General features: G+C 32.3%; 55 protein-coding genes (1 of these 55 running past the window's edge). 18 read left to right on the plus strand and 37 right to left on the minus strand.

Annotation, left to right across the window (positions count from 1 at the left end):
• Positions 1-2,438 carry the 5' portion of a glutamate synthase large subunit gene (gltB, locus tag LC076_RS04740; RefSeq protein ID WP_226666580.1) on the minus strand. Its footprint begins 2,131 nt before the window's first position, so 2,438 of the gene's 4,569 nt are visible here — the first part of the coding sequence; it begins with the start codon at positions 2,436-2,438; its stop codon lies off the left edge, out of view.
• Positions 2,439-2,579: 141 nt separating this feature from the next.
• Between gltB and LC076_RS04745 the strand changes: the two genes are divergently transcribed.
• Positions 2,580-3,482, plus strand: a complete 903-nt coding sequence (locus tag LC076_RS04745; protein WP_226666582.1) for a LysR family transcriptional regulator — start codon at positions 2,580-2,582, stop codon at positions 3,480-3,482.
• 84 nt (positions 3,483-3,566) lie between these two features.
• Here the strand turns inward: LC076_RS04745 and LC076_RS04750 are convergent, their stop codons facing one another.
• Positions 3,567-4,448 (minus strand): LysR family transcriptional regulator, encoded by an 882-nt coding sequence (locus tag LC076_RS04750; protein ID WP_226666583.1) that lies wholly within the window; start codon positions 4,446-4,448, stop codon positions 3,567-3,569.
• Between the two features lie 117 nt (positions 4,449-4,565).
• Here LC076_RS04750 and LC076_RS04755 point away from each other — a divergent pair, with 117 nt between their 5' ends.
• Positions 4,566-5,576: a YeiH family protein gene (locus tag LC076_RS04755; RefSeq protein WP_226666584.1), complete on the plus strand. Its 1,011-nt coding sequence runs from the start codon at positions 4,566-4,568 to the stop codon at positions 5,574-5,576.
• Between the two features lie 109 nt (positions 5,577-5,685).
• Positions 5,686-5,868, plus strand: coding sequence for a hypothetical protein (locus tag LC076_RS04760; RefSeq protein WP_226666585.1), 183 nt, complete (start codon positions 5,686-5,688; stop codon positions 5,866-5,868).
• A gap of 342 nt (positions 5,869-6,210) precedes the next feature.
• Here LC076_RS04760 and LC076_RS04765 read toward each other — a convergent pair whose 3' ends face one another.
• On the minus strand, positions 6,211-6,993 hold the full coding sequence (locus LC076_RS04765; RefSeq protein ID WP_226666586.1) for a glycerophosphodiester phosphodiesterase: 783 nt from the start codon (positions 6,991-6,993) through the stop codon (positions 6,211-6,213).
• Between the two features lie 138 nt (positions 6,994-7,131).
• Between LC076_RS04765 and LC076_RS04770 the strand changes: the two genes are divergently transcribed.
• Together LC076_RS04770 and LC076_RS04775 are read left to right on the plus strand one after the other, a co-directional pair.
• Positions 7,132-7,890: an NADPH-dependent oxidoreductase gene (locus tag LC076_RS04770; protein ID WP_226666588.1), complete on the plus strand. Its 759-nt coding sequence runs from the start codon at positions 7,132-7,134 to the stop codon at positions 7,888-7,890.
• Positions 7,891-8,413: 523 nt separating this feature from the next.
• Positions 8,414-8,563 carry a hypothetical protein gene (locus tag LC076_RS04775; RefSeq protein WP_226666589.1) on the plus strand — a complete coding sequence of 50 codons (150 nt, stop codon included), beginning with the start codon at positions 8,414-8,416 and terminating at the stop codon, positions 8,561-8,563.
• An 80-nt stretch (positions 8,564-8,643) separates the two neighbouring features.
• Here LC076_RS04775 and LC076_RS04780 read toward each other — a convergent pair whose 3' ends face one another.
• The 3 genes from LC076_RS04780 to LC076_RS04790 all read right to left on the minus strand — a co-directional run bounded on the left by LC076_RS04780 (position 8,644) and on the right by LC076_RS04790 (position 12,376).
• Positions 8,644-8,922 carry a hypothetical protein gene (locus LC076_RS04780; protein WP_226666590.1) on the minus strand — a complete coding sequence of 93 codons (279 nt, stop codon included), beginning with the start codon at positions 8,920-8,922 and terminating at the stop codon, positions 8,644-8,646.
• A 28-nt stretch (positions 8,923-8,950) separates the two neighbouring features.
• On the minus strand, positions 8,951-11,293 hold the full coding sequence (helD, locus tag LC076_RS04785) for an RNA polymerase recycling motor HelD (RefSeq protein ID WP_226666591.1): 2,343 nt from the start codon (positions 11,291-11,293) through the stop codon (positions 8,951-8,953).
• 438 nt (positions 11,294-11,731) lie between these two features.
• Positions 11,732-12,376 (minus strand): hypothetical protein, encoded by a 645-nt coding sequence (locus LC076_RS04790; RefSeq protein ID WP_226666593.1) that lies wholly within the window; start codon positions 12,374-12,376, stop codon positions 11,732-11,734.
• Positions 12,377-12,528: 152 nt separating this feature from the next.
• Between LC076_RS04790 and LC076_RS04795 the strand changes: the two genes are divergently transcribed.
• On the plus strand, positions 12,529-13,290 hold the full coding sequence (locus tag LC076_RS04795) for a hypothetical protein (RefSeq protein WP_226666595.1): 762 nt from the start codon (positions 12,529-12,531) through the stop codon (positions 13,288-13,290).
• Positions 13,291-13,550: 260 nt separating this feature from the next.
• Here LC076_RS04795 and LC076_RS04800 read toward each other — a convergent pair whose 3' ends face one another.
• Positions 13,551-13,835: a hypothetical protein gene (locus LC076_RS04800; protein WP_226666597.1), complete on the minus strand. Its 285-nt coding sequence runs from the start codon at positions 13,833-13,835 to the stop codon at positions 13,551-13,553.
• Between the two features lie 321 nt (positions 13,836-14,156).
• Between LC076_RS04800 and LC076_RS04805 the strand changes: the two genes are divergently transcribed.
• Positions 14,157-14,348, plus strand: coding sequence for a hypothetical protein (locus LC076_RS04805; protein ID WP_226666599.1), 192 nt, complete (start codon positions 14,157-14,159; stop codon positions 14,346-14,348).
• Between the two features lie 470 nt (positions 14,349-14,818).
• Here the strand turns inward: LC076_RS04805 and LC076_RS04810 are convergent, their stop codons facing one another.
• Both LC076_RS04810 and LC076_RS04815 read right to left on the minus strand, forming a co-directional pair.
• Positions 14,819-15,865: an aldose epimerase family protein gene (locus LC076_RS04810; protein ID WP_226666602.1), complete on the minus strand. Its 1,047-nt coding sequence runs from the start codon at positions 15,863-15,865 to the stop codon at positions 14,819-14,821.
• Positions 15,866-15,997: 132 nt separating this feature from the next.
• Entirely contained in the window at positions 15,998-16,789 is a 792-nt protein-coding gene (locus LC076_RS04815; RefSeq protein WP_226666604.1) for an alpha/beta fold hydrolase, read from the minus strand.
• A gap of 400 nt (positions 16,790-17,189) precedes the next feature.
• Between LC076_RS04815 and LC076_RS04820 the strand changes: the two genes are divergently transcribed.
• Together LC076_RS04820 and LC076_RS04825 are read left to right on the plus strand one after the other, a co-directional pair.
• Complete coding sequence (locus LC076_RS04820; protein WP_226666605.1) at positions 17,190-17,396, plus strand: alpha/beta-type small acid-soluble spore protein; 207 nt, start codon at positions 17,190-17,192, stop codon at positions 17,394-17,396.
• Positions 17,397-17,626: 230 nt separating this feature from the next.
• The gene (locus tag LC076_RS04825; protein WP_226666607.1) at positions 17,627-17,800 is read left to right on the plus strand and encodes a hypothetical protein; all 174 of its coding nucleotides are present in this window, start codon (positions 17,627-17,629) and stop codon (positions 17,798-17,800) included.
• Between the two features lie 109 nt (positions 17,801-17,909).
• Here the strand turns inward: LC076_RS04825 and LC076_RS04830 are convergent, their stop codons facing one another.
• The 9 genes from LC076_RS04830 to LC076_RS04870 form a co-directional block, all read right to left on the minus strand.
• Positions 17,910-18,533, minus strand: coding sequence for a CAP domain-containing protein (locus tag LC076_RS04830; protein ID WP_226666608.1), 624 nt, complete (start codon positions 18,531-18,533; stop codon positions 17,910-17,912).
• 241 nt (positions 18,534-18,774) lie between these two features.
• Positions 18,775-18,915 carry a hypothetical protein gene (locus tag LC076_RS04835; RefSeq protein ID WP_226666610.1) on the minus strand — a complete coding sequence of 47 codons (141 nt, stop codon included), beginning with the start codon at positions 18,913-18,915 and terminating at the stop codon, positions 18,775-18,777.
• On the minus strand, positions 18,908-19,096 hold the full coding sequence (locus tag LC076_RS04840) for a hypothetical protein (RefSeq protein WP_226666611.1): 189 nt from the start codon (positions 19,094-19,096) through the stop codon (positions 18,908-18,910). Before LC076_RS04840 ends, LC076_RS04835 begins: the two co-directional genes overlap by 8 nt.
• 14 nt (positions 19,097-19,110) lie before the next feature.
• Positions 19,111-19,875, minus strand: coding sequence for a 2-amino-3,7-dideoxy-D-threo-hept-6-ulosonate synthase (locus LC076_RS04845; protein ID WP_226666612.1), 765 nt, complete (start codon positions 19,873-19,875; stop codon positions 19,111-19,113).
• A gap of 19 nt (positions 19,876-19,894) precedes the next feature.
• Positions 19,895-21,001, minus strand: coding sequence for a 3-dehydroquinate synthase II (locus LC076_RS04850; RefSeq protein ID WP_226666614.1), 1,107 nt, complete (start codon positions 20,999-21,001; stop codon positions 19,895-19,897).
• A gap of 47 nt (positions 21,002-21,048) precedes the next feature.
• On the minus strand, positions 21,049-21,810 hold the full coding sequence (locus LC076_RS04855) for an amidohydrolase family protein (RefSeq protein WP_226666615.1): 762 nt from the start codon (positions 21,808-21,810) through the stop codon (positions 21,049-21,051).
• Between the two features lie 42 nt (positions 21,811-21,852).
• Positions 21,853-23,796 carry a hypothetical protein gene (locus LC076_RS04860; protein WP_226666616.1) on the minus strand — a complete coding sequence of 648 codons (1,944 nt, stop codon included), beginning with the start codon at positions 23,794-23,796 and terminating at the stop codon, positions 21,853-21,855.
• Positions 23,797-23,798: 2 nt separating this feature from the next.
• Positions 23,799-24,365, minus strand: a complete 567-nt coding sequence (locus LC076_RS04865) for a tetratricopeptide repeat protein (RefSeq protein WP_226666617.1) — start codon at positions 24,363-24,365, stop codon at positions 23,799-23,801.
• Positions 24,366-24,958: 593 nt separating this feature from the next.
• On the minus strand, positions 24,959-25,579 hold the full coding sequence (locus tag LC076_RS04870; protein ID WP_226666618.1) for a DUF421 domain-containing protein: 621 nt from the start codon (positions 25,577-25,579) through the stop codon (positions 24,959-24,961).
• A gap of 172 nt (positions 25,580-25,751) precedes the next feature.
• Here LC076_RS04870 and LC076_RS04875 point away from each other — a divergent pair, with 172 nt between their 5' ends.
• Both LC076_RS04875 and LC076_RS04880 read left to right on the plus strand, forming a co-directional pair.
• Complete coding sequence (locus LC076_RS04875) at positions 25,752-25,931, plus strand: H-type small acid-soluble spore protein (RefSeq protein ID WP_226666619.1); 180 nt, start codon at positions 25,752-25,754, stop codon at positions 25,929-25,931.
• 348 nt (positions 25,932-26,279) lie between these two features.
• Positions 26,280-26,489 carry a cold-inducible protein YdjO-related protein gene (locus tag LC076_RS04880; protein ID WP_226666621.1) on the plus strand — a complete coding sequence of 70 codons (210 nt, stop codon included), beginning with the start codon at positions 26,280-26,282 and terminating at the stop codon, positions 26,487-26,489.
• Between the two features lie 123 nt (positions 26,490-26,612).
• Here LC076_RS04880 and proC read toward each other — a convergent pair whose 3' ends face one another.
• Positions 26,613-27,407 (minus strand): pyrroline-5-carboxylate reductase, encoded by a 795-nt coding sequence (gene proC / locus LC076_RS04885; RefSeq protein ID WP_226666622.1) that lies wholly within the window; start codon positions 27,405-27,407, stop codon positions 26,613-26,615.
• A gap of 696 nt (positions 27,408-28,103) precedes the next feature.
• Here proC and LC076_RS04890 point away from each other — a divergent pair.
• From LC076_RS04890 to LC076_RS04900, 3 genes are all read left to right on the plus strand, one after another.
• A complete protein-coding gene (locus tag LC076_RS04890) occupies positions 28,104-28,448 on the plus strand; it encodes a general stress protein (protein ID WP_226666624.1) in 345 nt (114 codons plus the stop codon).
• Between the two features lie 188 nt (positions 28,449-28,636).
• A complete protein-coding gene (locus LC076_RS04895; RefSeq protein WP_226666625.1) occupies positions 28,637-29,080 on the plus strand; it encodes a cupredoxin domain-containing protein in 444 nt (147 codons plus the stop codon).
• A gap of 94 nt (positions 29,081-29,174) precedes the next feature.
• Positions 29,175-29,336, plus strand: a complete 162-nt coding sequence (locus tag LC076_RS04900) for a hypothetical protein (RefSeq protein ID WP_226666627.1) — start codon at positions 29,175-29,177, stop codon at positions 29,334-29,336.
• Positions 29,337-29,833: 497 nt separating this feature from the next.
• On the opposite strand, the gene LC076_RS04905 is transcribed toward LC076_RS04900, so the two are convergent.
• The 6 genes from LC076_RS04905 to LC076_RS04930 form a co-directional block, all read right to left on the minus strand.
• Positions 29,834-31,030, minus strand: coding sequence for a DHH family phosphoesterase (locus LC076_RS04905; protein ID WP_226666628.1), 1,197 nt, complete (start codon positions 31,028-31,030; stop codon positions 29,834-29,836).
• A gap of 116 nt (positions 31,031-31,146) precedes the next feature.
• Positions 31,147-31,929 carry an STAS domain-containing protein gene (locus LC076_RS04910; RefSeq protein ID WP_226666630.1) on the minus strand — a complete coding sequence of 261 codons (783 nt, stop codon included), beginning with the start codon at positions 31,927-31,929 and terminating at the stop codon, positions 31,147-31,149.
• Between the two features lie 177 nt (positions 31,930-32,106).
• Positions 32,107-32,616 carry a GNAT family N-acetyltransferase gene (locus tag LC076_RS04915; protein ID WP_226666631.1) on the minus strand — a complete coding sequence of 170 codons (510 nt, stop codon included), beginning with the start codon at positions 32,614-32,616 and terminating at the stop codon, positions 32,107-32,109.
• 99 nt (positions 32,617-32,715) lie between these two features.
• Positions 32,716-33,252, minus strand: a complete 537-nt coding sequence (locus tag LC076_RS04920; RefSeq protein ID WP_226666633.1) for a helix-turn-helix domain-containing protein — start codon at positions 33,250-33,252, stop codon at positions 32,716-32,718.
• 584 nt (positions 33,253-33,836) lie between these two features.
• Positions 33,837-34,043 (minus strand): DUF6501 family protein, encoded by a 207-nt coding sequence (locus LC076_RS04925; RefSeq protein ID WP_226666634.1) that lies wholly within the window; start codon positions 34,041-34,043, stop codon positions 33,837-33,839.
• Positions 34,044-34,160: 117 nt separating this feature from the next.
• A complete protein-coding gene (locus LC076_RS04930) occupies positions 34,161-35,381 on the minus strand; it encodes an MDR family MFS transporter (RefSeq protein ID WP_226666635.1) in 1,221 nt (406 codons plus the stop codon).
• A 588-nt stretch (positions 35,382-35,969) separates the two neighbouring features.
• Here LC076_RS04930 and shc point away from each other — a divergent pair.
• Entirely contained in the window at positions 35,970-37,859 is a 1,890-nt protein-coding gene (gene shc, locus LC076_RS04935) for a squalene--hopene cyclase (protein ID WP_226666636.1), read from the plus strand.
• 226 nt (positions 37,860-38,085) lie between these two features.
• Entirely contained in the window at positions 38,086-38,997 is a 912-nt protein-coding gene (locus tag LC076_RS04940; protein ID WP_264191420.1) for a superoxide dismutase, read from the plus strand.
• 190 nt (positions 38,998-39,187) lie between these two features.
• Here LC076_RS04940 and LC076_RS04945 read toward each other — a convergent pair whose 3' ends face one another.
• The 8 genes from LC076_RS04945 to cdaS form a co-directional block, all read right to left on the minus strand.
• A complete protein-coding gene (locus LC076_RS04945; protein WP_226666638.1) occupies positions 39,188-40,537 on the minus strand; it encodes a sodium-dependent transporter in 1,350 nt (449 codons plus the stop codon).
• A gap of 524 nt (positions 40,538-41,061) precedes the next feature.
• Positions 41,062-42,306, minus strand: coding sequence for a 2-oxoglutarate dehydrogenase complex dihydrolipoyllysine-residue succinyltransferase (odhB, locus tag LC076_RS04950; RefSeq protein WP_226666639.1), 1,245 nt, complete (start codon positions 42,304-42,306; stop codon positions 41,062-41,064).
• Between the two features lie 125 nt (positions 42,307-42,431).
• Entirely contained in the window at positions 42,432-45,266 is a 2,835-nt protein-coding gene (gene sucA, locus LC076_RS04955) for a 2-oxoglutarate dehydrogenase E1 component (RefSeq protein ID WP_226666641.1), read from the minus strand.
• Between the two features lie 499 nt (positions 45,267-45,765).
• Positions 45,766-47,685 (minus strand): vWA domain-containing protein, encoded by a 1,920-nt coding sequence (locus LC076_RS04960; protein WP_226666643.1) that lies wholly within the window; start codon positions 47,683-47,685, stop codon positions 45,766-45,768.
• 10 nt (positions 47,686-47,695) lie between these two features.
• A complete protein-coding gene (locus LC076_RS04965; RefSeq protein WP_226666646.1) occupies positions 47,696-48,577 on the minus strand; it encodes an AAA family ATPase in 882 nt (293 codons plus the stop codon).
• A 197-nt stretch (positions 48,578-48,774) separates the two neighbouring features.
• Positions 48,775-49,818, minus strand: a complete 1,044-nt coding sequence (locus LC076_RS04970) for a LysM peptidoglycan-binding domain-containing protein (protein WP_226666648.1) — start codon at positions 49,816-49,818, stop codon at positions 48,775-48,777.
• A gap of 751 nt (positions 49,819-50,569) precedes the next feature.
• Entirely contained in the window at positions 50,570-51,778 is a 1,209-nt protein-coding gene (locus tag LC076_RS04975; protein ID WP_226666651.1) for an MFS transporter, read from the minus strand.
• An 82-nt stretch (positions 51,779-51,860) separates the two neighbouring features.
• A complete protein-coding gene (cdaS, locus tag LC076_RS04980; RefSeq protein ID WP_226666653.1) occupies positions 51,861-52,484 on the minus strand; it encodes a sporulation-specific diadenylate cyclase CdaS in 624 nt (207 codons plus the stop codon).
• A 265-nt stretch (positions 52,485-52,749) separates the two neighbouring features.
• Here cdaS and LC076_RS04985 point away from each other — a divergent pair, with 265 nt between their 5' ends.
• Positions 52,750-54,111, plus strand: coding sequence for an MATE family efflux transporter (locus LC076_RS04985; protein ID WP_226666655.1), 1,362 nt, complete (start codon positions 52,750-52,752; stop codon positions 54,109-54,111).
• A gap of 281 nt (positions 54,112-54,392) precedes the next feature.
• On the opposite strand, the gene bshB2 is transcribed toward LC076_RS04985, so the two are convergent.
• From bshB2 to rarD, 4 genes are read right to left on the minus strand one after another with little or no spacing between them, the layout of a single operon-like run.
• Positions 54,393-55,058: a bacillithiol biosynthesis deacetylase BshB2 gene (gene bshB2 / locus LC076_RS04990; RefSeq protein ID WP_226666658.1), complete on the minus strand. Its 666-nt coding sequence runs from the start codon at positions 55,056-55,058 to the stop codon at positions 54,393-54,395.
• Positions 55,059-55,083: 25 nt separating this feature from the next.
• Positions 55,084-55,434, minus strand: coding sequence for a YojF family protein (locus LC076_RS04995; protein WP_226666659.1), 351 nt, complete (start codon positions 55,432-55,434; stop codon positions 55,084-55,086).
• Between the two features lie 14 nt (positions 55,435-55,448).
• A complete protein-coding gene (locus LC076_RS05000) occupies positions 55,449-55,721 on the minus strand; it encodes a hypothetical protein (protein ID WP_226666661.1) in 273 nt (90 codons plus the stop codon).
• A gap of 28 nt (positions 55,722-55,749) precedes the next feature.
• Complete coding sequence (rarD, locus tag LC076_RS05005) at positions 55,750-56,691, minus strand: EamA family transporter RarD (RefSeq protein ID WP_226666663.1); 942 nt, start codon at positions 56,689-56,691, stop codon at positions 55,750-55,752.
• 467 nt (positions 56,692-57,158) lie between these two features.
• Between rarD and LC076_RS05010 the strand changes: the two genes are divergently transcribed.
• On the plus strand, positions 57,159-57,608 hold the full coding sequence (locus tag LC076_RS05010; RefSeq protein ID WP_226666665.1) for an Hsp20/alpha crystallin family protein: 450 nt from the start codon (positions 57,159-57,161) through the stop codon (positions 57,606-57,608).
• Positions 57,609-57,671 lie beyond the last annotated feature (63 nt).

Below are 57,671 nucleotides of genomic sequence, written 5' to 3' on the forward strand. Positions count from 1 at the left end.
CAAGCCCATTGAAGAGTATGGATTGTTGTTGGATTAAACGCATGGTGTTCACCATTTTTTCTCCATTGGAAGTCACTACCTGAATCTAATGCTTTATCAATTTTTTCTGCATAAGCATCTTCATGGCGTAATTTAGCTTCCTTAGCAATCGTTGCTAAATCGATTCCATCAAGTTGTGATGCTGTACCAGTAAAGTATTTATCAATAACCTGCTGACTAATTCCAACAGCTTCAAAAATTTGTGCTCCACGATAACTTTGAACAGTTGAAATACCCATTTTAGACATTACTTTTACTACACCTTCAGTAACACCCTTAATGTATTTTGCAACCACTTCTTCATAGTTATATTTTAAACTTCCGTCAAGAATGGCTTCTTTATATGTTGCAAAAGCAAGATATGGGTTAATGGCATCTACTCCATAGCCAATTAACGCAGCAAAGTGATGAACCTCTCGAACTTCACCTGATTCAATAACAATGCTTGCTTTAGAGCGAGTACCTTGACGTACTAAATGTTGATGTAATGCTCCTACTGCCAAAAGTGCTGGTATTGCAGCTTTTTCAGAGCTCATTAAACGATCAGAAAGAATAATGATATTTATATCATTTTCAATTGCTTGATCTGCTTCTTGACACAACTCATTTAAAGAAAACTCTAAATCTTCTGTAAATAACGCGTGAATAGTTTTGGACTTAAAACCTGGATTAATGTTTAAGCGTAATTGTGCTAATTGATCATTAGAAAGTACTGGAGAATCTAATTGGATTCTTCGTGCATTTTCTTTGTTAGGATGAAGAATATTTCCTTCTGTACCTAATAATGTCATTGTAGATGTAACAATCTGCTCTCTAATAGCGTCAATAGGAGGATTTGTTACTTGAGCAAATAATTGCTTGAAATAGTTAAACAATGATTGTGGTCGATCAGATAACACTGCTAGTGGAGAATCATTACCCATAGATCCAAGTGGATCTTTTCCTTCAGTTATGATTGGTAAAAGATATTTTTGAATATCTTCATACGTATATCCAAAAGCTGCTTGGCGCTCAGGAATATCAGTAACAACTTCTTCCGCTAATACAGCCGATTGATTATCCAACTTAACAAGCTGTTCATCTAACCATTGTTGATATGGTTCTTCATTAGCCATTTCATCTTTAATTTCTTTATCAGAAACAATTCTACCTTCTTCTAAATCAATAAGAAGCATTTTCCCTGGACTCAAACGATCTTTATATAAAACATTGCTTTCTTCAACATCAATAACTCCTACTTCAGAAGAGAATATGATATAGTCATCCTTTGTTACATAGTAACGTGCTGGACGAAGACCATTACGATCTAAGATTGCTCCAATTTGTTTACCGTTTGTAAAAGAAATAGCAGTTGGTCCATCCCATGGCTCCATTAAACAACTATGATACTCATAAAAAGCTTTTTTCTCTGGGCTCATATGAGGATTTTCTGTCCAAGGCTCAGGAATCATCATCATTGCAGCATGTGCAGGTTTACGACCAGCTAAAACGAAGAATTCGAATGCATTATCTAAAATAGAAGAATCACTTCCATCAGCATCTAAAATCGGTAGAACTTTAGGAAGATCTTCACCGAATGCTTCTGAAACAAACTGCTGTTCTCTTGCTTTCATCCAATTCATATTTCCACGCAGTGTATTAATTTCACCATTATGAATTAAATAGCGATTTGGATGAGCTCTTTCCCAACTTGGAAATGTGTTTGTACTAAATCTTGAGTGAACTAAAGAGAAAGCAGAAACGAAATCTTCATCTTGTAAATCTAAATAAAAAGCATCGACTTGTTCAGGAGTTAGTAGTCCTTTATATACAATCGTACTGCTTGATAGACTTGTAAAATAGAAGCGTAGTTCACGTTCTCTAGCCCAATTTTCTGCTTGTTTACGAATGACATATAATTTACGTTCAAAGGAAATATTATCTTGTATGTTATCATTAGCACCAATAAATACTTGGCGAACAACCGGACAGCTCATTCTTGCGACTGGTCCAACTTCTTCAGCATTTACAGGAACATCTCTCCAACCTAATAAGATTTGTCCTTCTGCTTCGATAAATTTGTTTAATTGTGCCTCAATTTGTTGGCGTTCTTTATCATCATTTGAAAAGAACATCATACCAACACCATATCGTCCACTTTCAGGAAGGGTCATTTCCTGGCAAGTTTTCTTGAAAAAAGCATCAGGGATTTGCACCATTAAACCAGCGCCATCACCTGTTAGTGGATCACTACCTTGTCCTCCCCTGTGGTCAAGTTGACAAAGCATATTTAGTCCCTTTTTCACAATATCATGTGTAGCATGGCCTTTAAGATGAGCGTATAAACCGATACCGCATGCGTCATGTTCAAATTCAGGACGGTAGAGACCTTGTGCTTTAGGTATTTGATTGTAAGTCATGTAATATCTCCCCCCGTTAGATAATCTTACACCCGATAATTTTCAGATAATTACATTATATATTTCCAAATTGATATAAACAATATATAATTTAGATGAAATCAATCTATTTTTGATATGAATAGAGACTGGAGGCCAATAATGGAGTTACGTCAACTACGATATTTCATGGAAGTTGCAGAACGTGAACATGTATCTGAAGCTGCACAATACCTACATGTAGCTCAATCTGCGATCAGTAGGCAAATTGCCAATCTTGAATCTGAATTAGGAGTCACTTTATTTGAACGAGAAGGTAGAAATGTTAAACTCACGCCTATTGGAAAAGTGTTCTTAACACATACAAAAACAGCAATGAAGGCTATTGACTATGCCAAAAAGCAAATTGACGAGTATTTAGATCCAGAAAGAGGATCTATCAAAATAGGTTTTCCAACCAGCCTTGCGAGTCATTTACTACCTACTGTCATATCTGCATTTAAAGATAAACACCCTAACATTGCTTTTCATTTAAGACAAGGGTCATACAAATTTCTTATTGATTCTGTTATTAATAGAGAAATCGACTTAGCATTTATAGGACCCGTGCCATTAAACAATCCTGATGTTGAAGGAACTATTTTATTTACAGAAAGTATTTCAGCATTAGTACCTTCTTCACATCACCTTGCTTCTAAAAAAAGCATTTTGCTTAATGAATTAAGAAACGATTCCTTCGTCTTATTTCCACGAGGATTTGTTTTACAAGAAATTGTTGTTGAAGCTTGTAAGCAAGCAGGATTTGTACCTAATATTTCATCCGTTGGTGAAGATTTAGATGCAATAAAAGGACTCGTCTCTGCGGGTATGGGTGTTACATTATTACCTGAAAGTACATTTCATGAATCCATTCCAAGGTTTACTGTAAAAATACCTATTGAACTTCCATTAGTAAGAAGAACAGTGGGTATTATCGTATCAAAGAAAAGAGACCTTGCTCCATCAGAAAAGGTGTTTTACCAGTATGTGAAAGATTTCTTTTCTATGCTTGAGCAATACCAATAATTCGAGTGGATGGTTGGCAAATAAACAATTAGCCAACCATTTCCTCACTCTAATTTTATAAATCTAAAACAAGTTTCTTCTATATTAATAACTCTTCTTTAGTGCCTCTAAAAAAACAGTATTTAGTTTCTTCTCTCCACTTATAGGTGAAATCACATAGGAAAATTTTCGTTTAAACAATTCGTTCTTTGGTTTAATTTCGATCAACGCACCTTGTTCAAGTTCTCTTTTCACTGTAAAGAAAGAAAGAATGGATATTCCAAGTCCATTAATTACTGTTTCTTTCACACCCTGATTACTACTTATTGTTAATAAATCATTTATTTTAAGGCCATTTGATCGTATAAAATGTTCTAAATACTCCCTTGTTCCTGAACCACTTTCTCTACTAATCCACGTTTCACTTTGTAAATCCTCTGTTACAATATCGGTTTTTCCTTTTAAAGGATGATTTGGTGGCGCAATGATAATAAGTTCGTCTTCCATAAAAGGTTCTACGACGACATCTTTTTCATCTGTATTACCTTCGATCAAACCAATATCAACTTGAAATTGCTGTGTTAATTTTACTACTTCATGTGTATTACCTATCGTTACTGTAAAATTAAGATTTGGGTATTCCTTATACAACTCGGTTAATAAAGGTGGTAGAACATATTCTCCGATTGTAAAACTAGCTGCAATCTTTAACGTCCCTTTAATTGTGTTTTGCTGTTCATATATATCATTCTTAGTATTTTCATAGATTTGGACCATCTGTTTTGCTCTTTCAAACAAAATTTCACCTGAAGGAGTTATTTTCAAAAGTTTAGGCGACCGAATAAACAATTGTGTTTGAAATTCAGCTTCCAAGTTTTTAATGTGAACACTAACACTTGGTTGAGAAATACGTAATTTTTCTGCAGCCTTTGTAAAGTTTCTCTTTTCAACTACAGTTATAAATGTTTTTAAAGCATCATAATACAAACTTTACATCCCCTATTATTAAAAATATTAATAGTTATAATAACTTATCTATATTTTACTAATAACTAAAAGTTTTATAAAGTGTTTTTATTAAAAATATTTTTAGGAAGTGTTTATTTGACTGGATTATTTGTTATAAAATGGAAATACGAAAAGATTTTTTATGGGTTGTCCTTAATACTGTTTCTTTCAATTTTAGCTAGTTTGTTAGCAAAATTACCATTGTTATCAATTATGGGTCAACTTGTTTTAGCCATTTTGATCGGATTTGTTTGGAAAGAATTGATCGGAGTCCGAGAAGATGTGTTACCTGTAATAACGTTTTCTAGTCAGAAGCTATTACGATTAGGTATTATTTTGTTAGGGATGAGATTAAATTTACTTGATATTTATCAAGCAGGAGTAAATGTGTTTCTTCTAGCGTTATTTAATGTATTATTTACAATAATAACTGTCTATTTTGTAGGAACTTTATTTAAGATTGATAGCAAATTAAAAATATTAATTGCCTGTGGAACAGCTATTTGCGGGGCTGCGGCGGTTATGGCTATTTCTTCACAAATAAAATCAAATGCAAGAGATACAGCAACTGCAATAGGAATCGTTTGTTTGTTAGGCACAGTTTTCACAATAATATTTACATTTATCTATCCTTACTTCGGGTTTAATTCTTTGGAGTTTGGAGTATTTGTTGGAGGCACCTTACATGAAGTCGCACATGTAATAGCTGCGGCTGCTTCTGTTGATTCTGTTGCAACTGACATGGCAGTGATTGTTAAACTAACAAGAGTTGTTTTATTAGTGCCAGTAGCAATTATTATTGGTTTATTAGTTAATCCTTATAAAAAAGAAAAAAGCAAAAAATCGCCACTTCCTTTTCCCTGGTTTATTATCGGTTTTTTATTTATGAGCTTATTAAATACAGTTGGGTTCATTCCTACCCAAATTGGAATGCTATTAGTAAAGACATCTTATGTTTTAATGGGTATGGCAATGGTGGCATTGGGTCTTAATTTGGAATTCCAAGCATTAAAAACCAAAGGGAAGAGTGCTTTCATAACTAGTTTGATTGGAAGTGTGTTATTAACAATCATTAGTTATTTAGCCATCCGATATTTAACGTTCTAGTTAGCATCGACTTCTCACCAACAATAAATATTCTCTTACCGTGAATGATCTTCACGTATCAAGCACATAATAAACTTTACTAACAATTTGTGACAAGGAGTGTTGTTTGATGGAAAAAGAAAATTATCTTACAAATGCACCAAAGGAAGAAAAAATAACAGTACAAAATGATGAAACATTCCCTAATTTAAAGAGCATCGCTGGAGACTCAGTTGACGCACATAAAAATCAAGAAGTTGCCAACTCACTTATAGCTGAAAAAGAAATTGGACAACAGCAAGAAAATTTATAAGATAAAACATACTAATATAATTAAAGAAATCATTCATAATTAAACTGGAAACCCGGCTCGTTCTATTAGCTTCTGTTACTCTTATTCACCAAGGAGGAATCTGAGGCCTCAGATTCCTCCTGGCTCAGCTCTTCCTCCACTTCCCGTAGGAGCCTTTTAGTGCCTTCCACTCCATCCTACTAGTTTCTAAAAGTAGCACAAAAAATCTATCCATACAGCAAATAAACCACCGAATGATTAGGCGAAAGATTAATTGAAGTATCTTCTAATAATTGGGGTTTATCATTAGCTTAAGTACTTATGTTCTATCCTCTGTATTACAAGTCATAGGTCTTTATCTAATTATTCATTAAATTCTACTACATAATCAGGATAGTCTGTTACAATTCCATCTACTCCCGCATTAACCAAACCCTTTATCGTTTTTTTATCTTTCACAGTATACGGAATCACTTTAACATGATATGAGTGAACTTTTTTAACAAGTTTTTTTGTTATTAGCGATTTATTTGGATTTATATATTTTACAACTGATGTCCAATCTTTTAACTGAGCTTTTGAAATTCCATGTACACGATATTTGACAAGCAGTCCTAAGGGAATGCTTGGAGAAATTTTGTTCAATCTTTGTAATAGTTCAAAATCAAATGATTGAACGATTATCTGCGTTTCTTCTAGCTCTTCACCTATAACTTCTTTAATGAGTTTCGTTAATTTCTGTTCAATCCCAGGATAGATTGATGGATGTTTAATTTCTATTAAAATACCTATTTTTCCGTAAAAATCCAGCAGGACTTGCTTTAATGTTGGGACTTTTTCACCTTTAAATTTTTGATGAAACCATTCTCCCGCATCTAATTTTTCTAATTCACTATATGTAAAATTTTTCACCTCTCCAATACCGTTTGTTGTTCGATCCACTTTTTCATCATGAATAACAACGATTTGCCCATCCTTAGTTAATTGTATATCTAATTCAATATAATCAGATTTGAGTTCTTTTGCTTTATAAAAAGCTGCCATTGTATTTTCAGGTGCATAACCAGCTGCTCCACGATGAGCAACAACCAATAATTTATTTTTATTTTTTATTTTTTGTTTTAAAAATTTTTTAAAGGGGTTCATTATTTTTTCTCCTTTCATTCATAATTCAAAATCTTTGAATGATACAATAAATTAGCGTAGAGTAACATTATTGAAGAAGCACTTCTTATCCATCGTTACTTTTTAAAAACCTTGTTACACTTTATTGGAGGGATAAATATGAATGATGTTATTTCAACTTTAACAAGTCACCGCTCGTTTCGTAAATATAAAGAACAACAAATAACAGAGGAGCAATTAAATTCTATTCTTTCATCTGCACAATCAGCTCCTACATGGATACACGGTCAACAAGTTTCTGTAATAGTGATTCAAGACAAAGAACGTAAAGCAAAACTTGCAAATTTTTGCGGAAACCAAAACCATATAAATGAGGCACCAACCTTTCTCGTTTTTTGTGCTGATTTTAATCGTGCTAAAATAGCTAGTGACATTGAAAACGTACCATTCGCTGCATGTGACGATAGTGATGCACTGCTAGTTGGTGCGACTGATGTTGGGATTGCATTAAGTAACGCAATTGCTGCTTCAGAATCTTTAGGTTTAGGAACAGTACCCATTGGTGGAATACGTAAAAAACCATTGGATGTAATAGAATTATTAAAACTACCTAAATATGTAATTCCTATCGCAGGCTTATGTGTTGGGTATGGGTTAGAAGATCCTGGAATCAATCCACGTTTACCGAAAGATTCTTTTATTCATAAAGAAGAATATGATCATGATCAAAAATCATATATCAATATATATGATGAAACGTTTCGACAGCATCATCTTAATAAATCAAATGGTGATAGAGATGTAACATGGTCACATAGAATCTCAAGCTTTTATAAAGAAAAGCATTATAATAATAACTATTCCGAAGTTCCTACCATGCTAAAACAACAAGGATTTACTTGTAGTGATATGAAATAATAATTAGATAAAAGCACTAGCTTTAGGCAAATAAGAATAGAAGGTACTACTTTTTATCTTTTAATCTTATTTGTCTTAAAACCTAAGAAAAATGTTTTAAGTTTTCCCCTTATATCGATTGTATCTATACAACCGCACAATGGATAAAAATGAACCCTTAGTTCCAGTTCCCCAGAAAAATGTTAACATTATTTTTTAAAAGTTAACACTTATTCTCTAACTTATGCTTTAATATTTATAGAACAACTTCCTATTTATTTTTAAAATTGTTTTTTGGAGTAGCTAAAACTCTAGATGATTTCAGCAACTAACATTCGTTTCAAGCTCTCGGTGACTACGAAGTCAATAGCATTTTTAAACACTTTTTAGTCCTCCCTATAACTCGATTATCTTCTATAAATATAATCGTACAGTCTCAGGTAATTAAGAAAGTGACTTAAAAATAATTTATTTTTTAAAAAAGGTTTAAAAAAAGAATTTACAGGGTAATAGTAGATGATGAAATTGTATTGGAGGTATATAATTGTCTATGGATAATAATCGCATGGAAAACGTAAAAGAACAGGAACTTATTTCACTTGTTAAACAGGCTTTGAATTCTGATGTTAGTAAAGGAGAATTTAAAGAGTACATTGAAATGAAAAAAAAGGAATTAAAAAAACATATGAATTAAAAAATATGCAGGTAAACAATTTATGACTTTAAAAATTTTACCTGCTATTTTTGTATTAAAATAATTGGAGAAAGATACATTTATTTCATTTGTTTGAATCTTTCTATAAAATGCTGAGGACTTGTTTTAACTGTGTATGAATACATCCCTTTTGTTGTATGTAAATATAAAAAACCCATTTCAGCTGATAAGAAACGATAAGAAATATCTAGTACTTCTTCCAGTAAAAAAGAATCAAAAGTAGTAAAGACCCGTTCATAAGACAATGTGATTTTGTGTTCTTCTTCTTTATGCCACTGTGTATTGTCTTCAATTACTCTAGTCACTTTAATATAAGGTATGTTAGCGATAATTTCCACATTGCCCTCCTTCTTATAACGGTAATGCTCATTCTTCAATATAAAGTTCTTCTGAAATTTCACGTATAAATGGTGTTAGGTCACCTTCATAGAAAACATACAATTCATGCATTGCCCTTGTACATGCTGTATAAAATAGGTTTCTTACCGAATCATCTGTATACCTCTTATTTGAGGCATTAAAAATAATCACAGCATCAAATTCAATTCCTTTTGCTAGGTAAGCAGGAATGACGACAACACCTTTATCAAATTCATTACTTCGTTTATCTACTAAATAGATATCGATGTACTCCTTAAGTAAATCGTGAACAACAATACTTTCCTCTGCTGTTTTACATATAATAGCAATGCTTTGATAGTCATGAAATGACTTTAATTTTTCGTTTATACTCTTAACCATCTCTTCTTCTGATTGACTTTTTATCACAACAGGCTTTTGTCCATTTCGGTTAAAAGGAATGATTTCCTTCCCTTGACCTTCTAGCAAAGCACTTGTAAATTTAACAATCTCAAAAGTTGAACGATAACTTCTATTTAATTCGATTTTCTCCGTTTTATCTTCTTCAAACAGTTTCGTTAATGCACCTAATCCTGTATAAGACTGGTGAGCATATATAGCCTGATTTATATCACCAAGCACTGTCATTTTGGCATTTGGAAACAAGTGCTTTATAAATGAAAATTGAAATGCTGAATAATCTTGCGCTTCATCTATAAACACATATCTAACAGTTGTATTTACTTTAAATCCTTCTATTTTTTCTTTTAAATACAAATAAGGAGTTGCATCTTCATATGGCAATTTCCCATAATCAATTTCTTTAATGGAAAACGCACAGATTTTTTGCCACTCATCCTCCCCTATTAGAATTTGATCATCAGACAATAATTCTCTTGGAAGCTTAAATAATTGCTGATAAATTGCAGCCATATCAATAAAAGAATAGGATTTGATCGCTTTTTTTACAGATACCAAATTTCTTTTAACAACGTATTTACTTAGAAGTTCATGTTCACGGTCATAATCATCAAATGTTTCTTGAGTAAACCTCTTTTGTTTACTTAATTTTTCAAAGTAAAATTGATATTCATCTTTACTTAAAAATTGAATTTCTTCTTCTACCCAAGCTTTAGCTCGTTCACGTTTCTCAACTTCCTTTAACTCAGATAACAGCCATTCCATCACAAGCTTAATTCGATTTGTAATAGAAACTGTAGAATCCAATGAGTAAAAATAAGCATAGATATCTTTTGAATGAAACAATTCTTCTTGTCTAAAAAATATATCTTTAAAGATTAGCCCTTGTTTCCCTAAGTACGTAAGATAATCCTCAATCATATTCATATATTGAAAAGATGATTTAAATTTTGATGCCTTTTTGCGAATATCTAAATCTTCATCATTAATTGCCGTTAACATATACTCCATTTGAGAAAATAAATCTTCCACTTCAAATTTATCACCAAGTGAATGTTGTAAATAATTTTGAAATGTTGTTTGTTGCATATTTTCTTCCCCAAGCTCTGGTAACACATTTCGAATGTAACTGTTAAACATTGTATTTGGAGAAAATAATAGTATTTCTTCTGCTTCTAGTGTTTCACGATATTTATATAACAAGTAAGCAACTCGTTGAAGCGCAGCAGATGTTTTTCCACTTCCTGCAGCACCTTGAACAATCAATAGTTTACCTTTCTCGTTCCGAATTACTTTATTTTGCTCTTGCTGTATTGTTGCAACTATGCTTTTCATTTGTGAGTCAGATTGCTTTCCAAGTACTTCTTGAAGCAGTTCATCACCGATTGTTACGCCTGTATCAAACATTGCTTTTATCGTACCGTTTTTAATAATAAACTGACGCTTTAACTTTAATTCCCCACTAATAGTTCCACCGGGTGCCTTAAATTGAGCAGAGCCTAAACTATAATCATAATAAAGACTAGAAATAGGGGCACGCCAATCATAAACAAGAAATTCATCTGAATCACGATCAATATAAGAGGCAATACCTAAATAGATACTTTCTACTTCCTCTTCTCCATCTTCTATAAAATCAATTCGAGCAAAATAAGGTGTTTCAACAAGATTTGTTAAATTTTTATAATCTCGATCAAGATGTTTATGACGATGTTCTTTTTCTGCTAAAAATTCAGCCTGTTGTTTTATACTAGTAGCAGTCTCTCCTGCCTCAACAGCATCATCTAAGTTTACGGTTACATCTTCCCAGAAGTTTTTTCTAATTGAAACAATATCTGTTTTCATTGTTGATGTTTGTGCTTGAAGTGAAGATAATTCTTTTTTCATTTTCACTATAACATCATTTATTCTATCCTGTTCTTCGGTTAAATCTATATCAAATTGATCCATAGAAAACCCGCCTTGTTTAAATTAATTTATACACCTGTAAAAAAAGTTCTTATTTATACTCGATTCGAGGCATTCGAAAAAAATCCTACTTTCTAACCTATAAACTCAATTAGTTAAAATCTTGTATTCCATTAACTAATATAGATGAACAATAAGTCCTGAGAATGCTGTTTTTATTAGTTGGTAGTCATGTTAACATCCCTTTTTCAGCATAAAAGAAACATCTTAATAAAAACATCTTAAAGTAATTATTTTTACGTTAACACTTATACTTACACATCACAAATAAAAAATATTATAGACAAATTTTAACGCAAGTAAAATTGTTGTAGCACCAAGAGAAGAATGTCCAATATTATCGTAATAATTCTATAAAACAAACAAAAAGGTTGATGGTAGTTAAATTCATCTACATCAACCCTTTTTTGTATGCAATTATTATAAATCAAATTCTGACAATGAGTCCATATGGCTTGCTATCATAGCAATAATTGTACTAGCTTCTTCTTTGCTGAAGATAAAATTCGTTTCATCTTCTATTAAATCATCGTCATCTGTTTTAATTCGATTAATTCGTCGTAAAACTCCGTCTCCCGTTTCCTCCACAATCCCAAACTGATAAGTAACTTCTACTTCATCTTCATATTGAAAGGCTGTAACTTCAGGAGTTTCCCATTCCACATCAATTTCCTCAAAAATATCATCATCTTCCACAAAATATTCAGCCTGTTCATCCACAGTTTTAGCTTCATATCCCTCATCTAACTCATCATCATTCATATAATCATGAAAGGTTTCATGAACAGCATCAATAATATCTTCTATGTCTGAAAGAAGAGTTCTAGAAGTTTGTTCGAATTCTAAGTCAAAGGTTTCAAAATAAAATTCTTCATTATGCGGATCAAAAAATAATGTACAAAAATAATCACGATCTTCATCTTCGGTTAGGACAAAAAATTCAATTCTAGGATGTTTTGCACCGCGATCGATTGACATATGACCGACCTGATCATACTTTTCACATATTGATTCAAGATGCTCCTGCAATTCACTGCTCACACGGTCAAACCATTCTAAACTCATCTTTATACCACCTTTACATTATCGTCAAATATAGTATGCCCTTCTTTTTCAAAAAAACATATCTTTATATGGTAAAAATAATAATCAATCAAATAGGTAAACACATATGATATTAGCAGCATTGAAATTTCAGCTGAGAGGAGTGAATTATTTTGGTATATATTAAGAATAAAGCAAACCCTAGGCTATATAAACAACCTAGAGAAATATATGTTAAATCTAACCAAAAATGCTTTCGTAAAAATGCAATAGAAGAATTTCTTAAAAACCAAGATAAAGTAAACAAATCACTAGAAAGATCAAACTCAGAAGTTAACAATTTATTAACCATCACAAAATCGGATCAACAAGAACAATTCAACCACCTCATAGCACAACTTGAACAACAAGAAATTCGCACAACTCCTCTAATCGATAACCTTAATAAACAAGAAAAAGCTTATGAACTGTTTTTACAACGTTTAAATAATTTAGACAAATTAAATCATGATTTGTTAAATAAATATGAAGAACATGAAGTAATTAACCAAGCAATGGTTGATCAGTTAACAATACAAGATAACTCCATTCAAAAAGTGTCAAAAAACATGGACCTATATTATGATCTTCAGAAAGATTTAAACAGCCAATTAGATGAACAACATAAAACGAATGAAGAAATATTAATGGCACTCGAGTTACAAGAAGCATTTCATAAAACCATTTTAGAAAAATTAGATCAACAAGATGCTTTGAACCAAAAAACAGCTAGAGAACTAGATACACTAAAATCAACATTATTTGAGAGAATTAATTTTGTTGTTGAGAAACTTGAAGATAACTACAAACACATTGTCAGTTATGTTAGTAAGCTCTTTAAAAAAGACCAGAAAGTTGTTTCTTCAGAGGAAAAGGAAACAGTAGGCAGCAAATAATTAATTGCAATATTATAAAGTTGAGGAATATATTCACATAAGCTGAAGTAACACAGCACAACCTGTGATTGTGGTACTTCAGCTATTTTCATGTAACTATATGTAGATTTATTTCTAAAATTTTTATAACTTGTGAAACCGCTCGACATCAATCTTCTTAAGAGCAAGCCTATCAGTAGTGCTTTCAGTATCTTTTCATAAAAATCAGTCAAATTATTCATCTAACCATATATAACTGTATTAACAAATCTTAGAAAACACTAACATTCGAAATGCTCACCGTAAACCATTGATAACATCTGATGGGAATCATTTGCAGAAATTTCTTCATATTGTTTTGCAAAACTTTTTAAGCTATCACAAAAACCAACATTATCGTCTCCCACTCCTTCAGACCAGCTAACAAAATTTCGAAAATCCTCTAATGGATCATATGATTCAAATCGTGCGACAACATCTGAAGGATTTCCTAATGTTGAAACTTCAATTCCATTGTACGAACTTGGATTGTTTTCATTAGATTTAACACATGCATAAAAAATCATCTAACTAATCTCCTTTTTTGTTGTTACTTTTTCTTAGTTTTTACAAAATATAAAAAAATATGTTTTAAAAGTTTAAAGTAACTTTAAATCGCTAGGTTGAAATTGATATTTGTTATATACATTAAAAATAGTTACTCCTTTCGCTTTCTATCATCAGACTTTAAAGCAACGTTTTTAAGTAAGCAGAGTATAAAGTTCCTATCTGAAATGTTTATATAAATCCAAAATTAAATTTTCTATGTCTAAAATTCCAACAGTTTTACATAGAGTTTTCACAAATATGGGGAAGACTAAAAAGAAAATAATAAGGAGGGATTATGTATGCCTGAGAAGCTTCCAGAATTTGTACATAGTGAATATTTTGTAGATGAACCTGGCAATTGGCATTTTAAAGAAGGCGCACCCAAAGAACTACAAAAGGAATTACAATCCTATTTACAATCATTGAATACGATTCAAGACGAACCTGGTACAGTTGATAGTATCCATGTACCATATCCGTATGGAGATTAAAATTAAATAGAAAAGAAGCTGGGACAGAAGTATTTAAGCTAATGATAAACCTGAAATATTAGGAGAATTAATTATTCGCCTAATATTTCGGGTTTTTAGTTGCTGTCTTCAATTAAGTTGCATACAATTTTTAAGAACTAGTGGAATGGAGCGGAAGACATTTGACTCCTGCGGGTGCAGAGGAAAGGCTAAGACCCACAGGCGCGCAGCTTACGAGGAGGCTTAGCTTCCTCCCCGCGGAAAGCAAATGTCTGCAGCGCAATGGAACGAACTTGTTTCTTTCAACTTAACTAAATTTAGATTTATTCGTCTTTTTGTATGACAAAGGTTGGTACATCCAAATTCATAATAGTTGTTTAAAGTGGGAAAATCTACCCGACTTGGGAAAACATGTGTCTGAAAAGATTATAAAACGATTTCGTTACTTCTTACCAATTCAACAAAGTATGCGGAGATCGCCTTTAATCATTTTAGATTCTTGTGAATTTATATGTTGTTGATGTTTTGTATTCTTCACCAACATCTAAAATACAAGGTTTAAAGGTAGGTTGGTTGATTGAATCAGGTAAGCCTTGTGTTTCAAGGCAAATTCCTAAATATTTTTCAGCTTGTACTCCTCTAATAGAAAAATCCCCTTCTAACATGTTAGAAGTATAGACAACTACACTTTCCTCATCAGTTTCAATAATTAGTTTGCGTCCGCTTTCATCATCCTCAAGCACAATTTCTTCATTGTGATTTTCGGTTAAAAGAAATGGATGATCAATTCCTTGACCTACTTTCTTTATCTGATCATCTTCTGAAAGTATTGCCTCATTTAATTTTTTTCCATCAACAAAATCAAAAGGACTATTTTTGACACTAAGAAGTTTTCCTGTTGGTAAAAATAGATCATCTAACTCCAAGTATTCATTACTTTTTAATTTGAGTTTGTGAGCCATGATATCTCTTTTTGTATTTCCACTTAAATTAAAGTATGTGTGATTTGTCAAATTAATAAGAGTTTTCTTATCAGTTGTTGCAGAATATGTAATTGTTAATTCATTTTCGTTGTTTAGTATGTAGGTAGCATATACCGTTACATTACCTGGATAGCCATTTTCACCATCTTTACTTTCATATGAAAATTGTATACCCACTTCATTTTCATTTTCGATTTTTTTAGCATTCCAAACTTTTTTATCAAATGAATTTGGTCCACCATGCAAATGATTTGTATTTTCATTTTGTGGTAGATTATAGGTTTCACCATCCAATTCAAATGTACCCTTCTTAATTCTACCCGCAACTCTTCCTACGATGGAACCAAAATAAGGCGAATATTCTAGGTAATCCTCGACTGTATCAAAACCCAATACAATATTTTCATATTTCCCATTTTTATCAGGAGTCTCTATACTTGTAATAATGCACCCTAATGTTATACAGTTCATTTTAAAGCCATGATCGTTTTCCATTTGATAAGAATAAACAGTTTCACTATTACATTCGCCAAATTTCTCTTGAGTTATCTTCATAAATATCCCTCTCCTTATCTCTTTCTAAAGTGTTAATATTTGCTATATAAAAGCAACCAAATTCATCCTATTATTATAACTTTACGGAATAAAAACAACAATGATTTCATTTATAAGCATAAAATTCTTAAATCAAATCCCTTTATTTTCAATCGTTCCATTTATATACTTTATGATTTCTTCATTTGCTAATTTCCACCTTTTTGTTGGTACTTGATGATTTGTATGCTTAAAATAAACAATTCTATATTTCTTAATTTGCTTTTTAAAGTAGGCATTATATTTATTTATTAAATCTGACTTAGTACCATACATCAATAAAACTGGAATACTAATTTTGTGCAAATCATTGATAAGATTAATATGAAGCACTTCTTGATAATATTGATACCAAACATTTTTCTGAGATTTTAACATATGATTGAAAAGCAATTTCTGTAACTTTTTATTTTTCGTATGACTTAAAGCTAATATTTGTGCTAAAAACTTTCGATGATGTTTGACCATATATGACCCTGCTTTATGCTCCCATTGTAAAAAGGTATTTAATACTGCGGGATATCCTCCAAATAAAATTAAACCTATCACTCTCTCTTTAAAATGAATACTTAAATATTGCGTTATGGCTCCACCTGCTGAATATCCACATAAAACAGCTTTATCAATCATTAACTTATCCATTAAAGCGATTATTTCTTCTGCATAATAATGGATTGAAACATTATTTGAATGGATTTTTGAACTATCACCATGACCTGATAAATCAGGTATAATCAACCTCATATTCTTTTTTAGTTTTTGTTGATAATAAAAAACATGCCTCCCCATACCTGGCGGGTGAACAAAGATAACAGGAGTTCCTTTACCAAGATCTTCATACGTAATTTGATTACCATTTTCCAAAATAACACTATCACTTGGCACTTAATTAACCACCTTTTATATATTTAAACGATGTTAAAGCTTTTAAGGTTTGGTAGTTCCGCTTAGAGAAGAGTGAAAAAAGGATATACCTTAATGTTTCGAAAAGACTTCCGTTTCCACCCAAAAGGAAGCGAATACATACAAATAGCAATTTTATTTTTTTGTAGTATTCCACATTGTTTTAACGTTAACCCTATTTCATTGGAAAAAATTTCTCTAATTAAATGAGTATATATTAATCATTTCGTGAAATATTAATTATCAACATCGATTACAGCCATTACTTATTTCAGAAGAAAATATTCAATGCATTTTATTTGGGTTAACCTAGTTGGTTAACGGTTTGGTGCAATTCCAGACTAACCCACCAAAATAATACTCATGAAGGAGATGGATTTATATGGCAAGCAACAGTAATAACAACAATTCTAATCAATTAGTGGTACCTGGTGCTTCTCAAGCAATCGACCAAATGAAGTATGAAATCGCTAGTGAATTTGGCGTTAACCTTGGTGGAGAAACTACATCACGTGCAAATGGATCTGTTGGAGGAGAAATTACAAAACGTTTAGTTTCTTTTGCAGAACAACAATTAGGAAGCAAATAATCATTTCTAACTAAATAATATATATGGCATAAAGAGGCGACTCACTTGAGTCAGCCTCTTTTATTATGGATGTTTTCACACCAAACTTTGGTTACATAACAACAATCGTTCAGAAAAGAGTCTTTATTTTTTATTGATTGAGACAACACCCTATATTTTCAAGCATTAAAATATCCAAACCTTGGTTACGATAGTAAAGAATCAAATTTAAAAAGTGGAGTTGATTATTAATGGTAAATGAAAACTTTGATGAGTTTATTAAATCAGAAACAAAACACAAATCTAAATATGTAAATTCTACACATACGTCATATAAAATCAATGATGAAGAAAATAACAATAGAAGCGATACAGATGTGTCTGTCGGAGCAGAAGGTAGAAACGTCTTTAAAGATGAACAATAAATTCTTCCTCTATAGGATCGAGGTATTAAAAACAACACATTAATCTAAAAGAAACAGCAAAAAAAATAGAGGATGGAAGCTTTAAGCTTCATCCTCATTTTTTTATCTGTTATCTACCTTTTATAAACATTTGTACCCAAGCACCATGATAAAACCCAACACCAATCGCATCATATTCTGGTTTAAGAATATTCGCTCTGTGACCTGAAGAATTCATCCACGCATTCATAACTTCTTGTGGTGTTTTTTGACCTTTTGCGATATTTTCACCTGCATTAGAATAGCTAATCCCAAATGTTTTTAACATATCAAATGGAGATCCGTAGTTCGGACTCGTATGTGAAAAATAATTTGAGTTAATCATGTCTTCAGCCTTCTTTTGGGCTACATTTTTTACATCAGCACGATGTGTAAGTGCTCTTAAACCAACCTTTGCACGTTGTTGATTTACTAGTTGCACAACTTGTTCTTCAAAACTACTAACACTTTTTGCCGATGGTTTTAAACGAATAACTTCACCTACATGCATGTTTCTTGGTTCGATTGAGGGATTCAGTTCCATTAATCTTTTATAATCGAGTCCATAACGCTGTGCAATATACCAAAATGTGTCACCTTTTGATACTTTATAAAATTCAAAAGGTGGCTCTTTAAACGTCTTAATTTGACCGTGTGATACTGCTGGCATTAATAATAGAAGAACAAAAGTTAGAGTTAATAATTTTTTTAGCATATTTTCACTCCTATGTATTTTATTGTTTATTTTTACACCCATTTTAGTTTGGCTTACATTGAAAATTTCATACATGAATTTTTAATTTGTACATATCTGATAGATACGTTAAAAACGAAAGCTAGAATTTTCAGGTGAAATAAGAATAATAAAAGCGTGAATTCTAATTAGAATTCACGCCTTTATTTACTATTTACAGCCCTATTAAAACCTATATGAACCTGTTTTTCCCGCTATACATTCAAGGTAATTGAATATTTAATGATTTTAACATGTGATAAACAGCTTTTTGAATTTCTTCTGACTGATTGTCACTATTTAATGCACTGTTAATTTGTTCTTTAAAGGTAGCAACCACTTGTTTAATTTCTTTTTTATCCATTTTCCTTGTTCAATCCTTTCAGTTTTTCAGTGATTTTTTCTATAGGAATTTGTATGCCTAGTCCTTCAATCATCTCAAATACTGTCGCTTGAATTTCTTCACTTGTTGCTCCATTTTGTTTTAATTCTTTAATTTTACGAGATAGATCTCCTGCTGCGTTATTTAATTTATTGTTATCCATTCTATCAAATCACCTCACTTTTGATCTAAAATTGATCGAATACTTGCACATAGCTTTCCGGGATTTTCGTCTTGGAAAATGTTACGACCAATAGATATGCCATTGGCACCAGCACTTACTGCATCATCTATCATTTCTAGGAGATCATCATTAGAAGACAGTCTCTCTCCACCAGCAATTAATACAGGAATTTTTACACCTGAAACCACATCTTTAAAACTTTCAGCAGAGCCACTATAATTTACTTTCACAATATCTGCGCCTAACTCTTCAGCAACTCTTGCTGCATGACGAATTCTCTCCGGATCAAACTCGTGTTGTTTTGATCCATCACGTACATACATCATTGCAAGTAATGGGATACCCCATTTATCACATTCTTCAGCAATTAAACCTACATCCCGAATTTGTTCTGCTTCAAATGGGGAGCCTAAATTGACATGTGTCGATATTGCTGTAGCACCTAATCGAATTGAATGCTCTACTGAAGAAACGACTTCCTTTCTAGTAGCTTGAGATTCTGGAGCAAGTGCTGTAGAAGCTGATAAATGAACAATTAATTCTCCTTTATTTGAGCCAATTGTTTCTGTAAGATAACGAACAAGACCTTTATGCACAACTACTGCGTCAGCACCACCTTCAAAAACAGCTTTCACAGTATTATTAATTTCAGCTAAACCTTTAACAGGTCCAATAGTTATTCCATGATCCATTGGGACAATTAATAGTTTGTCAGAATGGTGATAAAGCTTTTTTAGACGTATTTGTTTACCTGACATAATAAAACTCCTCTTCTATTTATCTCTCAATGATCGTTTCACTAACTTTAACCCCAACATGTCGTCCTGGCTCACAAACATAAGATAATAACTCATCACCAGGTTGGATCGTAGAAGCATTTCGAGGCTTTCCATCAGCACTCATGATGCGGATATGCCAATCATCCTGTACGATCACATTAAGTTCACTTTCTCCTACTTTTCCTTTAATTAATAACATTGGACGCACTTCTGTTTTAATTCGCCCGACTGTTAACACACGTGTCTCACCCTTTGTATTAACACAAAGAACTTTATCACCCGCTTTTAAATCACTTAAATATTCTGCAGCATCTTCTGGTTGCCAAACATAAGAATGAACGGCACCTGCATTTACTCTGAATGGTCTTAAGTTCATATAAGGAAGATAATGAGTTTCAGAACAAACAAATACACCACCACCTGAAGTTGAACCGATAATCATTCCTTCATCCTGCTTCATAATTCCAGTTGTATCTATACATGCACGTACGCCCATTCCAGCATGAACTACTTCTGTGACTACCATTGGGTGTAATTCTAAACTCGGTAAAGCTTGTTTTGACATAAATGCAGTGAGTCTCTTAACCTCGTCAACATTAGTTGTAGCAAATAATACTCCATCACTACCTTTCTCTAATGTTCCATAGGCAATCTCTGTATCAATAGCTGTATTAACTGCTCTTAATAAAACAGTATTACTTTCTTCAAGTCTTGCAATAATTAATTCCAATGGAATATTTGTTGGTAAATCAAAATCTACTGCCGCAAAATCAAACTCACTTGCTTCTCTTGAACAACGTTCCAACATTTCACGATCATCTACAGAATAAAAAATACATGTTTTGTAATCACGTTTTTTTGCTTCTTCTAATAATGATTTATTGTCAGAAAAAACAACATCCTCTGAAGGCACTTCTTCTAGTTCATCTACATTTGTTACTTCTGTAATGAAAGACATTTTCTGAGGGAAATAACCATCTTGACGCTGTTGAACTGTTACTAATGCCTTATCAATAGGAGAATGATTAATTAACTCCCATACATCCATGTTTTCTACTGAAACTCCTCTTCCGTCATACCACACTTGTCTTTGTTTCTGTTGCATTTAATTAGCTCCTTCCAATTTCACCTAGATTATTCGTTTTTTTAACACTAAATATCTAATAAATGTTTTATATTTCCACTTACTATTTCTTCTCTCTGACGATCATTTATTTGCAGCTTCATGATTTTCTCTAATTCTATACCAGGGTGTGATAATGGATATTCTGAACCAAAGATTATTTTTGAAGAACCAACTTTTTTCACAGACTCCTGTATATGAAGAAAATTACCAGTCGATGTTTCCAAGTAAAAATTTTCTAAACTTTTTGCAGCTTCCAACGCCTCTTGATCTGCCGGACCAAATCCCATATGACCAATAATGAAATTAGTTTTTGGAAATTGCTTTGCCAGCTGAATAAACTTAACTGTTGATGCACCTGGACTATAAACAACATGTGAATATAGCGGAAAGCCATAATCGCCACATAAAGAAGCTAAACTTGTAATTCCTTTTGATGAAAAAGAAAACTGATGTGACATTGGAGAAAGTTTTAACCCTTTAAAGCCTTGTTTCTTCCCCTTCTCAAGCTGTTGATCTACATCTTTGTCATGTGGGTTAATACAAATAAAACCATGAATATTTTTGTTTGCTTTACAAGCTCTTTCAACATATTGGTTATCAGGAATAGGATTTTCTGGTTTTGCTCGACCTGTAATATATTCTGTCATTTTTCGAACATCCAGCATTGCACCTGGAACAGCTACAGCTTGATCAATACCGACTTCTTTCATTAATTTAAGGTACATTTCTGTATTTCCATATTCTGTGTTTGATAAGTGGGCATGTGCGTCAATAATCAATTTTTTCACCTCGATTCCCATAAAATTTCTTATAGCATTTACAATCATTTGTTACTCGAATGCCATTCCTAGACCTTTTAAACGGTGTATATATTCTGAATTAGAATCTTCTTTATACAACGCCTGCCATGTTTTTTCAGCTTGATCTTTGAAATTGGTTTTTTTATATAAATGACCTAAATCAAAAAGTAGTTTCAAGTATTGCTGCTTAGAAATTGGAGGATTTTCTCGATTTTGTTCGTATGCTGATTTTACTGATTTAAAATCCTTTATAGCTTTATCACTGGTATGAAAAAAACCTTCAGGAAGTGATTGATAGATGACACCTCTTAAATATTTCAATTCTGGATGATCTGTTTGAATAGAAACGTTTAATAACTTTATACCTTGAATGGTATCTTTAAACATTTCTTGTGGGTCATTAGCAAATTTACCCATAAGTGCCACAGATGCTGCATAATACGTTTGAGCAATTTCACATTCTGAAAATGCATCTTTCGCTTTTCCCCAAGCTTCTAGACTCTGTTCTGCAGCAATTTTACAACCCTTAGCAGCTATTTCATGCATTTCTTTTGCCTTTTCATACAACTTATCTTTAGTAGCCACTGAAAGAGTGCGCACATCGATCTTTTTATAAGAATAAATTTCTTTTTTCTCTTTTAACTTGGCTTGTAATTCCCTATTCGGATTTAACTTTTTTAACTTATTCCAAGCTTCTTCCGCTTCTTTGAGCATGTCTAACTTTTCATAAGCAATACCAAGATCGAAAAGTAATTGATGGTGTATGTCTGAGCCTTTTTCATTAATAAATGTGTGGTTTTTTAAAACATATTCAATATCTGAAACGGCTATTGCAGCTCTTCTAAAGAATAACTCTGGAATCCTTAGACTCTGTTTTGCACGAATTAGCTTTAATTCACAAGAATTAGGATGTTCATTTATCAGACTATCCATCGCTTTCATAGCTTTTATAGCAGCACCAAACATTTCATAGGTGTTAATAGAATCTCTACCTACCATCGATTGCAAATCAATATAATACATTTCTACTTCTGGAGATGTATTAGTTAACACAAACACCTCGAAGAAATTCAGCGCTTCTTTTACTTCATCGACTGTTCCATTTAAGGCTTTGTTATAAAAGGTAAAAGCCTCTTTTGTCATCCCATCTTTTAAACTAGTTGAGCTTTCACTATTATTCTCACTTGCTAAATCATTATCTACCATAGCTGGATTTTTCATTTCTTTAAAAGCTTTTAATTTTTCTTGGTAGTTATTTGCAGAATCAGGTTGATTTGTGCGTCTATATACATCTACTAAATTTTTTAAAATCTCGACATATTCTTCATCTTTCAATATGGTCGAATCTTGTTCATAAGCTTCAACCATATAGGAAAAATCCTCAATTGCTGTTGCTGATCGTTGAAAATATAAATCAGGAAGTCGGTATGCTACATGACCTCTTAAAAATCTACCAACTATAAATTTCGGATCTAATTCAGCTACCTCATCTAGATGTTTTAAACCCTCAAGAGCAAACTTCATTTTATCTGTAACACTGTGTGCATCTCTTGCTAGTAAACTAATTGCACTTCCAAAGTATGCTTTAATTTCTTTTGAATCAGGATCTTGTTCATATAATTCTTTTAAGAGAGAATGAGCTTTTTTTACTGACTGCTTATTTCCTTTTATTCCAGCTTCATGTTCTTGTATAGCCTCTTTTAATAAATTTGGTCTTTTTTCTGTGCTTTTATTAGATGCCACTTTGTCTTTATTTTCAATCGGAACTTTTTTTGTTTGGTTTTGATTAGTTTGATGACCACTTTGCTTCTTACTATTTACTGGATTGTCTTTTAATTTTAATGAACGAGGAAGTGGTTTGGAATGTGATGCCTCATTTTCCTCAACAACTTCTTTTGATAAAACTGTTTTGGATATATAAGGATTTCTCTTAACTAATGTTGCTAACAACATTTCTCTCTTTTTTCTTGTCAAGATCATTCACCTCCATTTCGTTTAGCATTTTCAACATGAGTTTTATATTTTCTACTATTTAATTTTAATAATTTATTCCATACCTTATCTGCATCATCAAATTTACTAAGTGTTTGATAGGATTTACCTAGATTTAATAGAATTTCACAATATTGATCTTTTGTTATATTCTTATTTTTCTTTTCATACTCATTGATGAGAAACTGAAAATCTTCAATTGCTGTTTTTGTTTTTTTAAAATATATCTCAGGTAACCTAAAAGCTACGTTGCCTCTTAATAATCTAATTTCAAGATTATTAGGCTCTGAAGTAACAGCTTTATCTAATGATTTAAGTCCTCTTTTAGCTAAATTCATCTTCTCAATAAGATCAATATGGTCTCTTGCTACTAAAGCAGCAGAACTTCCATAATAAGCTTCGATTAATGGATTGTTAGTGACAACAGGTTTGATTTTTTTTAGAATGTTGTGTGCCTTTTGTGCTGCTTCCTTATCTCCATCTATTGCTTTTTGATGAAGTGCAACCGCTTCTTTAAAATCTTTTTCCCAATTCCCTTTATCAATTGCCATTTTTTGCACCTCCTTCAGAAAGCTACTATGACTTTTTAAAGTTTCATAGTTTTTGAATACATTTACACTTTATGTAAAAGAGGTTGGAAAGTGATAGACATTAATGGAAAAGAAATTATTTGATAATAGAGTCTACTTTAAAGCGTTTTCATAAAGTGTTTTCTCCTATGAAAAATAACATGTGTGGATGATAATACTATGAAATAGAAAATGTACCTTGAAATAACGATCAGCTTTCATGTAAGCATTCATAGTGATATCTCCTCGGAAAAAATGAATGAGGAACTAAAATCTACACTAAACAAATGAATTTATTAATTTTTTGTACACTTTGTTTCTATAACCAGATGGTGTGATACTACTTTGAAAGAAGTGTCTAAGATGCCACCAACACATAACCCTTTGAGACTCCTAAATACACTAAAATTTTATATAACTGAAGAATCTGGCAGTTAAGCTTACTTATTCCACGGGAAGTAAAACTCTATAATGGTAATTACTAAGAAGTTGAACAGTAAAAATTCAAAAAACCTCTACACTTATTGTAAGTAGAGGTTTAATGTAATCTTTCAGCATTACGCTAAGATTATTAATTACTGTAAATGTTCTGGTGGTTTAACATTATGTTTGTTTTTAACAACTTCAGTAAAAATTGTGTTTTGACTTGTTGGAATTTCTTGTTTATTTATAGCAGGTAATATATTTAATGACTGTTTGATCACCTGAAGTTCTTGAAAAAGTAAATCAATATCCTCTTTTATTGCAGGCTTTTTATTATCTTTTAATTCATAACCAATTTGACCATTAGGCTCCAAGGTAGCGTATTTCACATCTTCTATTTTACTAATACTGGATTGTCTTAATTTCATTTCTAATAAATCAACTGAAATTCTTAGTTTTTTCAATTGATTTTCCTGTAAAGTACCATCTTTTATAACTACTTTTGCTCTACCGGAAATAAACTTCTCAATACCATCGATTTTCAATTCACTGAATTCTAAGAAAACAAGTGTTAATACTAACATAAGTCCTACGATTAAAGTGGTCCATACATTTTTCCCAACTAATGGTTGAACAAGTAATGAACCAAGCCCTATCATAATAACAACTTGAGCAAGTGTCATTTGTGAAATTGATTTTCTTCCTGCTATCCTTAAAAGAATTGTTCCTCCGACTACAATAACTATTGCTTTCCAAATTAAGCTATAATCCATCCCTTACCAAACCACCTTTTCATATTCTAGTATTTAAAATTTGTTATTTAGACTATTTTATGCATGAGATAAATCTAGATTTGTGAACTTATTATAGTGATTCCTTGAAATAAACGAATAAGAGTGTGTAATTTAGTACAAACTAAAGTATTGAATTTTAGGAGGTAATAGAATGGATATTAATCGTGTAAAACAAATTCTTTCTTCATCAGCAGATATTAAAGTAATGTATAATGGTAGCTCAGTTTGGATTGATGAATTGCATGAAGATCAAGAAATGGTGACATGTCATTTAAGAGGTCCACTTGAAGAAAGATCACAAGTGGCAGTTTCGGAATTAATTGAAGCTTAACTATAATACTTTCTCTTGGAGTTGAAATTCCCTTTTTTATTGAGAGAGATTACAAACTTCATTAGAATGATTTTCATTTGGAGATCATCAAAGCTTAGAAAAGAAAGTGAACGCACAATCCGCCGTTCGTTAGCAAAGATCGGTATTAGAAACCGGTGGAAGCTGCCATATAAAGGAAAAGAGGTTTGGCGATAATTTCTTTTTTTTACATAAAACCTGTGCTTTATCGTATATATGTAGCAAAATTTATATGGAATAACAGGAATTTGTTAACAAATATACATATTGCCAGGTAAAATGTGTATAATGTATGTAGTACAAAATCTCCTTACTAAAGGATGTGTTCAAATGAGATTTCAACAGCAAGTAGAAAAACCACCAGAGGTAAACCTGAAAATATGGTCATGTGATTCAGATGACTGTAATGGTTGGATGAGAGATAATTTCAAGTCAGATGAAGAACCGAAGTGTCCTCTATGTGGACACGCAATGGTAGAAGATGAGAAAACACTACCTGTGTTAGAGAATTTTTCTGCTGTTAGCATTAAAAAAGAATAACTTCAAAAATTACATTCCTTCTTTTATAAAATAAAACCCCATGTGCTATAAGTCATGGGGTTTTGTTTTGGAATTATACATGTAAGTAAGAGATAACTTCGTCATTGTAAACATCCTTTTTAATTATCCTTTTGCTTTTTTATTTGTTGCAATCACAGCATTTTTAATTAATTGTTCAAAATTTCCCATCTTTAACACTTTAAGGCCTTCAGCTGTTGCTCCACCTGGTGTGGTAACTTGTTCTCTAAGATCTGATGGTAACTTTCCTGTTTTTAACATTTCAGCAGATCCAATGACCATTTCAGTAACAAGTTTTTGTGCGACATCTTTTGTCATACCTAGTTCCTCTGTCATAGAAATTAATGATTCAACAAATTGATAAAGAAATGCCGGAGAACTTCCGGTGATAGCAGTTAGTTTATGAATTTCTTCTTCTGAACAATATTGTGAGGCTCCAATAGAATTAACGATCAATTCCATCTGTTGCTTATGCGTATCTGTTATAAAATGACCATATGCATAAAGAGAAATGGACTGTCCAACCTCAGCAGCAGTATTTGGCATAATCCATCCCACAGCCGTTTCTTTTGGTAACCGTTTTTCTAGATGTTCCGGTCCAATTCCAGCTGCTATCGTGATGATAAGCTGATTTGTTATGTATGGATAAATGTTCTTGAGAACTTCTTCATGATCTTTTGGTGGCATTGCTAGAACGATAATATCGACCTGAGTTATCCTGTCAATTAATTGGTTTTTAGGAATAACACCGTATTTGCTTTCTAATTCTTTTAACCTTGTAGGATTACTTTTATTTGTTACAAATATATCTTTGATTTGATCATGTTTTTTATTTTGCAAACCAGAAATTATGGCTTCTGCCATTCTTCCTGCTCCTACAAATAATATAGAAGGTTTCATTAGCTAATCTCCTTTGCATTTTTTTAGTAAAGTCACTATATCATTTTATATAGATCATTTCTAAAAATTTGTAAATTGAAACAAACAAATTTAAACAAAAGGTTGCTTATTTCGTTACTCACCTTACTACGAAGATTCAATAAAATGAGTAACATTCTCTCACAAACTCGTTTTAGATCATCGTTAAGCATTATCAATCAGTAGGAAGGTATAAAACAAATGTATTTAGAATTTGAAATGTCTATACAGTTCTAGTATGAAAAATCTTTAATTATCATCTAAAAATAAGTGTAAAGTTATTATAATTTTGTAGCACCTTTATAGTTTTACAGAGTGGTTTTACGGTTATTTTCAGAAATTAAAAAAGGACGTCTAAAAGACGTCCTTTGCGTATTGAGGCGAAAGACTGCACGCCACATCGTGCATTTAGCCAGAGGCATGTCATTTCGACTTACACAATTCAGCTCATCGCTTTATTACTATAACATTTATATAACAAAAAGGAAAGAAAAAATAATAGAAAATCAAAGATACTAATAAATAGAAGCTATCTATTACCACAATTATACTGTTTTAAACGTTATCATATGATATTGGTAGGAATGAACTATTTTCATAGAAAGTGATTCTTTTATGTTTCAAGCCCTCTATTTTGTGTAATAGTATAATATACTTTTAAAGGAGGAATATATTAATATGAAACCTTATATTGAAGAATATCAAAACGAAGATCGTATGAAAGAAGCTGTAAATAATTTAAAAACCAAAGGTGTCGAAAAAAATGATGTTTATGTTCTTTCACATGATGATGAACGAACAGAAAGAATTTCTGAAAAAGTAGATACAAATACAATAGGTTCTGAAGAAACAGGAATGAAAAATGCTGTTGGAAACTTTTTTAATAAAAAAGGCGATGAACTAAGAAATAAACTAAGCGAAATTGGTTTCTCAAAAACCGAAGCTGAGACATATGAAGAAAAGCTAGATAAAGGAAAGGTATTACTGATCGTTACAAATCCAGAAAAGTATCAATTAGTCTAAAGTAATGATAACTTAGGAATATAAAAATTCTTTTTATATTTGAGGGAAGCTGAAGAATATTCAGCTTCCCTTTCTTATGTTAAAAGATAAATACTCATCCACATTAAGCGAATTAATTCTTAATATGTAGACAAGTTCTTCCCTTCTATTACATATAGATAAATAAGACAAGGCTTAGGAGGGATATTATGCGGTTTATTATCATTAAAAGAAAATGGCTTTTTCTTGTATTATCCTGTTTAGTGATAGGAAGTTTATATTATTTTAATCAAGAAGCATTACCCACATTTCAAAATACACAGAAATCTCAAAAAGATGTTGTCATAAATATGGTTACAGGAGAATTTAGTTCAACTACACCTGATGGCAAGAAAATAGAAGCATATCGATGGGATCCTGGAACAATTGTTATTCCTAAGGGAGAAGATGTTTCTCTAAGTATTTATGGTGTAAATGGGAACGAACATCCCTTTTTTATTGAAGGTACAGATATTAAAGGAGTTGTTAAAAAAGGAGAAGAAACAATTATTCCTTTAAATTTTAAGGAAGAAGGAACTTATCGTTTAATTTGTGATACTCATACACATCATGGTCAAGGAGTTCCGATGATTGCTTATATTGTAGTTGATTAATGATTAGTTAACTCCTAATAAATAGGTATAAATACCTAGTTTTATTCCTTTCAATAGTGGGTAATTGTTATTATTAAATAGGGGAAGGTTCGGGGTGATAAGTTTGGAAGTTGTCATCTATAAAAATGAATTGTATCAAGTGTTTTTTACATACACTAGTGGTTATATGGAACTTAAAAAAATTGACTCGGCTATTGATGATATTATCCTAGCTCACCGTTCAGAAATATCTAATTTAGGAACGAACGCATCATAATCATAATAAAAAAGTCATACAAAAAGACTAATATATCTAAATTAAGTTATGCTGAAAGAAACAAGTTCGTTACATTGCGCTGCAGACACTTCATTCGCCGGGGAGGAAGCTGAGCCTCCTCAGCGCTAGCGCCTTCGGGGTCTCAGCCTTTCCTCTATTCTAAGTAGGTGCCCGAGTGTCTTCCGCTCCATTCCAATAGTTCTTAAAAATAGTATGCAAAAAAAAATATTGAAAACTGCAAAAAAAACCCGGATTATTAGGCTATGATTAATTGATATCACCTAATAATTTGGGTTTATTATTAGCTTAAATACTTATGTCCCAACCTCTTTAATTTTTCATCATCTATTAACAAATAATCACTTTCGTCGTTACTAACCTTGTCACGGTAGCAAATTACCAATTGGTAAAAAAACCTCTGAAAAGGATTTGTTCTAAAATCAAGCATTTAAATTCCTCAGAAGGGCTTGAATATATTATTTGTCTACAATACGGATTTATTTCTTTATTTCATTGTTATAAAAGTGAAATAAGTAGTTAACTAATTGCTCATCTTTCGATAAACTTGCAGAAAAAGATCTTTTTAAAAACTGTTCAGCTAGTTCGAATGTAGCATATCCTTCTTTTAATAAATCATGATTTTTCTCAATAACCCAATTACCTTTTTCTTTTTCATATAGTAAAAATTGTTCATTGTCATGATTTTCATAGTGAGAGCATCGTTCTTTCTTATTCATTTTATTATGAGTAAAATCTTGTTTAATAGGTTTCAACGAGAACGGCTTTTCTACAAATTGTTTAAAAGCCTCCTTGGTTATGGAGCAGCCTGCGGCTTTTGCATGACCTCCCCCACCATATTTAGCAGCTAGCTCAGAAACATCAAAATCATCATGAATTGTACGAAAACTTATTTTTCTATTTCCCATATTTAAGATCGCAATACAATCAAGATGACGGTATTCCTTTCCTAATGCATTACCGAGCTCTGAGTGATAAAGTTCAGCATAAACTACTCCTATACAAGCTTTGCCAACCTTTGCTTGAATAATTTCCCTTTTCTTTCTTCTTATATAACGTTCTGTTTTATCTTCCTCTACATCGAGTAGCTTTTCCTCGAAATCACTAAAAGAAAATTCTTCCTGGTTATATAACCTAGATAACATACTTTCCTCAAATTCTTCAATTGATTGTAAATACAATAAGTCATTTAACCTTTTCGCACGGGTATTTTCGTTTCTTTCCCATTCCCAAGTATCATATTGTCGAACCATTTCCACATATTGATTTAGAATTTCTTTTGCTTCAATTAGACCCTTACTAACTAGATATGTATAAAATAATGAGGTTGCAGATGCAAGCTTTCCTTCTGATTCTTCCACTTGTACAGATCCCCAGTTATATTCATTAAAATGCAAAGCTGTCTTATGATGGTCAATCAGTTGTATTTTTCCACCCTTTTTCGCAAACTCATTCAATCCTAATTCATTTTCTTTGTTTACTGACAAATCTGTTATAAATAGTTGTAACTCTTTTGGAATATTTTCATTGTGTTCACTTAGAAAATGTTCAACTTGGTAATCAAGACTATTCACAGAATTATATCGCACATCAACATTTTGCCCAAATGCATATTTAGCGAGAATACCACAACTAACACCATCTAAATCATTATGAGTAAGTAATAAAAATTGCATGAATACACCTCTAACTAGAATAAAATCAAATCAGTATTAAGTATGTGTTTGAACTTATTGTTTCTATACAATGATGTAACATTTTATAATAAGTTATCTACTATTGGACCCCTACTTCATAGCTTTTTTAATTCATATCCTTTTTGTTTCCAAACATAATTCACACCTTGCTTAAACGATTTATATGTTTTTGCATTAAGTTGAATGCCCATCTTTACAATATTATGGACAATCTTTGGATTTAAACCTACAAAAATAGTTTCAACTCCCATAAGAGTTAGTGCTTCTACTAATTGATTTAATTGAAAAGCAATATCTTCCTCTAGTATGGTTTGTATACCTGTAAAATCTACAATGATGTAATCCGTGCTATTATTTGATGCAGCTTCTAAGAGCTTTTGTTTTGTAAACTCTAATCTTTCTTCACTCAACACACCAGATAGAGAAACTAATAAAACGGAATCAATGGCTGTATCGATAATTGGTGTGTACATACCTTCAATAATTCTTTTTCGTTCTTCTAATTCATTTTCATGTTGAGTAATGTCTTTCCATGTAAGGATGAATCCAGAAATGTCGCCATTAGCACTTTTTAACTGATCAACTATAATTGTAGCAGTAAATAGATTAAATAGTCTTATTGTTGTTTTATACGGAAAAGGACCATTCTGAACAATGTCCATTTGTCTTTTGCCGTGAAACGAATTTAAATTCATTCCGATAAACTCGTTCGGATTGTTCACATTAATATAAGGTCCTACCTTACTTAATAATGCTCTAGCATGATCGTTTATCCATACAATTTGATAATCTTTATCAGCAAATATTAAACTTTCCCCAACACTATTTAACAAACTTTCTATATTTATATGTTTAAAGATTTCAGTTTTAATCTCCAATTTCATTTCTCCCTCTATGGATCATTGAATTTTTTGAGGACATTATTTTGGTAAACTGTGGTTTATCCGTAGACAAAAACAATAATATCAAATTGATTTTTTTTGAAATATCTTATTTAAAGATAAACAGGATACAAAAGGATTAATCAAAGTTATTCCTCATGTACCCTATAAGTTTTATTCCACAATACGCTTTCCAAGGATGACTAAATCACGTTCGATACCATCCATATTTGCAATACGAGGTAAATTTGCCCACTCTTCAAATTGATAGCTTTTAAATAAATTAATACTTGGTTTATTATGACCAAACACAAATGCTAATAATGTTTTTATATCTAGCCTTGGACATTCATTCATTGCTCGTTCAATCAATATTCTAGCATAACCTTTTCCATGTACGTCTGGATGTAGATAAATACTAACCTCTGCTGTAGCAAGATAAGCTGGCCTTCCGTAAAATGACTGAAAGCTCAACCACCCCACAATATGATCTTCCTCAGTTAGTACCCATAATGGTCTTTGATGAGAATTGTGGTCATTAAACCACTGGATTCTGCTCTCAACACTTATTTCCTCAAGATCTGCAGTAGCTAGTTGACCTGGAATCGATGTATTATAAATCTCAACCACTCTTGCAAGATCTTCTAGTTCAGCATCTCTTATCAATAATTTGCTATCAATCATTCTCTTCTTTCCTTTCTACTATGACCAGAATGATCACTGGCTTACGTTAAATTCTTGAGATGTTATGTTAATAGTAATACCATGAAAGTTAGCTATTGACTAGTCATTTTTTGATGGTTCAGGAATAAATATATTTGCAATATGTCTTGCCGTTCTCTCACTAGACGGTTCATTTTCTAACATTCGCTTCATGATTGCTGCTAGCTGTTCTGTAAATTCGAAAAACTCTTGATCTGATAAGTAAACAATAGCTTCTCTAAACCCTACACCATCTTTATACAAATCAATCTCGTCTTGCTGTAAATAACTTTCATATTGTCCTAGTAAATGCATCATAAATGTCAAAAATAAGTTTAGATGTTCATCTCGACTTAATTTCCCAAAGTCATCTGTTAATGATAATTCACTTTCATTTAAAGAATAGATCTTCTCTATTGTTCCTCTTATTTGATTCTCTCGAACTACTTTTAATACACCAGCTTCTAAAAGTTTGTTTAGATGTCGATACAATGTAGCTTGAGGTACATCTGTTAAAATTGTAGCGATTTGTTGAACATTATATTCTTTGTTTCCTATTAATGCTTGAACAATTTTCATTCTGACAGGATGAAGGATTAACTTTGCTTTTGAATTCATGCTGAACTTTCCTCCTATTTTTGAATAAGTTGATTCCCATTACAGGAATTCACTTTTTTACAGACTTTAAGTATCATATACCGAAACTCTATGATCTTTCAATCTACCACACGATAAGACAATCTTTTAGTAAGGCTCTTTTCTTAAAAATTGTTGCTAATTGACGTTTATATCTGTTATAACCAGTGTGTTATTGGATAAATGGTCCGATCTGTAGAAGAAAAAATGCCGCTAGACTTTATAAAGAGTTGTTTCCATTAGTATTCTAAAAACATCAAAGTTTGCGAAAACAGCTTTTAGTATAGAAGCACTTAGAAGAAAAAATTATGTTATTATTATCAATTATAATAACATATTATTAAAAAGTGCAAGTAATAATCGATTTATCTTTTAGAGAGGCTTTTTAAAAAGGATCTTTTCTGAAAGATTGTTGTAAATTGACATCTTTATCTGGTTGAACAAAGATTTTATCACATAAAAGAGACAATCTTTAGAAGAAAAGATGCCGCTAGACTTTATAGATAATAGTGTTGGTAAAGATATTAAAAAAAAGATGACCTAAGTCATCTTCTTCATAATCCCAATTAATTTAAAACTTTAAAGTAATCTTTATAATAACCGCCAACTTTACCAGTATTATCAATCACAAAATAAAACTCTTCTGTTTCATTTTGGACATCATATTCTTTCTCTGCAGTTAATGCACGGTCAACCATATACTTTTCAGCCTTTGTGTGAACACATTTGACTTTTTTTACTGGTGTTGTTGTTTGCCATGTTTTATGTATCATCTTTTTCCACCTTTCTACTAGCTTTCTTCATATTTTATCTAAGTTTCATTAAAAAGCCAATTAAATAAATCTTATATGAGCAATAAGTAACCATTTTGATAAATTCATGGATTTGAATTATATGATTTGTTGCTGTGTTACCTTTTTAGCTTTCATTAAATATTGAACATATAAAAGTATCGGCACACCTAAAATTGTTAAGAATACTAATGATCCAAAAAGATATTCAGGCTGATTTGCTCCATGGTATTGTAATAAAACACCACCAATCCAAGGTCCAATTACATTACCTAGTTGCGTAAATCCCATCGCACCAAAATAAGTTCCTTTAAGACTATGCACTGCCATTTGATCAATTAATAAATCTGTCATTGAAAACATCAATATTTCTCCAACAGTAAAGATTACAATCATAACAATTAATAAAGGGAGCTCAGTGATAAAAGCAAATCCAAACAACCCGATACATATGACAATATTACCAATCATAATGGATACGAGTGGCGAATATTTTTTACCTATTTTCACCAAAGGAAATTGCAATAATATTACAGTAATTGCATTTAACGTTAATAGGTATGAAAAAAGATGTGCACCATCTTCAAATGAATTGGAGCTTGAGAAGTACTGTGGTAATGTTGAAGAAAATTGTGAATACCCTGTAATGGATAAAATCAGTCCGACAATTGTAAAGAGAAAGATTGTATCTTTACGAACAATATAAAGAGCTTGCTTGAAATGTACTCTTTTACTTACAACAGAATTTTCAGGAATATCACTTTTTGTTAACGTGTATACCAGTGATAATCCATATAGAAAATACATAATTGCTGCAAATAAAAACGGTTTAGTTGATGCCGCTGAACCAAGGTGAAGTCCTATGAGTGGTCCAAAGGTTACTCCAACATTAATTGCGGTATATCTAAGATTAAAAATAACTAGTCGATTTTTTTCATCGGTTAGATCTGATAACATTGCTCTAGATGTTGGCTCAAAAACTGCACGACACAATCCATTTAAAGCATTCATAATGAAAAATCCCAAAATAGATTGCGTGAAAGCAAATCCAACAAACACTAGACCCCATGCAAAGATAGATAATAGTAAAATCTTTTTTCTTCCCCATCGATCCGATAAGTAGCCACCAAAAAAACTTGCTGCTATTCCTACTAAGGAGCTTACTGCGATAATTGCACCTGTCATTGACGGTGAAACCTGTTTTTCCTGAGTTAAATATATTGCTAAAAAAGGGATACACATTGATGTAGCTAATCTGCCAAATAACGTACCAAGAATTATATTTATTGTTATTGGGCTTATATTTTTTAGATGTCTCATTCTTTCCCCTACATTTCATTCTTTTATCTTAGGATAAGGATGTTTTTGCAAACTTTGTTACTTTTAAAAAACCGAAGCAATCAGCTCTGTATTAAGTCTTGTGGCATCTTTTCTTCATAGAATAGTACCCTTATAGTGAAAATTCACTGTTTTTTACTCCAAATTTGGGGTAAATAGCAACAATCGTTCAGAAAAGAGCCAAGGATAATATTAAATTATACCTAAAAATAGCAAAAAGAATAGTAGATATTTTTTTGTTTTTTAAACCAATTCTCTAGGAAAGAATAAAAAAGCCAATTTTCCCTCGGTCCTTAAGTCTTCTTTGCACTAGCTAGCGACTGTGAGGTCTCATTCTGAATAGCTTCACTAAGCAAGGGTTTCTTGCTTTCACTCCAATCAATCAACAAATTGCTAAAAACCAACATTCAAATTTGCAATAATTAATTATAAAAAAACATAGATCTATTTCATTTGTTGTTCTATGTATTTTCCATTTTTGATTTTTCAACCTAACACAAAATAAAGTTAGATAGCAACTTACATATAACTTCTTACCAATGCATAATCATAATTGAGGTGAGTATTGCTATGTTTCCAAGAGATGCTATTACTAATGAAATAACAACTAAAATTAAAGAATTGAAAGTATTGCAAAAACCAGATGGATCATGGGATTTTTGCTTTGAAGGCGGTTTAATGACAGATGCTTTTATGATCATCATTCTACGTTCTATAGATACGCAAAGTGAACAAGAAGAAAAACTAATAAATAAATTAGCGCAAAGAATCTCTAAACAACAAACACCAAATGGTTCCTGGAGAGCATATCCAGATGAACATGCTGGTAATCTATCTGTTACAGTCCAAGCTTATACAGCACTTTTGTTTTCAGGATTTTATTCTCGTGAAGATTCTTCGATGAAAAAAGCTGAGGTTTTTATAAAAGGAAATGGTGGTTTATCTGAAACTCATTTTATGACTAAGTGGATGCTCGCTGCTAATGGATTATTTCAATGGTCTTCCATTTTTTATATTCCTATGACATTTCTCTTATTACCAAATTCATTTCCACTTAATTTTTATCAATTAAGTACATATGCTCGTATTCATTTTATTCCAATGATGATTGTTGCAAATAAAAAGTTCAAATTACAATCAAGACACACACCTAATTTAAACCATCTGTATTCGTCCTCTTATAAAAGAACTGCTGACCCATGGGATTTAGCTACATATACCCGTTCACAAAATAATCCTCTATTACATGAAATCAATAAACTTCTCAAACTTCCAGCTAATTTTCATCGCTTAGGTTATCAACAAGCTGAAACTTATATGTTAAAGAGAATTGAAGATGATGGAACTCTATACAGCTATGCTAGTGCCACATTTTTCATGATATATTCTTTGCTTTCTCTCGGATATACAAAACAGTCACCACTAATTAAAAATGCAATTAGAGGTTTAAAAAAATTAATTAATAGCGACTGCAACTTCCACCTAGAAAATTCAACTTCAAAGGTATGGGATACTGCCTTAATTAGTTATGCACTTCAAGAAGCTAGTGGAGAAGATGAAATAAAGATGGTTAGTCAATCAGTTAACTACCTACTTGCTAAGCAACATACAAAAAAAGGAGATTGGAAAATACATAATCCAAATATTTCTCCTGGAGGTTGGGGTTTTTCACATAACAATACTTTGAATCCTGATAACGATGATACCTCTGCTGTTTTAAGAGCATTAACTCGCCAAGCTCAATCTAAAAAGAAGGTTACTGAAGCTTGGTACAAAGGAGTTACATATTTATTATCAATGCAAAACACTGATGGTGGTTGGGCAGCATTTGAGAAAAATACTGATTTTAAACTGCTCACCTATATACCTTTAGAAAATGCTCAAGATGCTGCAATAGATCCTTCTACTGCAGATTTAACAGGAAGAACACTTGAATTTCTCGGAAATTATGCAGGTCTAACTCTACAAAATCCTAACATTAAAGCTGCTGTAGATTGGTTAGTGTCACATCAAGAAAAAGATGGATCATGGTATGGTCGATGGGGTGTTTGTTACCTTTATGGTACTTGGGCAGCTATTACTGGTTTGGTAGCTGTTGGTATGCCGACAGATGCATCAGTTATTAAACGGGGAGTTAAATTTTTAGAAAATACACAATTACCTGATGGTGGCTGGGGAGAGTCATGCCGAAGTAGCGAAATAAAGAGATATGTCCCTTTAAACTTCAGTACACCTTCTCAAACGTCCTGGGCTCTAGATGCTCTTATCATGGCTAATAGATCGCATACTGATTTTGTCAAAAATGGAGTATTTCATTTATTGGATCGTAATTCTTTTAATAATAGATCTCAATCATATCCTACAGGTATTGGTTTGCCAGGACAATTTTTCATTAATTATCACAGCTATAATTATATTTTCCCTTTGATAACACTTTCACATTATCGAAATAAACATTAATAAAGGTCTTTGTTAAATTTACATATTTTATTTAAAGATGCATGCACTCAAGGGTGTATCGAAACCCGTAAATATATACAACGATGCCTCAATTGAAATTATCACGAAATTTTTGTGGATTTCCATAGCCACTAAAATTGATCCTACCACAAAGATGAATAAATAAGATCAAATTTTTGGGGTTGCTGCATATATTGTGTACGAATGAGTATCGGGAGGGATTAATTTGTCAGAAGAATACATCTTATCTATGAAGAAATGGTGCGAGGAAATTTTAGAGAGTTATGATGCATCAGCTGAAAAATTAGAAAGACGGGTAGCGTCGGAAGAACTTGAATCATGGCAGAATGATCTAATTCAATTTAAAGATCAGCTTTTAGACACCATTTCGTTTGACAAAAAAGAGCTCTATGAACGAGCTAACAGTCTATATTTACAGTTAGAAGATTTTTTTAACGAAGAAGACGAAACGGAAGATTTAGAAATGTCTCGTGTCCATCAGCAATCACTATCTGTTCCAATTGGTGCACACACACTACCACCACTTCCTTATAACTATAACGCTCTAGAACCATACATAGAGCGTGAAATTATGAGATTACATCATGATAAACATCATAAAAGCTATGTAGATGGGCTTAATAAAGCTGAAAAAGAAATGCAAAAAGCTCGAAAAACAAATGATTTTTCACTCATCAAACATTGGGAAAGAGAAGCTGCTTTTAATGGAGCAGGGCATTATCTTCATACAATCTTTTGGAATATCATGAGTCCTAAAGGTGGGGGAAAACCTACTGGCATGTTATTACAAGAAATTAATCAGACATTCGGTAGTTTTGAAAATTTTAAAAAACACTTTTCAGAAGCTGCTAAAAGTGTTGAAGCTGTTGGTTGGACGATCTTAGTGTGGGCGCCTAGATCAAGAAGACTTGAAATTCTTCAGGCAGAAAAGCATCAAAATTTAAGTCAATGGGATGTTATTCCTTTACTCGTTTTAGATGTCTGGGAACACGCCTACTACCTTCAATATAAAAATGAACGAGGGAAGTATGTAGATAATTGGTGGAATGTTGTGAACTGGAAAGAAGTTGAAAGTCGCTTACAACAAGCAAAACAACTTTTATGGGAACCTTTTTGACATGTAATAGATGATGCGTTAGTTTTTTTAAATCAAATGAATTAAGAAAGAAGGCTGAAGATGAGCAACCATCATCAGCCTTCTTTTTATTAGAATTCTAAGTTATGAGTTATGTGAATTAAGGTCATTGTTAGTTTTCAGGATTTTGAAATTACCTGAAAACTCAACTGATACAGTTAACATTGCACAGTTATATAATACCTAAAACATCTAAAAACACTAAAATAATTGCTATCGGAGCAATATATTTTATCAATAAATACCAAATGGCAAAAAGCTTTTTACTAAATGTTGATCCTTTAGTAAGCTCACTAAATAGGCTTTCTCTCGATATTTTAAGTGGTACAAAGATCGATATTAAAAGTGCTCCTAATGGCATTAATATATTGCTAACTAAGAAATCTGCTGCATCAAATATCGATTTACCGAAAAATGTAATATCATTAAGTACACCAAATGACAGTGCGGATGGTATACCAACGATAAAAATACTGATACCAAGTAACCAAGAATATTTAATACGCTTTGAAACATCACCCTTTGCTAATGGAGCGACAATGATTTCAAGCATAGAAAACGCAGATGTTAAAGTCGCAAATAAAAATAATAGCAAAAACGCAATTAAAAAGAAGACACCAAAAGGCATTTGATTAAACACTGTTGGTAATACATTAAACAATAGAACTGGCCCTGCATCAGGTGACAGCCCGAAAGAAAAAACTGCTGGGAAAATAGCCAACCCTGCTAAAAACGCTACTAATAAATTTAAAATAACAATAGAGACTGCAGATTGTGGTAGATTTTCTTTTTTAGATAAATATGAACTATATGTTACCATAACAGAAACACCTACGCTTAATGCAAAAAATGATTGACCCATAGCATAAAGGATTGTTTCAGAAGTTACATTTGTAAAATCAGGTTTTAGGAAGAAGATGATTCCTTCCATTGCTCCATCTAACGTAACAGAACGAATAATAATGATAAGGAAAAGGACAAATAACGCTGGCATCATTACTCTACTAGCCTTTTCTATACCATTTGATACACCTTTAGACACGACAAATATTGTAATAAGTAAAAATAATAGCTGTGCAAAGACCACCAAATAAGGATTTGTAATGCTTGCTCCAAATAATTCACCATATTGTTGATCTGTTAATCCACTTAATTCACCAGTCAAACCTTTAAAGATATAAATTAATATCCAACCACCTACAACACTATAAAACGAAAGCAAAATAAAACATGTAAACACACCTAGCCTACCTATCATATGCCAGGAGGATTTTGGTGCAATTTGTTTATAAGATAGTATTGCATCCTTTTGTGTACTTCTACCAATTATAAATTCTCCTAATAATAGTGGTAAACCAACTATTATTGTAAACAAAATAAAGATAAGAAAAAATACTCCACCACCGCTAGTTCCTGCAACATACGGAAATTTCCAAATCGCTCCTAGTCCTATTGCAGATCCTGCTGCAGCAAGGATAAAGGCTAGTTTTGAAGACCATTGTTCAACATTGTTATTACTCACAAAATCACCTCAAAAAAATTAAGCTAAAGATAAATTGATTTTGAAAAATTAAATCAATTTATTACCTGATTTCATCTAAACATTAGATAAGCTTTCATTTTATCATTTTACTAGCATAATATAAATTGAAATATAAAAATAATCTCTTATTATGGTTCTTTTCTGAACGATTGTTGCTATGTAACAAAAATTTGGAGTGAAAACAGTGTTTCTACTCTATAAGGGTACTATTTTATGAAGAAAAGATGCCACTACATTTTATTCTGTGCTGATTGCTTCGAGCATTTAATAGCAACAAAGTTTGAGAAAACAGCGTTTATTAAAACATTTCATTTTTTCTTGGTGTTAAGACAAATTTTGGTTGTAATCTACACACATTTAATTCTAATTATTATTCTCTCTATAATAGATAACACTTTACAATGTAGGATTTAATCAACACACTGAAATACCATTATGCTTTTACTTAGCTTCATAAATAAAAAAAGCAGAAAGGAAAAAATCACCTCTCTGCTTTGTTCATATTAACCTTCTAGTAATAATGATTCTGGATCTTCTAGTAATTCTTTAACAGCGGCTAAGAAGCTAACTGCTTCTTTACCATCTACAATTCTGTGATCATAAGATAATGCAATGTACATCATCGGTCGATTTTCCATTTTTTCTGCATCAATTGCTACTGGTCTTAACTGTATCTTGTGCATTCCTAGAATACCAACTTGTGGACCATTTAAGATTGGTGTTGATAATAATGAACCAAATACTCCACCATTCGTAATGGTAAATGTACCACCTTGAAGATCTCCTAAGCTTAATTTATTGTCTCTAGCTTTTGTTGCAAGATTAAGGATCTCTCCTTCAATACCTGCAAAATTTAATCGGTCAGCATCACGAACAACTGGCACAACTAGACCTTCTGGAGCAGATACAGCAATACCAATATCATAAAATTTCTTCATAAGAATTTCATTACCTTGAATTTCTGCATTCAATAATGGGAATTGTTTCAATGCAGCAACTACCGCTTTTGTAAAAAACGACATAAATCCAAGACGAACATCATGTTGTTCAAAGAATTTGTCTTTTCTACGTTTGCGAACCTCCATAACTGCTGTCATATCTACTTCATTAAAAGTTGTTAACATTGCAGCCGTTTGTTGAACTTCAACTAATCGGTTTGCAATCGTTTGACGACGTCGTGACATTTTAACACGCTCTACAGGTTTAGATCCATCTTCCTGTTGTGACTGTGAAGGTGCTTTTGGAGCTGCTTTTGGCTGTTCAGCCTGTTTTGTACTTGGACGTTCTGAATGAGATTCCACATCTTGTTTACGAACACGTCCAAGTGGGTCAGTCGTTTGAACCTGTTGCAAATCAATACCTCGTTCACGAGCAAGTTTTCTAGCCGAAGGTGAAGCAATTGTTCTATTCTTCTTATCTTCATCAACAGAAGAACTAGTGTCTTTTGTTGGTGATTTAGGCTCTTCTTTTTGTTTTTCTTCTGTTTTTACAGGCTCTGAGCTTGGAGCCTCTCCACTTTCATCAATTATCCCAATAGATTCTCCAACTTGAACTGTATCACCAGATTCTTTATACAGCTCTTTTAAAACTCCAGAATATTCCGCAGTTAATTCTACATTTACTTTGTCTGTTTCAACTTCTAAAAGGTATTCTCCTTTTTCAACTACATCACCTGGTTGTTTAAGCCATTGAGCAATCGTTCCCTCAGTAATAGATTCTGCTAGTTCTGGTACTTTAATTTCAGCCATGTTGGTTTTCCCCCTTGAGCACCTGCTTTTGAAGAAATATGCAGTTAGTACATCTATAATGACTAACTGTCACATTATGAATATAGCAAGCCCCGCTTTTTTTCAATTATTCATTCAGTGGTCTTTTATTTATTCCATGTCAGAGTATCTGTCACAATGCGCTCTTGATCCTTTTTATGAATATTAGGATCTCCTTCAGCCGGGCTTTGTCTTCTTCTTCTTCCGATATACCTTACTGGAATACCAGTTGGAGCAACTTCTCTTAATTTTGAATCGTAGAATGTCCATGCCCCCATATTTTGAGGTTCTTCTTGTACCCAAACTATTTCTTCCAATGACGTCAGACGTTCAAGAATAGAAGTAATAATTTCTTTAGGGAATGGATACAATTCCTCTACACGTAATATATGGACCCAATCTAGATTTTCATCCATTGAGTTAAGTTTATCAGTAAGATCAATTGATATTTTACCACTACATAATACCAGTCGTTTTACTTTCTCAGGAGATGTACCTAGTCCTGGTTGTTCAATAATCGGCTTAAATTCACCTTCACAAAGTTCATTAATATCAGATACAGTTAATGGATTTCTCAACAAACTTTTAGGTGTCATAATAACTAACGGCCTTACTTCTTCACGCTTTAATAAGTCTGCTTGTCGGCGCAAAATATGGAAATATTGAGCTGCACTTGTTAAGTTTGCAACTTGCCAACTATCTTCAGCTGCAAGTTGTAAGAAACGCTCTAATCTTCCGCTTGAATGTTCGGGTCCTTGACCTTCAAAACCATGAGGAAGCAGCATAACTAGTCCAGATTTTTGACCCCATTTTGCACGTCCTGCAGCTATAAACTGATCAAAAAACACTTGTGCAGCATTTGCAAAATCACCATATTGAGCTTCCCATAATACAAGTGTTTCAGGAGCAAAAACATTATAGCCATATTCAAAACCAATAACAGATCCCTCTGATAAAGGGCTATTATGAACAGCAAATGATGCTTTGGCATCTGATAACTGATGTAACGGTGAATAAAATTCTCCATTTTCAACATCATGTAGAACAATATGTCTTTGAGCAAATGTACCACGCTGAGAATCCTGACCTGATAGTCGAATTGGCGTCCCATCTTTAAGAATTGAAGCAAATGCTAAAGCTTCTCCTAAAGCCCATTCTACTTTACCGTCTTCTGAAAATGATTTGGCTCTCTTTTCAAGGATTCTTTTTAGTTTAGAAAATACATTGAAATTCTCAGGCCAAGTAACTAGCTCTTCGTTTAATTTCAATAGATCATCTTTATTAACAGCTGTATTTAATTTAGGAAGCCCACTATTTACGAATTCCGGTAGCTTAATTTCTCGAGTGATTTCAATATTCTTTTTATCTGGTACTTTTTGATAGGCTTCTGTAAGAGCTGATTGTACTTCATTATTTATTTTTTCGATGTCTTCAGACTTAAGTGTGCCTTCATTTTCTAACGCTTTACCATAAAGTTCTCGAACTGTTGGATGCTTACGTACTTTTTCATAAAGTCTTGGCTGAGTCATTGATGGCTCATCCATCTCATTATGACCAAAGCGTCTATATCCAATTAAGTCAATCAGAAAATCGCTTTTGAATTTTTTACGATACTCCATCGCGATATATACTGCTGCTATACATGCTTCTGGGTCATCAGCATTTACGTGAATAATTGGAATTTCGTAGCCTTTAGCTAAATCACTCGCATATTTAGTCGAGCGAGAATCTCTACTCTCTGTTGTAAAACCTATCATGTTGTTGGCAATGATATGTATTGTGCCACCAGTCTGATAACCTGTTAACTTGTTTAAATTTAGCGTTTCAGCAACAATACCTTCTCCAGGAAATGCAGCATCTCCATGAATTAATATTGCCATTGCTTCGTTCACATTTTGCTTTGGGTACCCTTTTTCAGAGCGATTTTCTTGAGCTGCGCGCGTATAACCTTCAACAATTGGGTCGATAAATTCAAGATGACTTGGATTATTTGCCAACGTTACCTTCGCACGAACATCACTTTGTTCTTTAATTTGCTTATTAGCACCCAAATGGTATTTTACATCTCCACTCCAACCATAATTGATACCAATTGAACCTTCAGAAGGAACTAATTCCTTATTTGGTGCATGTTGGAACTCAGAAAAGATAATTTCGTATGGTTTTCCTAGAACATGTGCTAAAACATTCAAACGACCACGATGAGCCATTCCAATATTAATTGTTTCTGATCCGTCTTTGACAGATCGTGAAATTAACTCATCGAGAATTGGAACAAGCATATCTAATCCTTCGATAGAAAAACGCTTTTGTCCTACAAATGTTCTATGAAGAAATTGTTCAAACCCTTCTACTTCTGTTAGTCTTTTCAATATACTTTTTCTTTTTTCAGTTGATAACGGTTTAAAGATAGTTCCTGATTCAACCATTTTCATTAACCAAGTTTTCTCTTCGTAATTATGTACATGGCTAAATTCAAAAGCAATTGAACTTTTATATACCTCTTTTAAATATTGATATGCTTCTAGACCATTTGTTACATGTGCTGGAGCATCTTCACACAAAAGATGTACTGGAATCTCTTTTAAATCTTCTTCTGTTAAGTCGTATTCATCTAATCGAAGAAATTCATTTTTCTCTGCAGTATCCTCAAAAGGATAGATAGATGCGTTTAAGTGTCCATATCTACGGATATTTGTGACAAGCTTAACTGCCTCTGCAATCTGTTTCATTTTATCAGCACTTATAGTTTCATTCCCTGCTGAAGTGGATTGTTTAGTCTGTATAGATGGAGAACCCCAGTTATCAAATATTTCTTTCAATTCTATGTCAACAGAATCTGGATCAGATTTATATAGATCATACTGTTCCATGACATAGCCGAGGTTTGGTCCATAAAAATTTTCCCAAGGATAATTTCGTATATTTGTACCTTCTGACATGTAACATTACCCCCAACTATTCTTAAATGATCAGAAATTTAAGTTCTGATACGTTTGCAGGTATAATGATATTATCCTACAATATTAATTAAAAATCTAAAATAGTAATATAATTTTAAAACGCTTCCAAGGCTATTTTACCATTGCTAACTTCACTTTCCAATAAGGATAATTGAAAAATCCAAAAAAAATTTATTTTTTTCTAGAGACAATGTAAGCAAAATTAAGTTCTGAATTATCAGAATTATATAATAAATCGTTTGTGGATCTTATGATTATTTTACAACATATGCTCAGGTAAAAAGTACAATATTTATTATTTTAAAGTAAATTCAAATTAATTTTTGAAAATATTAAACTCTATGCTAATTTTCAGCTCTTTGTTGATTCAATCTGTATATTTAGACTGTTGCTGAGAGAATTGGGTAGGGGAAGACACCTCAGATAATAAGCTTATTAAAACGTTCCCCGACATTGAAAATTCTCTCTAGCATTTCATTTATATTGTGTTTAGTAACAGTCTCTTTAATAGTGGGAATAGTTGCTCTGGTAACTCTTCAATTTCCTCAACAAATATACTATATTTTCCATAAATGTTTTGTATAGTGTTTTTCGTTGCTTCATCAATTTCTCTTGTAGATAAAAACACATTTAAAACTTCTATTCCCATTTTTCTAGCTTCTAAAACTGATTCATGTGTATCAATAATCCCATTTCTTTCGTACCCCATCGCAGCAGGCTCTCCATCTGAAAAAACCAAGAGAAATTTTTGTTTTTCTTGTCTCATTGTTAACTGTTTAGTCATGTGTCTGATTGCGTAGCCGTCGCGATTATCTTCTTCTGGTTTTAGTTGCATAATCTCAGGACCGGTTTGTTGTTTCAAAGAACTTTCAAATGATACAACAGTATGAAAGTGATTGGGCTGACGAGTTTTTGTTGCTTCATTTGTATCTTCCCAAAATCCAACAATTTGATGAGGTACTCTTACAGATTTCAATGTTTCATGAAATAAAGTTATTCCAAGTTTTGTCTGCTCCATCTTATCATACATAGATGCTGAACAATCAACTAACAATGTGAAAACAGCATCGATTTCAGGTGACTTTTCCTGTTTTTTATAAAATAGCTTTGGGTTTTCGTCTGTTAATAATCTTAATAGCTTTTTATTCATCCTTCCTATATGAAGATCTGTTCTAGGCATCGTTCTTTTATGTTCAAGTGTTTTAAGAATCATTAATTTCAACTTGTTTTGTAACAACATGACTTGATTTCTGTTCTCTAAGTACTCGTCTCTTTCATTAACTAGAGGGACAATTGGATCTTCAAAAATTGGTACAGCATATTTATTCTCTTTTCCATATGCTAAATCCACTCCTACCGATCGTTCTTCACCAGTATTTTCAAGTGCTTCTAGTTTTGAATAGTCATTCTTTTTTGCTTTTTTTGATGTTCCTTGCACCATAGCGAGAGCTTGATCTGTATCTTCACCTTCTCGAACAGTACCATCACCATTAATTGTTGTGTTCGTCCCCTGTTCCAACTCGAATTGAAGAAAGCTTTTTGTTGGTTTACTTGTTTCACTGTGCCATGTAGGTAATTTGTCTTCATGAACATCTTTGTCACCTGTTTTAGCATCTTTTAAAGTATCTTTGTTCTTCAGTTTATTTTTTCTCTTTAACTCATCAAAAAGCGTATTGGCTTGAAAAGAATCATACTCTAGTTCAGCAAGATAAAAATAAGTGTTTAACATATCCTTATCGAGAATTTCTTCTAATATTACCAATATGTCCTTTACAGTCTTTATATTATCTGATGTTGATTTAGCTTCATAAACTGAAAATAATTTTGTTTCAATATAAGGGAGCGCACGATCTAAATTTCCAGATAATGAAGGTGTTTCTTCAAATAAAGAATGTGATGTTAACCTTAAAAAGAGATAATTAAAAAGTGCATCCGTTAAAATATTACGTTCTTTATGTATTGTAAGTTGTCCTTGAAAATGTTTTCTATATAATTTTTTTCTAACATTAAAAGACTTTTTGGTTCCAGGGCGTTCTTTAATACAAATTTCTTCAAGTCGAATATCTTCTAAGAGCATACACAATTGTTTTGCAAAGCTTTTTAATTTGTAATTATCAATTTCGTGAAGAAATAAACCAATTTTCCGGTAGTTTGTAAAATAAAAATTCCCAATACATCTCAAATAGATATCACTTTTAAAACCATGTACTATCTCATTTCTTTCTCTATGATCCCAAAAGTGACTAATAAATGCTTTAAAATGAATTGGATCTAAATATGATTGCACACTATAGTCAACTTCAATGTCAGATTGTTTCGTTAAAGCTTTAGCAAGATCTGATAGCTCCATGAATAAAAATGAGTCAACTTGTTGATCATTAAATTTAATAAATCTCAATTTAAAAACCTCACTCAAAAAGAGTATCTGCAAGATTTCGAATCGCAGCTTTTTCCCTTTCATCTTCTAGTTTATCAACAATCGATCTTTCAATTGATCGTTTTGGTGGCATAAAACTAGCTAAATCGCATGTATCAATAAGTGCTCGAATAGAAGCTGCTTCTTCGGATACTTGCCCATTTTGAACTAGAGTTAATAAATCACTAGATAGTTTTGTAAACGTGTCTAATAACTTTTGATCTTTAAGTGTCGATTGACTTTCTAAAACTTTTTTCAATTCTTCTCCTTGAATATAAGGAACTTCAATAACGACAAAACGGTTTTTCAATGCCTCATTTAAAGGTACAGTACCAACATATCCTTCATTAATGGCCGCTATAACTGTAAAGTCCTCATCAGATTTGATCACTTCACCAGTAAAAGGATTTGTGATCATTCTTCTATAATCTAGAACTCCATTTAATATTGGTAAAGTTTCTGGCTTTGCCATGTTGATTTCATCAATATAAAGTAAGTGACCACTTTTCATAGCCTTTACGACAGGTCCTGAAATGAATTCAATAGTTGTTTTCCCATGTTCATTTGTAATTGTTTTAAACCCTAATAGTGCTTCTGCATCCAAATCAACAGAACAGTTTATACTATGCATAGGTTGACCAAATAGATTTGACAATGTTTCTGCAAGCTTTGTTTTACCTGACCCTGTTGGTCCTTTTAGAAGAACATTCTTCCCAAGAGCAAGTGCAATCATCGCATCAATTAAAATAGCTTCATCTGATGGAGTAAAACCACTTTCGCCTATTAATTCTTCATCCTGTTCAAACCTTTTCACTCTTTTTTCTATTATTTCTTTTATTTTATCTGGTAATGTATTAAATTGTGGTGAATTCATATTAGTCCTTCTTTCATTTTTAACTATATATCCGTACAGCTTTAAGCTGTTTTCAAAATAACAAGATTATCATAATCCAAAGTCGAGTATACTAGAAAATCAACGAGTATTCAAAAATGTTCCATTAAAAAATTTATTTAAATGTTCACATACAAAAAAGACCTTAAAAGGTCTTTTCATAGTAATGTATTAGATTATTATTTCGCAAAACGTTTAGCACCTAAATAGCGCTCTTTCCAATAAGAGTTTGATAATTGTGAAATTGTTACTCCTGAACTACTAGAATGGATAAATTCATTATTTCCTAAATAAATCCCCATATGTGAAGGACCTTCTTTATATGTTGTAAAGAAGACAAAATCACCTACAGCGGGGTTACTAACTGGCTTCATTAAATCCCAATAACCAGCAGTACTTAAGCGAGAAACAGATGTCACTTTATTTAGCACATAATAAATGTAGCCACTACAATCAAAACCTAATGGTGTATTTCCTGCCCATACATAAGGTGTACCAATAAGTGCTTTAGCTTCATTAATCATTATATCGATCTTACTAGTTGGATTTGTTTCAACTGTATCTGTTTGTTTATCTGTTGCAGGAATTTCACCTGTTATCTTTAAAACCTGTCCAATTTGAATTGTATCTGAAGTAAGCTTATTTGTTACCTTAAGTTCAGCAACTGTAATATTAAATTGATTTGCAACCTTCCATAAAGAATCACCTGCTTTAACAGAATAAGAAGATTGTGATGATATCGGTTTAGTCGGGTTAACTACAGACTTTTTGTCTGTTTCTTTCGTTGTCGTTGTTGTTTCTTTATTTACAACTAACTTTTGACCAACCCTTATCAGATCATTTTGCAGACCATTCAATTTTTTCAATTCACTAACAGATGTGTTGTTAGCTCTTGCTATCACCCATAAAGAGTCTCCTGATTTAACTACATATGTAACAGCCTTTGTTGTCGTTGTCGTTGTCGTTTCCACTTTAGGTGTAACAACTGGGGTCGTATTTTGTTTATTCGTACTAGGTAATTCTAATACTTGTCCAACTTTTAAGAAGTCATTGGATAAACCATTTGCACTCTTAATTTTGTCAACGCTTGTTTCAAATTGACGAGATAAGCTCCAAAGAGTATCCCCACTCTTAACCTTGACACTGTCTGCAGCTGCAGCTGAGGCAAATAGGGATGAACCGACAACAGCCGTAGCTGTTAGCCCCAATATTTTCTGTTTCATTAAATTATGTACCTCCTTGGTATTTTAAAAATGACTCTTCATTAAGCGGGGTTAAAGCACCAAACTTTTTTTGATAGAAACTATTTTACATTAACTAGTTCTATAGTCCCTTCAATTCTATTACCGCCAAATTACCGGGTTAAAAATAGTTTAATTGATTCGAGTACATAAAACTACAAAATTCTATAAAAAAAAGTATATTAAGCCAAAAATAGGTAAAAAGGTACAAATCTATGTATAAACTTTTATATAATGACAGTGATAGAAATGGCTGGGACTCAACTAAAGAATTCATACAAAAAGACGAACAAATCTAAATTGAGTAAGCTGAGTGAACCAAAAGATTAATTGATATAACACTTAATCATTCGGTTTTTAACATTACTTTTAATACTCCAGCTACCTGTTCACACTTAAAAACTTGATTATCACTTTAATAACAAGGATATTCTAGAAATAAAAAGAATTTTTAAAATAGAATTCTTGGAGCTCAGGGTAAACTCTATAAGATAGGTTTCTTTCTTATTTTCATGCAAAAAAAGGGTAGAAATAAATTTTGCCCTTTTCAACATAAAAATGATATTACTACCAGTTAGATGGCAAACTATGCTTTAAAGCCCTAAGACCGATCGAAAACTCTTGACTTTCGGAGGCACGAAGCCTTGGAAGGAGCTGAGTTACCCTTTTTGGTAGTTAGGCGCACCTCAGCTAGGTGAGTAACAAAGAAGTGAGCGTTTGTTAATAGTCTGAATTATACTACGTTTTTTTCTTTTAATAGTTTAGTATTATTTGTATTATGTCGACTCTGTATTAATGCAAAATATGTAACTGCAGAAAGAGATACAACACCGAAAATAACGACCATGTATTTGAGACCAATAGTATCAAGTAATAACCCTGTACTTAGTAAAACAACTTGAAACATGACTCGATCCAACATATTCCTAAAAGAGAAAAATCTCCCGTGATATGCTTTGGGAATTTTCGTTTGAAAAATCGTAGCCGCTATCGGGAAAAAACACCCAACACCTAAACCAAAAAGTCCAAATGAAATGAGAGACATGATTTTCATATCACTAAAAAACAATGATAAATGGGCAAAAGATATGACAAATGCAAAAATAAACATTAGTTTAATAGGTGGCATTAGATGAGTTATTTTTTTTACAAAAAAAGCGCCAATCATGAATGATACACCTTCCACTGTATATAAAAGTCCTTTTATTGCAGTATCATCCTGTAATTCACTAATATTAATAACCATTAAATTAAATCCTCCAATAAAAAGCATTGGAATAATCGTTAATACCAGTGCTGAAATAACAATCGGAATTTCTCTTAAAACTGGTATAACCTCTCTAAAACTACTTGTCTTTTTACTACCTTTTCTATCGATACTTGGTTCATCAAATTTTAAAGCAAATGTTGTCATTAATATAATTAAATAGGCGATCATAGATGCCACATATAAAAATTCTATTTTCATCACAACTAACATCATTCCTGCTAAAGCAGTTCCTACTACACGAGCTAGTGTAGAAACATTCATATGAACACCATTCATTTGAATTAAATCTTCGTCCTTAACTATTAAAGGAATAACCGCTTGAATAGCCGGGAAGTAAAACGCTGCACTAATTTGTATTGTCACCAAAAAGAAAACCATAAATAAAATTGATTCAAAATGCAAGGCTAGGAACATAAATAAAATACTTAACATACGACCAATCCCTGCAAAAATCATGACCTTTTTCTTAGAGTAAGTATCAATTACTTTACCTGCAAGTGGTCCTATACATACTCCTGCTAACAACCCGAGGAATAACACGACTGATTTCATAAAATCCAATGGGATATACTTCTGCATAAATTCCAAATTCCCAATAATACCCATCCACAACCCTAACCCAGCAATTAATTCACCTAATAATAATATCCAAACATTTTTGTTTCTCCACATAATTTCAGCTTCTTCCAATAATTTGTATGTATGCTAACTATAACATCCAAAAAACTATTTCGCTACACGAAATAAATAATAGTTATTGTAAGTTTGTATTTGAAGAGCTAATTGGATAAAGCGTACCTTCTAAAGCAAAAGACATTTTACCTGTTTCTTCAGAAACAACTAGTATTAGTGCATCTGTTTGATCAGAAAGACCAATTGCAGCTCGATGTCTTGTGCCGATCTTTTCTGACCCAAAATGCTGTGTGGTTAATGGGAGAACATTAGCCGCTGAATGAATAACATCTCCTGAAATGAGAAGTGCGCCATCATGTAAAGGATTACCTGGATAAAAGATACTTTCAATCAGTCTACTGGATAAATCTGCGTTGATTTGAATTCCACCATGAATTTTGGAACCTGTTGAATCTAAACGTTCTACAATAATGAGTGCACCATGTCTCCTATTTGATAAATTTTGCAGTGCTTTTGCAATTTCAATATAATTCTTAGTAAATTCCGCTATATATGCTTTTAAGTAAAAAAATGATGCTGAGGATTGTATTTCGTCAAATCGCTCTCTTATATTGGATAATTCACACAATAAACAATAGTCCTTCTCTCCTAATGAATTTTTCATTATTACTGCTTCCTCAATAATCTGATCAAGATGATATGAGATATGATTTTTAATATGAACCAACGCTGAAATATTCTCCATCATATATGACTCCTTTTTCGGTATAAATTTTTATGAGTATTATTTCCTAAAATACACCATACTAAAAAGGGAGGTTTTAACAATGATTACTCAAAAAATTTTCCAATATACTTTTAGTATACTTGGGGTGATTTCACTAGGTTTTTTTTATTACCAAATGTTTAAAGGTGAATCAGGCAAATCGAACAACGAACAAAAATAACATTCCATCAATTCCATTCATGTTATAATTCTCTAGTCAACAACTAGAAAAGAGGATGTTAATATGAAAGAAGCCGTTTCAAAACGTGAAAAATTGTTCTATTTCTCAAGTATACTTTTTCCAATCTTAGTTACGCAGCTTGGCTTGTTCTCGATGAGCTTTTTTGATACAACAATGTCAGGAAAAGTCCAACGAGACGATCTAGCTGGTGTAGCAATTGGATCAAGTCTTTGGATACCTGTTTACACTGGTTTAAGTGGGATTCTTTTGTCGGTCACCCCAATTGTAGCTCAGCTTATAGGAGCTAAAAGAAAAAAAGAAGTTCCCTTCATGGTTGTTCAAGGATTATATGTCAGCGTCGTTATCTCATTACTAATTATTCTTCTTGGCTTTTTTGTATTAGATCCAATATTAAATAATATGGGTTTAGAAGAAGATGTTTTACATATTGCAAAAGGATACCTTATTGCATTATCTTTTGGGATTTTTCCGTTATTTATTTATGCTGTTTTACGATGTTTTATTGATGCTTTAGGTTTGACTAGAGTTACGATGTTTATCACACTAACATCTTTGCCCATTAACTTTATCTTGAATTATATGTTCATTTTCGGTAAGTTTGGTGCTCCAAAGCTCGGAGGTATTGGTGCTGGAATAGCATCTTCAATAACATATTGGTGTATTACAGTTATCACGATCCTAATTATCTTAAAGCAAGCACCTTTTAAGGAATTTGGTATCTTTAAAACCTTTTATGGTATCTCATTTAAATCCTGGGCTGAGATTTTACTTATTGGCGTACCAATCGGCTTATCCATTTTCTTTGAAACAAGTATATTTGCAGCAGTAACATTGCTTATGAGTCAATATAATACTGTTACAATTGCATCACACCAAGCTGCCATAAATTTTGCCTCGTTCCTTTATATGCTACCACTGAGTATTTCAATGGCACTTACTATCGTAGTAGGACATGAAATTGGAGCCAAACGAATTAAGGATGCAAAGCAATATAGTTATTTAGGTATTGGTTTTGCCCTATTTTTATCTGTTTTATCTGCAGCACTAATCTTTTTCTTTCGTCCAGAGGTTGCTTCAATTTACACTTCTGATCCTGATGTTCTTAAGTTGACTCAAGCCTTTTTAATATATGCTATTTTCTTTCAGCTATCAGATGCAATCGCAGCACCTATCCAAGGCGCATTAAGAGGTTATAAAGATGTTAATGTTACATTTATTATGGCTCTTATATCATATTGGGTTATAGGCCTTCCAGTAGGGTATTTATTAGCAACCTTCACTTCCTTGGATGCATTCGGGTATTGGATTGGTTTAATATCTGGTCTTGCGGCTGGGGCTATTGGCCTTTCCGCTAGGCTTGCTTTTATACAAAAAAGAAAAGCACAGGAATTTTCAGTTAACTAAGAAATTCGCAAGTCATTTAAGTTTGTGTACAAATCAAAAAAGAGAGGCCGACTTAAAATGAGTCGTTCTCTCTTTTTTAGCTTTCTATAAGGCTCTTTTCTGAAAGATTGGTGCTAATTGACTTAATTCTTTGTTAGAAACGGTGTTCTCATCGTAGAAAAGGTACTATTCTAGTAGAAAAGATGCCGCTAGACTTTATATAGTGCTTTTTCTTTCCAAGTAAATAAAAGCAACAAAGTTTACGAAACAGCCTTCTATAATAAGCAGTCAATATGAAGAAATCAACTGTTCCATTTATATGTCCAAAAAACTTCACTTTCAAACCAATGTATAAATTCTGGATCTTTGCTTAAAAGCTTTTCTTCAATTTGTTTTAGCATTCCTTCAGTTTGTGAACGATGTGCTTTCAATGCATTTAATTTCACATCAGCTACATCTGTAATTTTAATGTGAACATCAGGTTCTCCAATAACTTCAAAGCGATTTTTGGTAATAGCCATACAATAAGTTAAAGGTCGTTCTTCGACTGGTTTGCGCTTCAACGCGCGTATAACTGCTGCACCACATGCATCATGATCAGGGTGAACGCCATGTCCTGGATAGAAAGTTACAATTAATGAAGGTTGTACATCATCGATAATATTCTCCATTATTGTTGCTAACTGTTCATCATCCTCGAATTCAAGTGTTTTATCTCTCAGTCCTAGCATCCTTAAGTCTTGAATATCCATAGCTTTACAAGCATTCTCTAATTCTTCTTTTCGTATTTGCGGTAAAATTTCACGATTAGCAAATAACGGATTTCCCATATTTCTACCCATTTCACCTAATGTGCCACATGCATAAGTAACAGGAACACCAGCTTTTCTTTTTTTAGCTATTAACCCTGCTACACCAAATGCTTCATCATCAGGGTGTGGTAAGATTACTAGAACATGTTCTCTCATCTTTATTCTCCTCTTCTCCTCTATTTTAATTTTCAAAAGGATTTTCACTTATTTGAAGAGCTATGGCCAATTGTCCTTCTCCATTGTGTCCAGCTAATAAAAGCTGTTGATCTTCGTTAAATATCCAATCTGTTAAACCTTCAGCATATATCCAGCCGTCTTCAAGTTTTAATCCTACACGGTATGGACCATTTCCAGTTATTTTAGCTTGATGATACATAACTTTAGCATTCCGAATAAAAGCAACAACAGTCATATTCTTTTCGTCTTTATGAGCTGAATATGACCCTGTTGTCGTTTCTAAATGGATAAAAACAGATTTATTTAAGAATTGATCTAGATAAGCTTGTACATCTTCTTTTATAATTACCTTCATCTCTCATTGTCTCCTTATTGTTCGAAATTTCTAATTCTCTCGATAACAGAGATATGTAATTCAATCAACTGTACCTTTTGTTTATTATTTAAAGAAGAAGATATAATTCTAGTCACTGAAGAATGAAACTTTTCCGTAGAAGTTTTTCTAAGTCTAGGATGTGTCATTTCATCTTTCATCTCCTTCTCAATGGAAGAAATTAATGTAGTATATTCATCTTTTTTTACAGGTAATGTCCGATTTGTCCAAAGCATACGATAAGCTTCAAGTAAATCTCTATAATCCATAACTTGTTACCCTCACAATAAATACAATCTATAACTCGACTGATTTTTTTCTTCTTAACTTTAACTCTATTTTCCTAAAGGCTTTTGAATGAGACAATGTAAAAATGAATAAAGCCGTCCAAATACATGTAAAGGTAATAACTTCAGTAGATGTAAAAGGTTCATTGTAGATGACAACACCTATTATTAATGTGATTGTTGGAGCTATATATTGTAGGATTCCTACCATAAACAGCGGAATTCTTTTTGCACCTGATGCAAAAAGGAGTAACGGAATGGCTGTAGCCGCACCAGCACCTATCAATAGTAACTTTGTAGTTAACTCTACGTCTAAAAACAGCATATCACCTTTTTGAGCTAAAAAAGATAGATAAAAAACAGCTATTGGCGTAACCATTAAAGTTTCGAAAGTTAGGCCTATTGCAGAACTCAATTTTGTCATTTTTTTCGTTAAACCGTATAGTCCAAAGCTAAAAGCTAATGTCAATGCAACATATGGAATTTCACCGTAATGCAATGTCATATATAGAACTCCTAAGGCAGCAACAATAAATGAAATTTTTTGTAGTAAGTTTAATTTTTCTTTTAAAAATAGCATTCCCAAAAGAACACTTATTAAAGGATTTATGTAGTACCCAAGACTTGCTTCAATCATTCGGTCATTATTAACCGACCATATATAAACAAACCAATTTATACTAATTAAAATAGATGATAAAACCAATGTTACCAGAACAATTGGTTTTTTAATGATTTTCTTTGAATGTTCTAACATATTGTTCCATTCACGATTAACACTTAGTATGACTAACATAAATAAAAATGACCAAAAAATTCGATGGGCTAATATCTCTTCAGGTGTTACATCTCCTACCATTTTCCAATAAAGAGGCAAAATCCCCCAAAGTAAATATGAAGCTGCTGTGTATAGTAACCCGTGTTTATAAGTATTTGCTTCAGATGTATGCATTATGATATCCTCACTTCTTCTTTACCTAAGGCTCTTTTCTGAACAATTGTTGCTGTGTAACTAAAATTTAGAATTAAAAAAGAGTTTTACAACTATAAGGGTACTATTTTATGAAGAAAAGATGCCACTATACTTAATACATTGCTGATTGCTTAGATTATTTAATAGCAACAAAGTTTACGAAAAAAGCCTTTCTGAAAGATTGTTCCTAATTACCCTAATATTGTAGTTTAATCATTGTTCTTATTGCATAATAATACTATTTTAATAAGAAAAGATGCCATCATGCTTGATAAAGTGCTGTTTATTTGGAGTTGTTAAAAGCAACTAATTTTGCGAAAACAGCCTTACCTAAAATCAATTATAAACATAAGGGTAGTTGTACCACAACCTATTTGCATTGCTAACCGTTTACTTCTACTTTGCATATTATGGTTACAAATCTTAGTCATAAAGGAAGTGAAAAAATGTTTCCGTGGAACAAACAATTTCCATTCGATCAGACAGGTTTCACTAAAAATTTAAATAAAATGAATCCAAAAGAAGTAGAGAATTATATTCAAAGTGTGATGAAAAATGTTTTTGGAGGAGATTTATCACAAAGTTTTCCTTTTCAAGGAGATCTATCTCCTAATGAAAAAGTTCAGACACCCAAGCCTGAGATTTTTGAAACAAATGAATATGTGTACGTCAAACTTAACATTTCTAAAAATCATGACAATGATATTAAGGTACAACATACAAATCATCAACTAATTATTAAAAATTATCCTAAGCAAGGAGAAGTCTCAAAATATATGCTTCCAGCCCCTGTAAAAAGAAAAGGAACAAAAGCAAGATATATAGACAATTACCTTGAAATACAATTGGTAAAGTTAACAGAAAACTCAATTTCAGAAATTGATATTACCTATTAGAAATCTTTTAAAATTGATGAAAGTCGGGAAGCCATTCCCTTCCCGACCTTCTATCAGTTTAGA

The organism is Metabacillus litoralis (assembly GCF_020524045.1).
GTDB classification, from domain to species: Bacteria; Bacillota; Bacilli; order Bacillales; family Bacillaceae; genus Metabacillus; species Metabacillus litoralis_C.

What these genes read in the sequence shown, in the direction of transcription:
- LC076_RS04745 (WP_226666582.1), top strand. Translation starts at nt 2,580, where the DNA reads ATGGAGTTACGTCAACTACGATATTTCATGGAAGTTGCAGAACGTGAA.
- LC076_RS04760 (WP_226666585.1), top strand. Translation starts at nt 5,686, where the DNA reads ATGGAAAAAGAAAATTATCTTACAAATGCACCAAAGGAAGAAAAAATA.
- LC076_RS04765 (WP_226666586.1), bottom strand. Translation starts at nt 6,993, where the DNA reads ATGAACCCCTTTAAAAAATTTTTAAAACAAAAAATAAAAAATAAAAAT.
- LC076_RS04770 (WP_226666588.1), top strand. Translation starts at nt 7,132, where the DNA reads ATGAATGATGTTATTTCAACTTTAACAAGTCACCGCTCGTTTCGTAAA.
- helD (WP_226666591.1), bottom strand. Translation starts at nt 11,293, where the DNA reads ATGGATCAATTTGATATAGATTTAACCGAAGAACAGGATAGAATAAAT.
- LC076_RS04790 (WP_226666593.1), bottom strand. Translation starts at nt 12,376, where the DNA reads ATGAGTTTAGAATGGTTTGACCGTGTGAGCAGTGAATTGCAGGAGCAT.
- LC076_RS04800 (WP_226666597.1), bottom strand. Translation starts at nt 13,835, where the DNA reads ATGATTTTTTATGCATGTGTTAAATCTAATGAAAACAATCCAAGTTCG.
- LC076_RS04805 (WP_226666599.1), top strand. Translation starts at nt 14,157, where the DNA reads ATGCCTGAGAAGCTTCCAGAATTTGTACATAGTGAATATTTTGTAGAT.
- LC076_RS04810 (WP_226666602.1), bottom strand. Translation starts at nt 15,865, where the DNA reads ATGAAGATAACTCAAGAGAAATTTGGCGAATGTAATAGTGAAACTGTT.
- LC076_RS04820 (WP_226666605.1), top strand. Translation starts at nt 17,190, where the DNA reads ATGGCAAGCAACAGTAATAACAACAATTCTAATCAATTAGTGGTACCT.
- LC076_RS04825 (WP_226666607.1), top strand. Translation starts at nt 17,627, where the DNA reads ATGGTAAATGAAAACTTTGATGAGTTTATTAAATCAGAAACAAAACAC.
- LC076_RS04830 (WP_226666608.1), bottom strand. Translation starts at nt 18,533, where the DNA reads ATGCTAAAAAAATTATTAACTCTAACTTTTGTTCTTCTATTATTAATG.
- LC076_RS04835 (WP_226666610.1), bottom strand. Translation starts at nt 18,915, where the DNA reads ATGGATAAAAAAGAAATTAAACAAGTGGTTGCTACCTTTAAAGAACAA.
- LC076_RS04840 (WP_226666611.1), bottom strand. Translation starts at nt 19,096, where the DNA reads ATGGATAACAATAAATTAAATAACGCAGCAGGAGATCTATCTCGTAAA.
- LC076_RS04845 (WP_226666612.1), bottom strand. Translation starts at nt 19,875, where the DNA reads ATGTCAGGTAAACAAATACGTCTAAAAAAGCTTTATCACCATTCTGAC.
- LC076_RS04850 (WP_226666614.1), bottom strand. Translation starts at nt 21,001, where the DNA reads ATGCAACAGAAACAAAGACAAGTGTGGTATGACGGAAGAGGAGTTTCA.
- LC076_RS04865 (WP_226666617.1), bottom strand. Translation starts at nt 24,365, where the DNA reads ATGGCAATTGATAAAGGGAATTGGGAAAAAGATTTTAAAGAAGCGGTT.
- LC076_RS04870 (WP_226666618.1), bottom strand. Translation starts at nt 25,579, where the DNA reads ATGGATTATAGCTTAATTTGGAAAGCAATAGTTATTGTAGTCGGAGGA.
- LC076_RS04875 (WP_226666619.1), top strand. Translation starts at nt 25,752, where the DNA reads ATGGATATTAATCGTGTAAAACAAATTCTTTCTTCATCAGCAGATATT.
- LC076_RS04880 (WP_226666621.1), top strand. Translation starts at nt 26,280, where the DNA reads ATGAGATTTCAACAGCAAGTAGAAAAACCACCAGAGGTAAACCTGAAA.
- proC (WP_226666622.1), bottom strand. Translation starts at nt 27,407, where the DNA reads ATGAAACCTTCTATATTATTTGTAGGAGCAGGAAGAATGGCAGAAGCC.
- LC076_RS04890 (WP_226666624.1), top strand. Translation starts at nt 28,104, where the DNA reads ATGAAACCTTATATTGAAGAATATCAAAACGAAGATCGTATGAAAGAA.
- LC076_RS04895 (WP_226666625.1), top strand. Translation starts at nt 28,637, where the DNA reads ATGCGGTTTATTATCATTAAAAGAAAATGGCTTTTTCTTGTATTATCC.
- LC076_RS04905 (WP_226666628.1), bottom strand. Translation starts at nt 31,030, where the DNA reads ATGCAATTTTTATTACTTACTCATAATGATTTAGATGGTGTTAGTTGT.
- LC076_RS04915 (WP_226666631.1), bottom strand. Translation starts at nt 32,616, where the DNA reads ATGATTGATAGCAAATTATTGATAAGAGATGCTGAACTAGAAGATCTT.
- LC076_RS04920 (WP_226666633.1), bottom strand. Translation starts at nt 33,252, where the DNA reads ATGAATTCAAAAGCAAAGTTAATCCTTCATCCTGTCAGAATGAAAATT.
- LC076_RS04925 (WP_226666634.1), bottom strand. Translation starts at nt 34,043, where the DNA reads ATGATACATAAAACATGGCAAACAACAACACCAGTAAAAAAAGTCAAA.
- LC076_RS04930 (WP_226666635.1), bottom strand. Translation starts at nt 35,381, where the DNA reads ATGAGACATCTAAAAAATATAAGCCCAATAACAATAAATATAATTCTT.
- shc (WP_226666636.1), top strand. Translation starts at nt 35,970, where the DNA reads ATGTTTCCAAGAGATGCTATTACTAATGAAATAACAACTAAAATTAAA.
- odhB (WP_226666639.1), bottom strand. Translation starts at nt 42,306, where the DNA reads ATGGCTGAAATTAAAGTACCAGAACTAGCAGAATCTATTACTGAGGGA.
- sucA (WP_226666641.1), bottom strand. Translation starts at nt 45,266, where the DNA reads ATGTCAGAAGGTACAAATATACGAAATTATCCTTGGGAAAATTTTTAT.
- LC076_RS04965 (WP_226666646.1), bottom strand. Translation starts at nt 48,577, where the DNA reads ATGAATTCACCACAATTTAATACATTACCAGATAAAATAAAAGAAATA.
- LC076_RS04970 (WP_226666648.1), bottom strand. Translation starts at nt 49,818, where the DNA reads ATGAAACAGAAAATATTGGGGCTAACAGCTACGGCTGTTGTCGGTTCA.
- LC076_RS04975 (WP_226666651.1), bottom strand. Translation starts at nt 51,778, where the DNA reads ATGTGGAGAAACAAAAATGTTTGGATATTATTATTAGGTGAATTAATT.
- cdaS (WP_226666653.1), bottom strand. Translation starts at nt 52,484, where the DNA reads ATGGAGAATATTTCAGCGTTGGTTCATATTAAAAATCATATCTCATAT.
- LC076_RS04985 (WP_226666655.1), top strand. Translation starts at nt 52,750, where the DNA reads ATGAAAGAAGCCGTTTCAAAACGTGAAAAATTGTTCTATTTCTCAAGT.
- bshB2 (WP_226666658.1), bottom strand. Translation starts at nt 55,058, where the DNA reads ATGAGAGAACATGTTCTAGTAATCTTACCACACCCTGATGATGAAGCA.
- LC076_RS04995 (WP_226666659.1), bottom strand. Translation starts at nt 55,434, where the DNA reads ATGAAGGTAATTATAAAAGAAGATGTACAAGCTTATCTAGATCAATTC.
- LC076_RS05000 (WP_226666661.1), bottom strand. Translation starts at nt 55,721, where the DNA reads ATGGATTATAGAGATTTACTTGAAGCTTATCGTATGCTTTGGACAAAT.
- rarD (WP_226666663.1), bottom strand. Translation starts at nt 56,691, where the DNA reads ATGCATACATCTGAAGCAAATACTTATAAACACGGGTTACTATACACA.
- LC076_RS05010 (WP_226666665.1), top strand. Translation starts at nt 57,159, where the DNA reads ATGTTTCCGTGGAACAAACAATTTCCATTCGATCAGACAGGTTTCACT.